At 64.8% G+C, this 56,237-nt stretch carries 55 protein-coding genes and 2 pseudogenes (1 of these 57 running past the window's edge); 39 read left to right on the top strand and 18 right to left on the bottom strand.

Translation table 11 applies throughout. The features are described 5' to 3' along the window. Nucleotides 1-1,349, bottom strand: the 5' portion of a protein-coding gene (locus ACFWB0_RS05940) for an alpha/beta hydrolase (RefSeq protein WP_378489512.1). 142 nt of this gene lie to the left of the window's left edge; only the first 1,349 of its 1,491 coding nucleotides appear in the window; its start codon is at nt 1,347-1,349; its stop codon lies off the left edge, out of view. A gap of 165 nt (nt 1,350-1,514) precedes the next feature. Here ACFWB0_RS05940 and ACFWB0_RS05935 point away from each other — a divergent pair, with 165 nt between their 5' ends. The 5 genes from ACFWB0_RS05935 to ACFWB0_RS05915 all read left to right on the top strand — a co-directional run bounded on the left by ACFWB0_RS05935 (nt 1,515) and on the right by ACFWB0_RS05915 (nt 4,928). After that, nucleotides 1,515-2,162 (top strand): TetR/AcrR family transcriptional regulator, encoded by a 648-nt coding sequence (locus ACFWB0_RS05935; RefSeq protein WP_378489511.1) that lies wholly within the window; start codon nt 1,515-1,517, stop codon nt 2,160-2,162. A 107-nt stretch (nt 2,163-2,269) separates the two neighbouring features. Further along, the gene (locus ACFWB0_RS05930; RefSeq protein WP_378489510.1) at nt 2,270-2,782 is read left to right on the top strand and encodes an RGCVC family protein; all 513 of its coding nucleotides are present in this window, start codon (nt 2,270-2,272) and stop codon (nt 2,780-2,782) included. Between the two features lie 122 nt (nt 2,783-2,904). Then, the gene (locus ACFWB0_RS05925; RefSeq protein ID WP_378489509.1) at nt 2,905-3,870 is read left to right on the top strand and encodes a TIGR03557 family F420-dependent LLM class oxidoreductase; all 966 of its coding nucleotides are present in this window, start codon (nt 2,905-2,907) and stop codon (nt 3,868-3,870) included. Nucleotides 3,871-3,947: 77 nt separating this feature from the next. Continuing rightward, on the top strand, nt 3,948-4,472 hold the full coding sequence (locus tag ACFWB0_RS05920; protein ID WP_378489508.1) for a flavodoxin family protein: 525 nt from the start codon (nt 3,948-3,950) through the stop codon (nt 4,470-4,472). A 90-nt stretch (nt 4,473-4,562) separates the two neighbouring features. After that, nucleotides 4,563-4,928 carry a VOC family protein gene (locus tag ACFWB0_RS05915; RefSeq protein ID WP_378489507.1) on the top strand — a complete coding sequence of 122 codons (366 nt, stop codon included), beginning with the start codon at nt 4,563-4,565 and terminating at the stop codon, nt 4,926-4,928. A 25-nt stretch (nt 4,929-4,953) separates the two neighbouring features. Here the strand turns inward: ACFWB0_RS05915 and ACFWB0_RS05910 are convergent, their stop codons facing one another. Beyond that, complete coding sequence (locus ACFWB0_RS05910; protein WP_378489506.1) at nt 4,954-5,364, bottom strand: hypothetical protein; 411 nt, start codon at nt 5,362-5,364, stop codon at nt 4,954-4,956. A gap of 218 nt (nt 5,365-5,582) precedes the next feature. On the opposite strand from ACFWB0_RS05910, the gene treS reads away from it, so the two are divergent. The 4 genes from treS (at nt 5,583) to ACFWB0_RS05890 (ending at nt 9,790) form a co-directional block, all read left to right on the top strand. After that, complete coding sequence (treS, locus tag ACFWB0_RS05905; protein WP_378489505.1) at nt 5,583-7,418, top strand: maltose alpha-D-glucosyltransferase; 1,836 nt, start codon at nt 5,583-5,585, stop codon at nt 7,416-7,418. Beyond that, nucleotides 7,415-8,809 carry a hypothetical protein gene (locus tag ACFWB0_RS05900; RefSeq protein WP_378489504.1) on the top strand — a complete coding sequence of 465 codons (1,395 nt, stop codon included), beginning with the start codon at nt 7,415-7,417 and terminating at the stop codon, nt 8,807-8,809. Before treS ends, ACFWB0_RS05900 begins: the two co-directional genes overlap by 4 nt. A 95-nt stretch (nt 8,810-8,904) precedes the next feature. Beyond that, nucleotides 8,905-9,360 carry a MarR family winged helix-turn-helix transcriptional regulator gene (locus ACFWB0_RS05895; protein ID WP_378489503.1) on the top strand — a complete coding sequence of 152 codons (456 nt, stop codon included), beginning with the start codon at nt 8,905-8,907 and terminating at the stop codon, nt 9,358-9,360. 7 nt (nt 9,361-9,367) lie between these two features. Then, a complete protein-coding gene (locus ACFWB0_RS05890) occupies nt 9,368-9,790 on the top strand; it encodes an organic hydroperoxide resistance protein (RefSeq protein ID WP_378489502.1) in 423 nt (140 codons plus the stop codon). Between the two features lie 499 nt (nt 9,791-10,289). Here the strand turns inward: ACFWB0_RS05890 and ACFWB0_RS05885 are convergent, their stop codons facing one another. After that, nucleotides 10,290-11,192 carry an NAD-dependent epimerase/dehydratase family protein gene (locus ACFWB0_RS05885; RefSeq protein WP_378489501.1) on the bottom strand — a complete coding sequence of 301 codons (903 nt, stop codon included), beginning with the start codon at nt 11,190-11,192 and terminating at the stop codon, nt 10,290-10,292. 146 nt (nt 11,193-11,338) lie between these two features. Here ACFWB0_RS05885 and ACFWB0_RS05880 point away from each other — a divergent pair, with 146 nt between their 5' ends. After that, nucleotides 11,339-11,995: a ScbR family autoregulator-binding transcription factor gene (locus ACFWB0_RS05880; protein ID WP_378489500.1), complete on the top strand. Its 657-nt coding sequence runs from the start codon at nt 11,339-11,341 to the stop codon at nt 11,993-11,995. 7 nt (nt 11,996-12,002) lie between these two features. On the opposite strand, the gene ACFWB0_RS05875 is transcribed toward ACFWB0_RS05880, so the two are convergent. Beyond that, nucleotides 12,003-12,956, bottom strand: a complete 954-nt coding sequence (locus ACFWB0_RS05875) for a ScbA/BarX family gamma-butyrolactone biosynthesis protein (RefSeq protein WP_378489499.1) — start codon at nt 12,954-12,956, stop codon at nt 12,003-12,005. A 157-nt stretch (nt 12,957-13,113) separates the two neighbouring features. On the opposite strand from ACFWB0_RS05875, the gene ACFWB0_RS05870 reads away from it, so the two are divergent. Continuing rightward, a complete protein-coding gene (locus ACFWB0_RS05870) occupies nt 13,114-13,524 on the top strand; it encodes a flavodoxin domain-containing protein (RefSeq protein ID WP_378489498.1) in 411 nt (136 codons plus the stop codon). A gap of 20 nt (nt 13,525-13,544) precedes the next feature. Here ACFWB0_RS05870 and ACFWB0_RS05865 read toward each other — a convergent pair whose 3' ends face one another. Continuing rightward, nucleotides 13,545-13,922 carry a DUF4345 domain-containing protein gene (locus tag ACFWB0_RS05865; protein ID WP_378489497.1) on the bottom strand — a complete coding sequence of 126 codons (378 nt, stop codon included), beginning with the start codon at nt 13,920-13,922 and terminating at the stop codon, nt 13,545-13,547. 18 nt (nt 13,923-13,940) lie between these two features. Here ACFWB0_RS05865 and ACFWB0_RS05860 point away from each other — a divergent pair, with 18 nt between their 5' ends. From ACFWB0_RS05860 to ACFWB0_RS05845, 4 genes are all read left to right on the top strand, one after another. After that, nucleotides 13,941-14,066 (top strand): hypothetical protein, encoded by a 126-nt coding sequence (locus ACFWB0_RS05860; protein WP_378489496.1) that lies wholly within the window; start codon nt 13,941-13,943, stop codon nt 14,064-14,066. A 33-nt stretch (nt 14,067-14,099) separates the two neighbouring features. Beyond that, nucleotides 14,100-15,821 carry a CocE/NonD family hydrolase gene (locus ACFWB0_RS05855; RefSeq protein WP_378489495.1) on the top strand — a complete coding sequence of 574 codons (1,722 nt, stop codon included), beginning with the start codon at nt 14,100-14,102 and terminating at the stop codon, nt 15,819-15,821. 312 nt (nt 15,822-16,133) lie between these two features. Continuing rightward, the gene (locus ACFWB0_RS05850) at nt 16,134-17,447 is read left to right on the top strand and encodes an MFS transporter (protein ID WP_378489494.1); all 1,314 of its coding nucleotides are present in this window, start codon (nt 16,134-16,136) and stop codon (nt 17,445-17,447) included. After that, nucleotides 17,444-20,233, top strand: coding sequence for a DUF2804 family protein (locus ACFWB0_RS05845; RefSeq protein WP_378489493.1), 2,790 nt, complete (start codon nt 17,444-17,446; stop codon nt 20,231-20,233). The genes ACFWB0_RS05850 and ACFWB0_RS05845 overlap by 4 nt, the downstream gene beginning before the upstream one ends. Nucleotides 20,234-20,326: 93 nt before the next feature. Here the strand turns inward: ACFWB0_RS05845 and ACFWB0_RS05840 are convergent, their stop codons facing one another. Next, nucleotides 20,327-21,088 (bottom strand): hypothetical protein, encoded by a 762-nt coding sequence (locus ACFWB0_RS05840; RefSeq protein WP_378489492.1) that lies wholly within the window; start codon nt 21,086-21,088, stop codon nt 20,327-20,329. Between the two features lie 151 nt (nt 21,089-21,239). On the opposite strand from ACFWB0_RS05840, the gene ACFWB0_RS05835 reads away from it, so the two are divergent. After that, entirely contained in the window at nt 21,240-22,403 is a 1,164-nt protein-coding gene (locus tag ACFWB0_RS05835; RefSeq protein ID WP_378489491.1) for an RNA-guided endonuclease InsQ/TnpB family protein, read from the top strand. Between the two features lie 46 nt (nt 22,404-22,449). On the opposite strand, the gene ACFWB0_RS05830 is transcribed toward ACFWB0_RS05835, so the two are convergent. Genes ACFWB0_RS05830 through ACFWB0_RS05820 form a run of 3 tightly spaced genes read right to left on the bottom strand, consistent with a single transcriptional unit; the run spans nt 22,450 to nt 26,044 of the window. Then, on the bottom strand, nt 22,450-23,253 hold the full coding sequence (locus tag ACFWB0_RS05830) for a hypothetical protein (protein ID WP_378489490.1): 804 nt from the start codon (nt 23,251-23,253) through the stop codon (nt 22,450-22,452). Then, the gene (locus ACFWB0_RS05825; RefSeq protein ID WP_378489489.1) at nt 23,250-25,748 is read right to left on the bottom strand and encodes a hypothetical protein; all 2,499 of its coding nucleotides are present in this window, start codon (nt 25,746-25,748) and stop codon (nt 23,250-23,252) included. Before ACFWB0_RS05825 ends, ACFWB0_RS05830 begins: the two co-directional genes overlap by 4 nt. Beyond that, entirely contained in the window at nt 25,745-26,044 is a 300-nt protein-coding gene (locus ACFWB0_RS05820; protein WP_378489488.1) for a hypothetical protein, read from the bottom strand. The genes ACFWB0_RS05825 and ACFWB0_RS05820 overlap by 4 nt, the downstream gene beginning before the upstream one ends. A gap of 79 nt (nt 26,045-26,123) precedes the next feature. Here ACFWB0_RS05820 and ACFWB0_RS05815 point away from each other — a divergent pair, with 79 nt between their 5' ends. The 7 genes from ACFWB0_RS05815 to ACFWB0_RS05785 all read left to right on the top strand — a co-directional run bounded on the left by ACFWB0_RS05815 (nt 26,124) and on the right by ACFWB0_RS05785 (nt 34,181). Then, nucleotides 26,124-26,561: a YbaB/EbfC family nucleoid-associated protein gene (locus ACFWB0_RS05815; RefSeq protein WP_378489487.1), complete on the top strand. Its 438-nt coding sequence runs from the start codon at nt 26,124-26,126 to the stop codon at nt 26,559-26,561. A gap of 278 nt (nt 26,562-26,839) precedes the next feature. Further along, nucleotides 26,840-27,745: an endonuclease domain-containing protein gene (locus ACFWB0_RS05810; protein WP_378489486.1), complete on the top strand. Its 906-nt coding sequence runs from the start codon at nt 26,840-26,842 to the stop codon at nt 27,743-27,745. Next, nucleotides 27,742-28,413: a hypothetical protein gene (locus tag ACFWB0_RS05805; RefSeq protein ID WP_378489485.1), complete on the top strand. Its 672-nt coding sequence runs from the start codon at nt 27,742-27,744 to the stop codon at nt 28,411-28,413. Before ACFWB0_RS05810 ends, ACFWB0_RS05805 begins: the two co-directional genes overlap by 4 nt. Nucleotides 28,414-28,430: 17 nt before the next feature. Then, nucleotides 28,431-31,625, top strand: a complete 3,195-nt coding sequence (locus ACFWB0_RS05800; protein ID WP_378489589.1) for a helicase HerA domain-containing protein — start codon at nt 28,431-28,433, stop codon at nt 31,623-31,625. A gap of 138 nt (nt 31,626-31,763) precedes the next feature. After that, nucleotides 31,764-32,894 carry an ABC transporter permease gene (locus ACFWB0_RS05795; protein ID WP_378489484.1) on the top strand — a complete coding sequence of 377 codons (1,131 nt, stop codon included), beginning with the start codon at nt 31,764-31,766 and terminating at the stop codon, nt 32,892-32,894. Beyond that, nucleotides 32,891-33,577, top strand: a complete 687-nt coding sequence (locus tag ACFWB0_RS05790; RefSeq protein WP_378489483.1) for an ABC transporter ATP-binding protein — start codon at nt 32,891-32,893, stop codon at nt 33,575-33,577. Before ACFWB0_RS05795 ends, ACFWB0_RS05790 begins: the two co-directional genes overlap by 4 nt. A gap of 31 nt (nt 33,578-33,608) precedes the next feature. Beyond that, nucleotides 33,609-34,181, top strand: a complete 573-nt coding sequence (locus tag ACFWB0_RS05785; protein ID WP_378489482.1) for a TetR/AcrR family transcriptional regulator — start codon at nt 33,609-33,611, stop codon at nt 34,179-34,181. 119 nt (nt 34,182-34,300) lie between these two features. Here ACFWB0_RS05785 and ACFWB0_RS05780 read toward each other — a convergent pair whose 3' ends face one another. Together ACFWB0_RS05780 and ACFWB0_RS05775 are read right to left on the bottom strand one after the other, a co-directional pair. Next, on the bottom strand, nt 34,301-34,804 hold the full coding sequence (locus ACFWB0_RS05780; protein WP_378489481.1) for a hypothetical protein: 504 nt from the start codon (nt 34,802-34,804) through the stop codon (nt 34,301-34,303). Between the two features lie 138 nt (nt 34,805-34,942). Next, nucleotides 34,943-35,470, bottom strand: a complete 528-nt coding sequence (locus ACFWB0_RS05775) for a helix-turn-helix domain-containing protein (protein WP_378489480.1) — start codon at nt 35,468-35,470, stop codon at nt 34,943-34,945. 82 nt (nt 35,471-35,552) lie between these two features. Here ACFWB0_RS05775 and ACFWB0_RS05770 point away from each other — a divergent pair, with 82 nt between their 5' ends. Together ACFWB0_RS05770 and ACFWB0_RS05765 are read left to right on the top strand one after the other, a co-directional pair. Beyond that, nucleotides 35,553-36,266, top strand: coding sequence for an ABC transporter ATP-binding protein (locus ACFWB0_RS05770; RefSeq protein ID WP_378489479.1), 714 nt, complete (start codon nt 35,553-35,555; stop codon nt 36,264-36,266). Then, nucleotides 36,263-37,060, top strand: coding sequence for a hypothetical protein (locus ACFWB0_RS05765; RefSeq protein ID WP_378489478.1), 798 nt, complete (start codon nt 36,263-36,265; stop codon nt 37,058-37,060). Before ACFWB0_RS05770 ends, ACFWB0_RS05765 begins: the two co-directional genes overlap by 4 nt. 52 nt (nt 37,061-37,112) lie before the next feature. Here ACFWB0_RS05765 and ACFWB0_RS05760 read toward each other — a convergent pair whose 3' ends face one another. Beyond that, nucleotides 37,113-37,787, bottom strand: coding sequence for a maleylpyruvate isomerase family mycothiol-dependent enzyme (locus tag ACFWB0_RS05760; RefSeq protein WP_378489477.1), 675 nt, complete (start codon nt 37,785-37,787; stop codon nt 37,113-37,115). Between the two features lie 104 nt (nt 37,788-37,891). Here ACFWB0_RS05760 and ACFWB0_RS05755 point away from each other — a divergent pair, with 104 nt between their 5' ends. Further along, nucleotides 37,892-38,296, top strand: coding sequence for a MarR family winged helix-turn-helix transcriptional regulator (locus ACFWB0_RS05755; RefSeq protein ID WP_378489588.1), 405 nt, complete (start codon nt 37,892-37,894; stop codon nt 38,294-38,296). 232 nt (nt 38,297-38,528) lie between these two features. Further along, nucleotides 38,529-38,939, top strand: coding sequence for a serine/threonine protein kinase (locus ACFWB0_RS05750; RefSeq protein WP_378489476.1), 411 nt, complete (start codon nt 38,529-38,531; stop codon nt 38,937-38,939). Here ACFWB0_RS05750 and ACFWB0_RS05745 read toward each other — a convergent pair. Further along, nucleotides 38,923-39,516, bottom strand: a complete 594-nt coding sequence (locus tag ACFWB0_RS05745) for a TetR/AcrR family transcriptional regulator (protein ID WP_378489475.1) — start codon at nt 39,514-39,516, stop codon at nt 38,923-38,925. The two genes, ACFWB0_RS05750 and ACFWB0_RS05745, sit on opposite strands and share 17 nt — an antisense overlap. 274 nt (nt 39,517-39,790) lie before the next feature. Between ACFWB0_RS05745 and ACFWB0_RS05740 the strand changes: the two genes are divergently transcribed. Together ACFWB0_RS05740 and ACFWB0_RS05735 are read left to right on the top strand one after the other, a co-directional pair. Next, nucleotides 39,791-40,336, top strand: a complete 546-nt coding sequence (locus ACFWB0_RS05740; protein WP_378489474.1) for a hypothetical protein — start codon at nt 39,791-39,793, stop codon at nt 40,334-40,336. A gap of 118 nt (nt 40,337-40,454) precedes the next feature. Continuing rightward, nucleotides 40,455-41,333 (top strand): sulfurtransferase, encoded by an 879-nt coding sequence (locus ACFWB0_RS05735; RefSeq protein WP_378489473.1) that lies wholly within the window; start codon nt 40,455-40,457, stop codon nt 41,331-41,333. A 66-nt stretch (nt 41,334-41,399) separates the two neighbouring features. Here the strand turns inward: ACFWB0_RS05735 and ACFWB0_RS05730 are convergent, their stop codons facing one another. Then, a complete protein-coding gene (locus tag ACFWB0_RS05730; protein WP_378489472.1) occupies nt 41,400-42,626 on the bottom strand; it encodes an oxygenase MpaB family protein in 1,227 nt (408 codons plus the stop codon). A gap of 151 nt (nt 42,627-42,777) precedes the next feature. Here ACFWB0_RS05730 and ACFWB0_RS05725 point away from each other — a divergent pair, with 151 nt between their 5' ends. Then, nucleotides 42,778-43,440: a TetR/AcrR family transcriptional regulator gene (locus ACFWB0_RS05725; protein WP_378489471.1), complete on the top strand. Its 663-nt coding sequence runs from the start codon at nt 42,778-42,780 to the stop codon at nt 43,438-43,440. A 168-nt stretch (nt 43,441-43,608) separates the two neighbouring features. Here the strand turns inward: ACFWB0_RS05725 and ACFWB0_RS05720 are convergent. Continuing rightward, a pseudogene (locus tag ACFWB0_RS05720) lies at nt 43,609-43,758 on the bottom strand (FAD-dependent monooxygenase); the annotation flags it as partial. On the opposite strand from ACFWB0_RS05720, the gene ACFWB0_RS05715 reads away from it, so the two are divergent. From ACFWB0_RS05715 to ACFWB0_RS05680, 8 genes are all read left to right on the top strand, one after another. Next, complete coding sequence (locus tag ACFWB0_RS05715; protein ID WP_378489470.1) at nt 43,757-44,524, top strand: AraC family transcriptional regulator; 768 nt, start codon at nt 43,757-43,759, stop codon at nt 44,522-44,524. The pseudogene ACFWB0_RS05720 and the gene ACFWB0_RS05715 sit on opposite strands and share 2 nt — an antisense overlap. Before the next feature lie 152 nt (nt 44,525-44,676). Next, entirely contained in the window at nt 44,677-45,708 is a 1,032-nt protein-coding gene (locus ACFWB0_RS05710; RefSeq protein WP_378489587.1) for an iron-siderophore ABC transporter substrate-binding protein, read from the top strand. 53 nt (nt 45,709-45,761) lie between these two features. Next, nucleotides 45,762-46,748: a FecCD family ABC transporter permease gene (locus tag ACFWB0_RS05705; RefSeq protein WP_378489586.1), complete on the top strand. Its 987-nt coding sequence runs from the start codon at nt 45,762-45,764 to the stop codon at nt 46,746-46,748. Continuing rightward, nucleotides 46,745-47,800 carry a FecCD family ABC transporter permease gene (locus ACFWB0_RS05700; protein ID WP_378489469.1) on the top strand — a complete coding sequence of 352 codons (1,056 nt, stop codon included), beginning with the start codon at nt 46,745-46,747 and terminating at the stop codon, nt 47,798-47,800. The genes ACFWB0_RS05705 and ACFWB0_RS05700 overlap by 4 nt, the downstream gene beginning before the upstream one ends. Further along, a complete protein-coding gene (locus ACFWB0_RS05695) occupies nt 47,797-48,600 on the top strand; it encodes an ABC transporter ATP-binding protein (RefSeq protein WP_378489468.1) in 804 nt (267 codons plus the stop codon). Before ACFWB0_RS05700 ends, ACFWB0_RS05695 begins: the two co-directional genes overlap by 4 nt. Nucleotides 48,601-48,665: 65 nt before the next feature. Then, a complete protein-coding gene (locus tag ACFWB0_RS05690; RefSeq protein WP_378489467.1) occupies nt 48,666-50,258 on the top strand; it encodes an FAD-dependent oxidoreductase in 1,593 nt (530 codons plus the stop codon). Then, on the top strand, nt 50,255-50,596 hold the full coding sequence (locus tag ACFWB0_RS05685) for a 4Fe-4S dicluster domain-containing protein (RefSeq protein WP_378489466.1): 342 nt from the start codon (nt 50,255-50,257) through the stop codon (nt 50,594-50,596). Before ACFWB0_RS05690 ends, ACFWB0_RS05685 begins: the two co-directional genes overlap by 4 nt. Before the next feature lie 251 nt (nt 50,597-50,847). Continuing rightward, entirely contained in the window at nt 50,848-52,002 is a 1,155-nt protein-coding gene (locus ACFWB0_RS05680; RefSeq protein ID WP_378489465.1) for an LLM class flavin-dependent oxidoreductase, read from the top strand. Between the two features lie 61 nt (nt 52,003-52,063). Here ACFWB0_RS05680 and ACFWB0_RS05675 read toward each other — a convergent pair whose 3' ends face one another. The 3 genes from ACFWB0_RS05675 to ACFWB0_RS05665 are packed head-to-tail and all read right to left on the bottom strand — an operon-like array spanning nt 52,064 to nt 54,704. Continuing rightward, the gene (locus ACFWB0_RS05675) at nt 52,064-52,861 is read right to left on the bottom strand and encodes an ABC transporter ATP-binding protein (protein WP_378489464.1); all 798 of its coding nucleotides are present in this window, start codon (nt 52,859-52,861) and stop codon (nt 52,064-52,066) included. Next, on the bottom strand, nt 52,858-53,919 hold the full coding sequence (locus ACFWB0_RS05670) for an ABC transporter substrate-binding protein (RefSeq protein WP_378489463.1): 1,062 nt from the start codon (nt 53,917-53,919) through the stop codon (nt 52,858-52,860). Before ACFWB0_RS05670 ends, ACFWB0_RS05675 begins: the two co-directional genes overlap by 4 nt. Further along, entirely contained in the window at nt 53,916-54,704 is a 789-nt protein-coding gene (locus tag ACFWB0_RS05665; protein WP_378489585.1) for an ABC transporter permease, read from the bottom strand. Before ACFWB0_RS05665 ends, ACFWB0_RS05670 begins: the two co-directional genes overlap by 4 nt. A gap of 38 nt (nt 54,705-54,742) precedes the next feature. Here ACFWB0_RS05665 and ACFWB0_RS05660 point away from each other — a divergent pair. Next, nucleotides 54,743-56,119: pseudogene (locus ACFWB0_RS05660) on the top strand (HEAT repeat domain-containing protein); the annotation flags it as partial. Nucleotides 56,120-56,237: the final 118 nt, after the last annotated feature.

Here is a 56,237-nt window from a genome sequence, read left to right as displayed (position 1 = left end):
TCGCCGAATTTCTCGTCGAGCAGTTCGCCGCCGCGCAGCGGCGTGACGGGGTCGCGTCGGTTCTGTGCGATCAGGATGTTTGTCGGGCCCTCATTGTCGATCGCCACGGGCGGCTCGGCAGGCGTGTACTGCCAGAACGCGCACGGCATGATGTTCGCAGTCGCAGCGCCGAAGAGGGGATAGGTCTCTCGGTCTTCGTCCACAGCTCGTCGGTAGGTGTCGACATCGCTGGGCCATTCGACGTCGTTGCACGTGACCGCGAGGAATACCGACCAGCTGTTGTCTGCCGGCGACGGCCCATTGCCTGTCTCGGCTGCGGCTGTTGTCGCCTCGGTGGGGTTCAGAAAGTACTGCCAGTTCTGTGCCGCTGTCTCGTAGGAGGCCGGGTTGTACAGCGTCACGAAGGTGGCCAGTCGGAACGCGCGGCCGTTGACCCCGTCCACCGGAGCACGGTCGAGGCGCTCGGCGATGGTGAAGTAGGTTTCGCGCACCTGCTGCGCCGTCTCGCCAAGACCGTATAGATCATTCTGTGTGGCAGCCCATTCCGCGAAGTCGGGGAACGTTTCCTCCATACCTCGTGCGTATCTGCGCATTCCGTCATGATCGAGATGGGTGTCGCCGATGTTGCTGTCGAGCACGACCCGATCCGAACTCTCCGGGAACATCGAGGCGTACGCGGCGCCGAGTGCGGAGCCATAGGAGTATCCGAGGAAGCTGGCCTTCTCCTCACCGAGTGCTGCTCGGACTCGGTCGAGGTCGCGGGCGATGTTTGCTGTGCTCACGTGGCGCATTCGCCCGTCGAGGTCATTCGCTGCGCATCGTTCGGCGACTTCCTCCGCGGTGGCCGCCTGCTCGGCGAATGCTGTTTCGTCGAAGGCATACGGCGGGACCGCGCCGTAATACTGCAGGTCGTCGGTGAATCCGCAACTCACGGGCGAGGAGTGCCCGACTCCGCGGGTGTCCACGCCGATCAGGTCGTAGCTGTCCAGGACCTCTGGTGATATTCCCTGCGATACAAGGAAGTTGGGTTGGTCCAGCCCGGTTCCGCCCGGACCGCCCGGGTTCAGCAACAACACACCTCGTCGTGCGTCGGGGTTCTTCGATGGCAGCCGGGAGATCGTGAGGTCGATGTGTGTGCCGTCGGGGTTACCGTAGTCCAGTGGCACGGGCACAGTGGCGCACTGTAATTCCGGTGGGCCGTCTTCGGGATTTTCGACGCCGTCGGGGCATGGGTTCCACTGCAGATCGGTCGACATCGGCTCTGCGCCGACTTGGGCAGGTGTCTGTGAACAGCCGACGACGACTGAACCTGCCAGCGCTACGGCCAGGATCGTGGTGTGGGGTTTCATGTGGTTCCTTCCGGGGTGAAGCCGCCGACGGACCTGGTTTGCCTACGGTGACGTTGTTTCCACTGCACCGGATCGGCGACGACCAGCACGCTGTACTATTCGCTGGATAGGGCGACAGTAGCACACTGTGCTAGCACGGTGTGTTGGTAATGGAGGTGTGGGGCGATGAAGCAACATCAGGATGGTCTCGATACGAAGGCCAGAATCATCATCGCGGCCTGCGAGATGATCGACGAGGACCCGGCGTCGACGCTGAGCGTGCGGACCGTGGCGGCACGAGCCGGGGTGAGTATGGGATCGCTGCGCCACCACTTCCCGACCCAGCGGGCACTGCGCGACGCCGTTCTCGAAACGATCTACGACGTCGTCGCGCCCGACGGCCAGATCATCCACGACAAGGCGGTGCCTGCTCGAGACCGATTGGTCCAGTGCCTGCGGCAGGTCCTGAGGGTGGACATCGGTGAACAAGCGCGACAGGCCTGGATCAAATTCTTCGACGCCTTCATCGCCGCCGAACCCACCGACGACATCCGAACCGCATACCTCGCCATGACAAGCGAAGGGGAGCGCAGGGTCGAACACTGGCTCACGATCCTCGCCAAGGAAGGCGCTCTACCCGAAGGCGACATCGCCGCGTACGCAAAGCTTTTGAACACCGTTCTCAATGGGCTGTCGATGGAGCGCGCGCTGCCCTCCGACGAGTCCATCCTTCAGCGAGAAACGGAAATCCTCTACACCGCAGTAGATTCGATCTTGCCGACGGGACTACGCGGCAAGTCGGTCACGAACGTCCAGCGATCGGGCACCTTGTAGGCCGCCGGCCGCTCGGTGGCGAACGCCCTCAGGTCGGCGCGTCGGTGCGACCTTGTCGCGATCATCCCAGCTTCCCACAACCGCGATTGCGCGAGCGGGAAGCTGGGATGATCGCGGGAGCATTCTGCCCGGCGTATTTGGAGCGAGTAGGGAAACGGGGTTTCCATCCGGGTCCCGCCGTTGTCGGTCGACGAGAATCAGTAGAGCGCGTCGAGTGGCGTGTTCGGCGGAGCCGAGCGCGGATCCGACGGATGGTCTGCGATCGCCAATCCGACGGCAAAAGCCGAGGATGGCGCAGTTCTGCCGGGTCCAAGGTAGCCTCGGGGTCACCGAGGACACTCGAATATGAGCGATCAGCCATGTCGTCCTCGGCGCGTAACCCGGCCGGAAGTCGAAAGGCCGAGAACTGGAGCGCCACCATGGCGTCGTACCCGACCGAAATGTTGAACCCGGCACGCGCAGAGGAATCAGCGCTGTCCTGCACGGCATGTCCGCACAGCATGGATTCCCATGATGCTCTCGGTGTTCGGTTTTGTGCCGTGACCTCGAGCCGAAGCCTCGACCGAAAATGCATCTGCTCTGGCGAAGCGCAGAATGTGCAGCATTACAACCGATACTGAACGAGAAATTCGGACCGGCCACCGTCGGCAGGTTCGAGAAGTGTCGCCGTGGGTAGACCGCTCTACGAGGCAGTCGTGTGCGCCTATGCATGCGCATTGCCGAAAGAGTGCACGGAGGCGCTGTGAAAATCGGATACAAACTGTTCGCGGAGGCGTACTCACCGACAGAGTTGGTGCGGCAGGCGGTGCGTGCGGAGGAGGCCGGCTTCGATTTCGTCGAGATCAGCGACCACTACCATCCGTGGCTGCACGACCAGGGACACTCCGGTTTCGCGTGGTCGATCCTGGGTTCGATTGCCGCGAAGACCTCGACGCTCGGTCTGGCCACCGGCGTCACATGTCCGTTCATTCGCTACCACCCGGCGATCATTGCGCAGGCTGCGGCAACGACGGCCTTGCTGTCCGAAGGCCGCTTCGCTCTCGGTCTGGGAAGCGGTGAGCGACTCAACGAACATGTGGTGGCACGTGGCTGGCCACCCGCCGCGACACGGACGGAAATGCTCCGCGAGTCGATCGAGGTGATCCGCTTGTTGTGGAGCGGCGGCTACCACAGCTACGACGGACGCCACATTCAGCTCGAGGACGCGCGTGTGTTCGATCTTCCCGACGCGCTTCCACCGATCGTGGTCGCGGGTTCGGGCGGGCCGGCAGTGAAGCTCGCTGCAGAGCTGGGCGACGGACTCTTCACCACAGATGCGGATCCCGATCTGGTCGAGAAGTACAAGAAGGCCGGTGGTGACGGGCCGCACTATGCCGAGGTGTCGTTGTCGTGGGCTCCGACGGAAGAAGCAGCGCTGACGTCGGCCCACACTCTGTTCCGTTTCTCTGCCACCGGATGGAAGGTTCAGGCGGAATTGCCGAATCCGGTCAACTTCGAAGCAGCGGCGTCCGTTGTTCGTGAATCGGACATAGCCGAGAGCTTCGCCTTCGGCCCCGATGTGCAACGTCATCTGGAGAAGATCCGAACCTACGCGGATGCCGGATTCGACCATCTCGCCCTTGTGAATGCCGGGCCGGACGTCGACGGTTTCTTCCGGTTCTATGCGGATGAGCTCGCACCGGTGCTGTCGAAGGTAATCCGCGAATGACGACCCCCCGACGGGCATAGCATTGACGTGCCGGTCGCCTCGAGGCCGGCAGTTCTCCCGGCGAGAGGATATCCGCCATGAAGGTTCTCGTGATCTTCGAATCGATGTACGGGAACACCCGTCACGTCGCGGAAGCGATTGCGCAGGGGATCGGCGAAGCTGCCGCGGTGACCACCGTCGCCGCCGCAGATGCGAAGGATGAAGATCTCACCGCGTACGACCTGGTGGTGGTCGGTGGCCCCACCCACGTGCACGGCATGAGCAGGCCCACCACCCGCCACGGCGCAGTGGAGGCGGCCGAGAAACCCGACAACCCGCTCACCCTCGAACCTGATGCAGAGAGCGACGGCGTGCGCGAATGGCTCGCTTCCCTCGGACAGGTGACCGGGAAGGCTGCCGCGTTCGATACGAGACTCGACGCCAACCCGTTGTTGACCGGCCGAGCATCGAAATCGATCGGCAAGAAGCTTCGCAAGGCCGGTTTCACTCTCGTTGCAGAGCCGGAGAGTTTCCTCGTCGACAAGCGGACAGTCCTTACACCTGGCGAGGCAGAACGTGCGAGTCAGTGGGGGCGCGCGCTCATCGACACAGATGGCGGTTGACGGTACTGCGCGATCCCGAAGCGCCACGGGTACGCCCGTGTCTGTAGTGGAATCGGTTGGAACGCAGCCGATTCAGAAGGAGATTCCGACATGCGTCCCACTGGTCTGACCGCAAACCTGAACGTCCCGAGCATCGAGGAAGCCCGCAGCTTCTACACCGACTATCTCGGGCTTTCCGTCGAGGAGATGAATCTGGGATGGGTCGCCCGGTTCACCACCCCCGACGGGCGCGCCACCGTACAACTGGTGAGCGGCGACGAGACAGCGCCCGTGGATTCCGCATTGTCCATCCACGTCGGCAACGAGGTGGAGGCCGCCTACGAGGACGCGCAACGGCGCGGGTTCGAGATCGTATATCCGCTGACGACGGAGCCGTGGGGCGTGCGGCGATTCTTCGTCCGCGCGCCGGACGGCACCGTGGTCAACATCGTGAGCCACTCGGACGACGAACAATAGCTTTCGGCGGCATCGACGCGCTGCGTCACTCGGCTGCGTCGGGACCCGCCACAGGTGACGCCCTGTACTGTCGAGCGGTTTTGATCAGACCCGCCGCCACTATGACCTGACCGACCATGAGCGACGTGGGCAAGAAGAGCAGCTCCCACCCCGTCGAGGCGAAGCCGAACGCCCACACAACGACGACAAGCGCCAGCACCACCGTCGTCACCTGGCCGATGGTCATGAGTACCGTCTCCAGCCCGTGAGTGCGCCGCCCGAGGAGACCGGCGACCCCGACGGTGGCTCCGATGAGCGAGCAGGGCAACCCGATCAGAGTCGGGAGCACCACCATGAACTCGACACTGCCCCCGACCTCGACAACTCCCGAGGCGACCAGTTGTGGAACGACGAAAAGCAGGATCGGCACCGCGCACAGCGCAGAGATCGTCGACATAACCGGGAGTAGCCGCATCGGATCAACGTACTTGGATCAGGGTAGGAGAGACGTTAATACACATGAATGTCGATCGGATGTGTCGGTGCGTGTCGTCTGAGTGCGGGCCGCACTGATCGGTAGCGATCTCATGTTGTCGGTCCGACCGTGTGTGGATTCCCGGACAGCGGGGAACCCTCCTCACGTCTGTCCTGCGACGCGACACGCACGGAGGTGCCATGCCAGCGGAAGAAACTCAGCCGAATTCTCGCGCAGCGGAACCGGAGCACACCGCGGACGGACACATCGTGGAGACGCGATCCGAAGATTACGCGCACGCCCGCAGCCTTCCTGTCGATCCGGATTGGTTCAAGACCGCGGTGTTCTACGAAGTGCTCGTCCGCGCGTTCAACGACTCGAATCACGATGGCACCGGCGACCTCCGTGGACTCACCGAAAAGCTCGACTACATCGAATGGCTCGGTGCCGACTGCATCTGGCTGCCGCCGTTCTACGACTCGCCCCTGCGCGACGGGGGTTACGACATCCGAGATTTCCGCGCGATGCTCCCAGAATTCGGCACCGTCGACGACTTCGTGACCTTCCTCGACGAGGCCCACAAGCGGGGCATTCGCGTCGTCACCGACCTCGTTATGAACCACACCTCCGACACCCACGTGTGGTTTCAGGAGTCCCGCACCGACCCCGACGGCCCGTACGGTGACTTCTACGTGTGGTCCGACTCCGATACCGGATACCAGGATGCACGCATCATCTTCGTCGACACGGAGACGTCGAACTGGACGTGGGATCCGGTTCGCAAACAGTACTTCTGGCATCGCTTCTTCTCGCACCAGCCGGATCTGAATTACGACAACCCCGAGGTGCAGGACGCGATGCTCGACGTGCTGCGGTTCTGGCTCGATCTCGGCATCGACGGATTCCGGCTCGATGCGGTGCCGTACCTGTTCGAGCGCGAGGGCACCGACTGCGAGAACCTGCCCGAGACGCACGCCTTCCTCAAGAAGTGTCGCGCGGTGATGGACGCCGAATATCCCGGCCGGGTCATGTTGGCGGAAGCGAATCAGTGGCCGACCGACGTCGTCGAGTACTTCGGCGAACCCGAGATCGGCGATGAATGCCACATGGCCTTCCATTTCCCGCTCATGCCGCGGATCTTCATGGCGGTGCGACGGCAGAACCGGTTTCCCATCTCCGAGATCCTCGCGCAGACCCCGCCGATCCCGAAGACCGCCCAGTGGGGCATCTTCCTGCGCAACCACGACGAACTCACCCTCGAGATGGTGACCGACGAGGAACGCGACTACATGTATGCCGAATACGTGACGGATCCGCGGATGCGCGCGAACATCGGGATTCGGCGGCGTCTGGCTCCGCTGCTCGAGAACGACCGCAACCAGCTGGAACTGTTCACGGCGTTGCTGCTGAGTCTGCCCGGGTCGCCGGTGCTGTACTACGGCGACGAAATCGGGATGGGAGACAACATCTGGCTCGGCGACCGCGACGCGGTGCGGACACCCATGCAGTGGACGCCCGACCGCAACGCCGGTTTCTCTCGGGCCGACCCCGCACGGCTGTACCTGCCGACGATCATGGACCAGACCTACGGTTACCAGGCGATCAACGTCGAGGCACAGCTCAATTCGTCGAACTCGTTGTTGCACTGGACGCGCCGGATGATCCAGGTTCGCAGGCAGCATCCGGCGTTCGGCAAGGCCGCGTTCACCGAACTCGGCAGCGCGAATCCGGCGGTGTTGTCGTATCTGCGGGAAATGGATTCGGGGCCGGACCGCAACTACAGCGACGTGATCCTGTGTGTGAACAACCTGTCGCGGTATCCGCAGGCCGTGGTGCTGGATCTGTCGAGATTCGTCGGGTGGATACCGGTGGAGCTCACCGGCTCGGTGCCGTTCCCGCCGATCACGGAGGAGGGCTACATGATCACACTTCCCGGACACGGGTTCTTCTGGTTCGCATTGCAGCCCGATCCGGCGAGCGACGGTGCCGGACTGCATCCGGTGAGCAGTGAGGCGGAAGCGGCGGTGCAGCCATGACCGAACAGAACGACGTGCTGTATTCGGACGCCGACCTCGAGGCTCGATTGGTGCAATGGCTGCCGCACCAGCGGTGGTTCGCCGCGAAGGGGCACACGATCACTGGGGTGAGAGTGCTGCTGCGGCAGCCGCTCGCCGAGGAACCCGGGTTCGGTGCAGATCACCTGCTGGTGGCCGTCATGTTCGACTCCACACCCGAACAGATCTACCAGGTGCCGCTCGGCTACCGAGCACATCTGCCGGAGGACTTGGCGCCGTGGACGGTGGCCGCGCCCGACGGAACGGCAGCAGATGCCGTGTTCGTCTACGACGGCCTGCGCGATCAAGAAGTCATCGGCCTGTACGCGAACAGCCTCGCACGCAGCGGAACCCGCGGTCGCGTCGAACTGCGCACCGTCCCGGGCGCAGTGATCGAGCCGGGTATGCGGGGGCGCGCACTGAGCGCGGAGCAGTCGAACACGTCCGTGGTACTCGGAGAGCAGTTGCTGCTCAAGATGTTCCGTCGCATCACCCTCGGGATCAACCCCGATGTCGAACTCCATCTTGCGCTCGCGGAGGTGGGGAGCCGGTCGGTGGCGCCGATCCGTGCATGGATCGAGGCGGACATCGACGGCGTCCGTACGACTCTCGCGATGGTCCAGGATTTCGCGGCGAACTCCGCGGACGGCTGGTCGATGGCGCTCGGAAGTGTCCGCGACCTGCTCATCGAAGGGGATCTGCGCGCCGACGAGATCGGTACGGATTTCGCGGGTGAGGCGCATCGGATGGGTGCCGCGGTCGCCGAGGTCCACGCTCATCTCCTCGAAGGTCTGGGTGCGTCGGAGCGTCCGGCGTCGGACCTGGCCGCGGGCATGGTCCGGCGGCTCGACGCCGCTGCCGCGGAAGTGGACGAACTTGCCGCGTTCGTGCCCGATGTGCAGGCGTTGTTCGAGGAGGTAGCGGCACTCGGCCCTGTGGCCGTGCAACGAGTCCACGGCGATCTGCACCTCGGTCAGGTGCTCCGCACACCGGAGCGGTGGTTGCTCATCGACTTCGAGGGTGAACCGGCGAAGCCACTCACCGAACGGCGACACCCTGACACGCCCCTGCGTGACGTGGCCGGAATGCTGCGGTCCTTCGACTATGCGGCCCACCATTCGGTGCGCGAGCGTGAACCCGAGGGGGTCGCTACCCAGCGGGAGTTCCGGGCGGGGGAGTGGGCGCAGCGCAATTCCGGCGCGTTCTGTGATGGGTATGCCGCCGCATCCGGATTCGATCCTCGGGAGTTCGGCGCTCTGCTTCGTGCGTACGAGGTGGACAAGGCGGTGTACGAGGTGGTGTACGAGGCGAGGAATCGTCCGAGTTGGTTGAGACTGCCTCTCAATGCGATTCGGCGTCTGGCTCGGCCATGAGAGCGGGACGGCGTGGGGCGGCGCACCCATATCCGACTCGGTGAAGTGTGCAATCTATATTGCGCACAACTAAACGGTGCACTACTGTTTGCATTGTGTCTGATCACTTCGCGCTCGACCAGCAGGTGTGCTTCGCGCTGTACCGGGCGTCGCGCGCCACCACCGCCGTGTACCGGCCGCATCTCGAGAGGCTGGGTGTCACCTACCCGCAGTACCTCGTGCTCCTGGCGCTCTGGGAACGCGACGCACGTGGCGTACACGACCTGTGCGACGCCCTCGACCTCGACACCGGCACCCTCTCGCCGCTGCTCAAGCGGCTCGAAACCGCCGGGCTCGTCGAACGCCGACGGCAACGCGCCGACGAACGCAGAGTCGTCGTCCACCTCACCGAGGCCGGCAACGCGCTGCGTGAGGAAGCGGAGGGCATCGCCGGCTGCGTCGCGCGCGCAAGCCGGCTCGACGCCGACGAACTGGTCGCGCTGCGAGACACGCTCCACCGACTGACCGCCGCGCTGCAGGACGCAACCGGCGGAACCTCCGACGAAAGGTAGACCCGACATGAACATCATCTACACCGCAGAAGCCCTCGCCACCGGCGAGGGACGCAACGGACACGCCCGTACCAGTGACGGAAAGCTCGACGTCGACCTGGCTATTCCCACCGAAATGGGTGGCAACGGTGAGGGCACCAACCCCGAGCAGTTGTTCGCCGCGGGATACGCCGCGTGCTTCCACTCTGCCCTGCAGATGGTCGCGCGCCAGGAGGGTGCCGATGTCAGCGACTCCGCAGTCGGCGCTCGCGTCGGCATCGGCCCGACTGATGCGGGCGGCTTCGCGCTCGCTGTGACGCTCGAGGTCACCCTGCCGAACCTGCCGCACGACAAGGCCCTCGAACTCACCGAGAAGGCCCACCAGGTCTGCCCGTATTCCAACGCGACCCGCGGCAACATCGACGTGGCACTCGAAGTGACCGACGAATAGATTTCTTGGGGGAACGAAGGTCGTGAGTGCGCCTGTTGCAGCGTCGGATTTCTCCGTTGCGTGAAGGTCCGGCGGTGCACCGCCGGACCTCCTCGCTCACCGCACACTACGGGGGGAAGTGCGCGGGAACGGGTAGTTCCTCGCTGGGGAGGCGAAGGAGGACTACAAGTGCACTATAGGGGCTCTGACGCATCTTCTCATCCGCAAGAGTCCGCGCCGGCGGATGGGGCAATCGATAAGTTGCCTGCTTCGACGCTCGGACGGTCTCGGGCAAGTGTGCGCGTCCGGGCGGTGCGATCGTCTACGGCGTCGGTGTGAGCGGGTGACGATGATGGGGACCCCCCGTGAGATCCCCACCATCGCTATTCCCTTATCGGCGGAAGCCGATATGCCCACGCCTCCCCAGCCATGAACAATACCAATCAACCGGTATCGGGATTAATGTACCTCATCCGGCCAGGTGACACAGCATTGCGACGGGAACTTCTTGTTTCGGCGCTCAAGACGTGGCGTCGCGACCCGGTGAGGTCCGGGTCGTGGTGTGGTCGTCAGGCGATGGCTCCAGTGCGGTGTGCGCCCAGATTCGGGTGCTGTCGTAGTGATGGTCGTGCCCGATCAGATCGATGTGACGCTCGGATAGTCCCCGTTCCCGACCGGTGCGCAGTGCCTGCTCGTAGGTCACGGACACCGTCGGCGAGGTGAGCAGTCCTTGCGCGGCCGCAGTGTGAACAAGTTCACGGACAGTGGCAGGCTGCGGACGAGCGACGTGGCGCACCTGTGTGCGCAGTACCGCAGGAAGCGGACGGGCCGCGATCGCCGCAGTCAGTCGGCCGACGTCGTGGTGGGAGATCACCGACTGGCGTGCGGCGCCGTCGTCGATCCAAGTTCCGAGAGTCGAGACGATGTGGGCCAGCCCGGGTAAGAACCACCGGTCACCCGGGCCGTAGACGAAGCCGGAACGCAGGACGAGCCCGCCGTGCTCACGAACCAGGTTCTCGGCGGCGAGACGACTGGTGCTCAGCGCAGTGACAGGGTTCGGTGACAGCTCACCTTCGGCGATGTTTCGGTGGGGCCCGGGCCCGTAAACCCCGATGGTGCTGAGATAGATCACGTGATCGATGCCGAGGCGAGCGGCGGCCGCCACGAGGTTCGCGGTGCCTGCGGTGTTGATCTGCTCGTACTGGTCCGGATCGGAACCTGTGTACGACGCGGCGTGCACAATCGTGTCGACGCCCACGAGTGCATCGACGAGAGCCTCGGAGTCGCGCAGATCCGCAGCCCGAGATCGCATCGATGGTCCGGTAGGTGCCGGGGGACGGCGGGATATCGCCGTGCAGAGCAGGCCGCGGCGGAGTAGCGCGTCGAGCACTGCGCGGCCGAGGAACCCGGTCGCGCCGACCACGGCGACATGCGGCGCGACCGTTGGATTCGACGCATGCTCCGCGGATGCAATCCGGTCGACTGGTACGGTCTGCGTGGGTAGGGGTGGATCGTGGGGATTTATCATAGTTCGCCTTATCGAATCAATTCGAGAGAAGGACACGGGTTTTGGCCAAGCAAGCCCGGGCGGTGGCGACCCGAGAGCAGATTGTTGTAGCGGCTGCGGCCACCTTCGATAGGTTTGGGTTCCATGGCGCCAGCCTCGGTCAGATCGTCGAAGCAAGCAGCGGTCTCACCAAAGGTGCCTTGTACTTCCACTTCAAGTCGAAGGAGGAACTCGCGCAGGCTGTGGTGGAACGGCAACATGAAATTTCCATCACTGCGGTCGAAGGTATTTCCTCGACCCGCGCCTCGGCGCTCGAACAGATCGTGATGCTCTGTCACGAGATGGGCCGACAGATCGTCGAGGACCCGATCGTGCGAGCAGGGATCCGGCTGACCCTCGAGTTCAGTGTCAGCACCGGCCTGGAGCGTCCGGGGCCGTACCAGGACTGGATCAATGCCTGTCGACGGCTCGTCGAGACCGCGATAACCGAGGGTGATCTGCTCTCTACGATAGAACCGCAGGAGTTGGCCCGATTCGTGATCTCGTCGTTCACCGGCGTGCAGATGGTCTCGAACGTGCTTGATCGGCGTGTCGATCTCGAGCAGCGAATCGACCAGATGTGGCAGTTCCTGCTCGAGGGAATCCTGACACCTACCTGTGCCGGCACGAGCGAACGGATCCGGCAAGCCCGCTGGACCCGCGAGCCGGCGTCCAACTGACACCACCTCACCCACCGGTCTTGGCCCCGACCCGCGGACGTGCGCCGGTATCAGGAGCCAGAGTCAAGGTCGCCGATGCCGTTGGCACTCCGTGCTGCTCGAGGACTACGCGCATACCGCTCGGGACGTCCTGGGCGTTCGATACGACCGCCTCGGTGGGAAGGTCGAGTTCGACGAAGCGGTGAAACTGAACGCTCAACGACACCAGTTCCGCGTCCGGACGTGCGCACTGTGCTCGTGCGGACTGACGGAGAGCCTCGAGCATCAGCATGCCCGGCAGGTGATCACTCGGGTGGTCGAACATCACCGGGTGCTCCAGATCCGGCACCACCCGCCAGCGCCCGTGCCGCTCCGTCGCGCCGACAACGACGTCGTCTTCACAGGACATCCCTACCTCTTCAGGGCCGACCAGCCTGTACTCGGGTACGCGCCCGATCGACCGCGGCCCGGTGTCTCCCCAACGACTGGCCGCGTACTCGCTGGGCGTGAGGACAACTGCGCTCCCCTTTCCGGAGCCGACCCGCCGGCCGTCGATCTCGAACACGAGTGCTGCGCTGAGCCCGGTGACCTGCGAACCGCGACGTCGTACGCCAGACACAGCGACGGTGACGGAGACCTCCGCAGCTCCTGCACCGATCTGAAGTCGTTCCAGCTCGGCCGTGATCTCGAGTGTCTGCATCACGAACGGGTTCCCGAGCGGGATCCGATAGCGGGTGTGCGCCAAGTAGATCACGCATTGACGCAACGTCTCGGCGAGCAGCATCGTGTCGTACCGTCCGGCCCGACCGCGGTAGAAGCCGTGTAATCGTGGCCATTGTGCGCCCAGCACGTATCGGTCGGGCTCCGACGCGGGGACACAATCGGTGAGGAAAACCTCCGTCACGGATTGGCGATGGACGTAGCGGCGCGGCACCGTCGACTCGAATGACAGCACCGGCTCGGGAACTGGACCTGTCGCCATACCGGGCGAACTGTTTTTTATATCCATACCGCATGTATAGCGTCTACGGAGTTCTGGGTCGTACTCCGCGACCCGCACGCGCGCGCTTCCACTGTGAACCCTGCGCGGGCGCACGACGGTGATGTTTCCCTTCCGGGTGGCGGGGAACCCGAGAAGCATGTCCGTCCTGATCGCAACCGAAAGTACTCGAGGTACTACCTCGCACGCCGCCACGGTGATCGCCGAGTCACTGGCCCAACGCGGATTCGACGTCGCGCGGGGTACCTTGTCCGATCTCGAACGCGCCGCGGATTTCGAGGCCATCGTTATCGGGAGCGACGCAGAGAGCGACGGGTTGCCCGCCGTCGCGCGAGAGGCATGCAGACGTCATGCTCCCGCTCTGACGCAACGGCTGGTCTGGCTGTTCGCCGGCGCTGCGGACGACAGCACGGCGAGCGACAACATCGACCTGTCCGAACTGGCCGCGATGGTCAAGGCACGAGATTACAAAAACTTTCCCAACACCGATAACGATCAGATTCTGTCGTGGGCGACGCTCATCGCGGATGAACTGGACGGGCACAGCTGACAGGACTCTGGAATCAGGACCTAGCCGTGCGCAGGACGCTCGCGCCGACCCAGCACCTCCACTACGACCGGGGCGGCGAGCTCCACGGCAAGGAGCAGATCGTGGAAGCGGTGCGGCCGACCCAGAGTGGAGCGGGTCGCGAGCCGGCCAACGCCTCCGAGAGCCATCAGCCCGGCGAGAATCCGCATCCGGTTCAGGTCCGGTTCGGGGCGAGCCGCGGCGTCGAGCCAACCCAATCCGTAACCGGCGAAGACGGGACCCATGAAGCGCACGTGTGAGTCCACCGTCGCATCGCCTGTCATGCCTGGCTCCCCGGACACTCCGCCGACGAGCTGGATTCCCCCGATCGCTACGCAGGTCCATCCGGTGACACGTCCTAGCGTTCTCAGGGGGGACATGAGCCAATACTGGCAGACATGACGTTCGCCTGGACCGCGTCGACGATAGGAAACATCACTGCGCTGAACATCCCCGCGTCGGTCGGCAACACGATCAGTTCCCATCCGGTCGTCGCAGACCGGACGCCGGTGCATGCTCGTTGACCACGGAAGGTATTGCTGTAACACTGACCGGCCATGGGCAGGGGCACCGCGGGGGCGGACATCGGTGGACTGAACGCGCTACGGCAACGTCTCGGCCGCTGGATCCAGGCCAAGACCCTCACGGAGCTCGATCCGGGACCGTACGACATCACGGTCCGCAAGAAACTTCACATCCCGATGGACGACGGCGTCGTGCTACTCGCCGACCTCATCACCCCGCTCGGCGATACCGATCCTCGCTTGCCCACCATCGTGATCCGCGGCCCGTACGGACGCAGTGGCCCGGTGGCGAATTCGGCCCGTGCTCTGGCCCGCGAGGGTTTTCGGGTGCTGTTCCAGAGTTGCCGTGGCACCTCTGGGTCCGAGGGTGCGTTCACGCCGCAGATCGACGAACAGCGGGACGGTATTGCCACCCATCGGTGGGTCCGCGCCCAGCCCTGGCATACCGGACCGATCGCGACCTACGGCTCCAGCTATATGGGTTTCACCCAGTGGGCAGTGGCCGCAGAACTCGAGCGCACCGACCCCGAGAGCGCCCCGGACGCGCTGTGCCTGCAGATCACCATGCCCGACTTCGGGGCCGTCACCTGGGACAACGGCGCCTTCGCCATGCGCAATGCGCTCGGCTGGACGCAGATGATGGACAGGATGATCCACCGGGAGATGCTGCCCTTGTTGCTGAGCCGGCTTCGCCCCGACGCCAAATTGCGTACGGCTTTCGATGTGCTGCCGTTGACTGCGGGGGACACCGCTGCGAATGGGAGACGGGTCGATTGGTACCAGAAGTGGGTCACCTATGAGGATCTCGCCGACGAGTACTGGACCCAACAGTCGTATGCCGCCTCGGTCCCTGAGGTCACCGCCCCGATGTATATGGTCACCGGCTGGCACGACATCTTCCTACCGTGGCAGCTGCACACCTACGCGCAGCTCGCCGCGGCAGGAAGGCCACCGCGCCTGACCGTGGGACCGTGGGGTCACTTGTCCCGTGGGATGGGTGCGCCGTCGATTCGGGAGACCGTCGAATTCCTGAAGGAACAGTTCGCCGACGGGCCCACGACCCGCGTCGCGCCGGTCCGGGCCTTCCGCACCGGCGCCGACGAGTGGCACGATCTCGCTGCCTGGCCACCCCAGGGCGTGTCGACCCGATCCCTGTTCCTTCAACCCGGCGGCGGACTCGGACCCGGCGATCCTGCGGGCGGCAGCACCACTTATGTCTACGACCCGTCCGATCCCACTCCTGCTCTCGGCGGCCCGAGTTTGGAGCCGACATCGGACCCGGTGGACAACACTGCGCACGAACGCCGCGCCGATGTCGTGGTGTTCCGTGGCGACGTGCTCGTCGAACCTCTGACCGTGGCGGGTGAACCCGTTGCCCGGATCCGGTTCCGCTCGTCGCGTCCGAGCGCCGATCTGTTCGTCCGCATCTGCGATGTGCATCCGGACGGGCGCGTCATGACCGTCTGCGACGGTATCCGCCGGGTCGGCTCCATCGGCACGAAAAATACCGATCCCGAACCGGATTCGGAAGGGTTCCGTACGGTCGAGATCCACCTGTGGCCGACGTTCCACGAGTTCGCGGTAGGCCACCGTATCGGGATCCAGATCAGCTCCGGCGCCCATCCCCGCTACGCCCGAAACCCTGGATCGGGCGAACCCGCGGCCATCGCAACCTCACTGCATCGGGCGGAGCAGGAAATCTCCCACGAGTCGGCCACACCGTCGCGTATCGACCTCCCGACGTGGCCGCTCTGATCTCACTGTCTCCGTTCGCGCGTCCTTAAGATTCTCAGGGCTGACATCAGTCCATACTGGCAGGCAACGCCGATCTGGTCACCGCGGAATCAAATCCAGGTTTCACAACTTCTGATCAGACATGACCGTGATCGTCGCGCCCGAGGGCAGGCGAAGGTCGAGCTGGGTGATCCGCGAGGGCCCGAGCAGCGCATGCGCTTCCTCGCGAAGTAACGCTTCATCGATCGGATCGACCTCATCGCGACGTGACGATGCCCGACATAGTGAGATCGGTACACGCGTCGGGATGGCGCGAACCACTATGGTCGCGGGATGCACGAACGTGTCGCCGATCGTCGCCTCTGGACCTGGGTGGTGCTGCTCGGACTGACAGGCCAACTGGCCTGGACGGTCGAGAACATGTATCTCAACCTTTTCGTCTACAACACGATCACCGACTCGCCGACGGTACTCGCCACCTTGGTCGCGACCAGCGCCGTCGCCGCGACCGTTGCGACGCTGCTCGCCGGCGCGGCGTCGGACCGAATCGGAAGGCGACGCGAGTTCATCGCGGTCGGGTACGTGCTGTGGGGCCTTTGCACCGCCGGCTTCGGGCTGGTGAGTGTCGATGCCGCCGCGTCATTGTTGCCGATGCTCGATGCGGTGACGGTCGCGGTGATCGCGATCGTCGTATTGGACTGTGTGATGAGCATTCTCGGTTCGACCGCGAACGACGCAGCCTTCAATGCGTGGGTCACCGATTCGACGGACCCTGGTAATCGCGGCCGTGTCGACGGGGTGCTCGCCACGCTGCCACTGCTGGCGATGCTGTTGGTCTTCGGTGCGCTCGACCCGCTCACCAGAGGCGGCCAGTGGATGCTGTTCTTCACGATCATCGGCGGCGCCACCGCGGTGGTCGGTGTGATCGCATGGTTCGGGCTCCGAGAGCCGCGGCGACCGAGACCGAGCGGCAGTTACCTGTCGTCGGTCATCCACGGACTTCGCCCGAGCACGGTGCGTGACAATCCGCAGTTGTACCTCGCGTTGCTGGCTTGGGCGATCCTCGGGATGAGCACCCAGGTGTTCCTGCCGTATCTGATCATCTACGTGCAGCGGTACCTCGACATAGATGGATACGCAATCGTCCTGGCGTCGGTGTTGCTCGGTGCGGCAGTGATCAGCGTGATCGGAGGCCGCGTACTGGACCGGATCGGACCATCCCGGGGCGTCCTGCCCGTCGCCGTCGTGTATGTCATCGGTCTGCTCCTGATGTTCCCTGCGCGGAGCATGCTTGCCGTCATCGGAGCGGGCATCGTGATGATGGCGGGATTCATGCTGGGGGTCGCGGCGATCTCGGCGACTGTCCGTAACCTCACTCCGCCGGAGCGGGCGGGGCAGGTGCAGGGACTTCGGATGATGTTCGCCGTCCTCGTGCCGATGGTGATCGGGCCGTTCCTCGGTGCAGCTGTGATCGCCGGTGCCGACGAGACATTCGTCGACCTCGGCGTCGTGAAGCAGGTGCCGACACCGTGGATCTTCCCGACCGCCGCGGCAGTAGTGGTCTTGATCGCCATCCCCGTCGTCCTGCTGCGAAAAGCCGGCGGTGCACACACACTCGCACAAGAATCCTTGGAGACCAGCCTGTGATCACCGAATGGGGCGAAACTCTCGATCCCGACCGCGTCCTGCCCGAATACCCACGCCCACAACTCGTGCGCGACTCGTACGTCAACCTCAACGGCCGCTGGGACTACTCCATCACCTCCGCTGCGATCACCGCGCGGCCCGGCAAGTGGGACGGGGAGATCGTGGTGCCCTTCTCTCCGGAGGCGCCGTTGTCGGGCGTGAATCGCATACTGCAGCCGGACGAAGCCCTGTGGTATCGCCGGAGTCTCACGCTGCCTGACGGTTTCATTCGTGATCGGGTGCTGCTCCATTTCGGGGCGGTCGACCAGGACTGCGAGGTGTGGATCGACGACACCCTCGTCGGTGGGCACCGCGGCGGCTATCTCCCGTTCACGCTCGATATCACCGACGCTCTTCGCGGCGAGAGTCACCAACTTGTGGTTCGGGTCCGGGACGTCACCGACACCTCGTGGCGCAGCCGAGGAAAACAGCAACTCGACCGCGGAGGGATCTGGTACACACCGCAATCCGGGATCTGGCAGACGGTGTGGCTCGAATCGGTGCCGCAGTGTTGGGTCGACCGGCTCGATCTCGTACCGCATCCCGAATCCGGCGAAGTCGAGGTCTGTGTGGCGGCCGGGGGTGTCGGTGAGGAGACCGCTGAGGTCACTGTGCGAGCCGACGATCATGACGTCGTGTCCGGCACCGTGACGGTGGGAGTGCCGACGCGGTTGCGACTGGGCGACGACGTGCGACTCTGGTCGCCGGAAGATCCGTTCCTGTACGACGTGAAGGTCACGCTCGGCACAGACCGCGTCTGCAGTTACGTCGGGATGCGTTCGTTCGGTATCGGACCCGATGCGAATGGCACTACCCGGCTGCTGCTCAACGGCAGGGCATATCTGCACGCGGGTCTGCTGGATCAGGGCTACTGGCCCGACGGCCTCTACACCGCGCCGTCCGACGACGCGCTCATCCACGACATCGTCACCGCCAAGGACCTCGGCTTCACGATGCTGCGCAAGCACATCAAGATCGAGCCACTGCGCTGGTACCACCACTGCGACCGGTTGGGCATCCTCGTCTGGCAGGACATGGTCAACGGTGGCCGCAGCTACCGGCAGGCCGTTGTCACCGCGCCCGTTGCGTTACCCATGAAGCTGGACGATTCTCGCTACACATGGTTCGGACGCCAAGACACCGACGGGCGCACCGAATTCCTCGAGGAGCTCGATGAGACTGTCGTGCTGCTGCGTTCGACGCCGAGCATCGCGGCGTGGGTGCCGTTCAACGAGGCCTGGGGACAGTTCGACGCCATCGCGGCCACCGCACGGATCAAGGAGCTCGACCCCACCCGACCCGTCGACCACGCCAGTGGCTGGCACGACCAAGGTGGCGGCGACATGGCGAGCCGCCACGTCTACTTCCGGCCCTACCGGCTGTCGCGCGCCGACGCCGCGGACGAACGCGCCGCCGTGTTGTCGGAGTACGGCGGGTACTCATACCGGGTCCCGGGGAATGTGTGGAGCGACGAGGAGTTCGGCTACCGCAAGTTCACCGACCAGTGGGCCTACGAGCGCGCGTTCCTGCGCCTGCAGCACACGCAACTCGGTCCTGCAATCGACGACGGGCTTGCTGCCTTCATCTACACCCAGCTCGCCGACGTCGAGGAAGAGACGAACGGTCTGATGACCTACGACCGTCGCGTCCTCAAGGTCGACGCAGAGGCTGTCCGTGCGTCGAACCTGCGGTTGCGTGGCCGACACGATCACGCAACCGGAGGGGTCGCGTCACCTCTCGCCGTGCGAGAACGGGAAATCACCGAACCGGTGCCCCTGACCCGGGCCGACGGACGACTGAACCCCGGCGCGGTCGGGTGGACGCGCACACCGTTGATCACCACCGACGGCATCGGCCGCGGCAGGGCGGGGAAGGGTCGCAACAAACGGTGGGAGTACTGGGCGGTGACCACGCCGACCCATGTGGTCGCGCTCGTGGTGTCGGACATAGATTACGCAGCAGTGCACGGTATTTGGCTGATCGATCGAATCAGCGGAGAGACCGTCGCGCACGACGCGATCGGTGTGGGTGGACGCACTGCCACGCTACCGGGCACCCTCGGTGCCGGCCCGGTCCGTGCGCGCACGAAGAAGGTGCGGATCGACATCGACGAGGTCGACGGCGGGACGCGTCTACAGGCGCACGGGGAGCGGGTGGAGATCGACATCCTCGCCCACCGTCCTGAAGGCCACGAGTGTCTCGGTGTGGTGGTGCCGTGGACCGATCGACTCTTCCAGTACACGGTCAAGGATGTCGCCAGGCCCGCGACCGGGACCATCCGCGTCGACGGTGTCGTCGCGGACGTGCCCGAAGGGGAGTCGTGGGCGACGCTCGATCACGGTCGTGGACGCTGGCCTTACGCGGTGCACTGGAATTGGGGTGCAGGTTCCGGTCGCACCGACGGCAAGGTGATCGGTATCCAGGTCGGCGGGAAGTGGACCGACGGAACCGGTTCGGTGGAGAACGCGCTGGTGGTCGACGGGCACCTGTCGAAGATCAGCGAGGAACTGGTGTGGACCTACGACCCGGGCGACTGGATGGCGCCGTGGCGGATCACCGGCGACACCGTCGACCTCACCTTCACCCCATTCCACCTGAAGGAGTCCGTCACCGACCTGTGGGTGTTCTCTTCCCGAACCCACCAGTGCTTCGGCCATTGGTCCGGAACGGTCGCGGATGACACCGGCGCGCGGGTGCGCGTCGAGGAGGTCGTGGGGTGGGCGGAGGATGTGCATAACCGCTGGTGATGACCCCTGTGCTGATCGTGGAACGTCGCCGGGTCGTCGCTCGAATCCTGGGCAACGATGTCGGACCCTGCGGATGAGTAACTCGAGTGCCGTTCACCATCCGGGGTAGGCCGGCAGGGTGTCGGGTGGGGTGTTGGTCGTGAGGATGAAGTATTCGTTTTCGATGGCGTTGGGCGCGTATTGGTGTCCCCATTGTCGGCAGGCGTGGGTGTGGTCGCGTCCGGAGGAGCCGTCGATATTGATGTTCCAGCCGGTGAAGACGTCGTAGGTGGGGGCTTGCCATTGTGGTTGCCCGCTGAGGTCTGCAGGTGGCGTGGCGCGAGGCTCTGGTGGCTGTATTGATGCGGCATCCGGGGACGTTCGTTCGAAGACGTACCTTGGATTGTGCTCGCCGGTCGTGACGGAGCGGTTGTACTGGCCGACGGTTCCCTCCACCGCGACGTTGGCCATCTGGCGGCAGGTGTGTGCGATGAAGCCGGTGTCGGTGGGTTCGATGCGCATGATGTGGAAGCGTCCCGTTCCGATGTGTTGTGTTGTATCGCGCGGTAATTCTTCGTACTGGTCCTTTGTCTCTTGGTCGATGGCCCGCTCGAATCCCGGGTAGCTGGCGGTGATGGGGTTAGCGAGGGCGATCGCGTCGGCCTCGATTGCGGCGCGTGCGAGGGTGGCTTCGTTGCCGAATAGATCGATGCCAGGTTCGGCGGACCAGATGATGGTGGACGTGTGCCGGTTCTCCGGCACTGTGTATGCGTGTGACGAAGCCGTTGTTGTGGGCGTCTCGGGTTCGGCAGGTTCGGCAGGTTCGTCTGGGGTGCTGCACGCTGCGACGGTCAGCGCAGCGAGCAGGACGGTCATTCTCGGTGCAGATGTCATCTGGTGTTCGGCGCGGATACTCCCTCGTTCACGAGGGAAAGGAAGCGCCGTCCTCCTTCCACAAGGTGGGCTGCGTGGAGCAACCGAATCGGGTCGAAAAACCTTGTCGGTGGGTCCGGTTACGGTACCGAGCATGGGGACCGAGGTGGTGCGTTACAACTACCGACTGCGGCCGGGCGCACTCGCCGAACGTGCCCTGATCGAGGAACGGCACCGCTGCCGATTCCTGTGGAACGAAGCAGTCCACCAATTCAAAACCGGCCGGAAACCGAACTTCACGAAACTCAGCACAATGCTGACCGAGACCCGAGGTCGCTCGTCCTGGTTGCGGGACGGCTCCCAAGTCGCACAGCAGCAGATGCTCCGCACCTACGCGCAGGCCCTGGACGCCTCGTTCACCGTCAAAGGCCGCGGTCGCCCCCGCTTCAAGGCCCGAAAAAAAACCTTGCCGTCGCTCGAATACACCCAACGAGGTTTCCGGATCCGCCACGAGCAGCTGGTGCTGCCCAAAGGTGTGACGATGCCGGTGGTGTGGTCCCGGGATCTGCCGTCGGAACCGTCGAGTGTGCGCATCACGCGTGATTCGCTCGGGCACTGGTATGCGTCGTTCGTGGTGACCCGTGCGAGGCAACCGATTCCGGTGCTCGACGACGACAGTGCTGTCGGGATCGACTGGGGCGTGACCCGGACCGCGACCGCCACCTACGAGGAGTTCGATCTGCCACATGCCGAATATCGGAAACGCTGCGCGGCGGAGTTGGCGAAATCCCAGAAACGGATGGCGCGGCGTCGGCGTGGGAAGGGGCAGGCGCCGTCGAAGGGCTACCAGCGGGCCCGCAGACAGGCCGCGAAGGTGCACACGAAAGCGGCCCGGCAGAACCGGCACGACGGACGAGCCTGGGCCAAGCGGGTCGTGGACGAGCATCAGTTGCTGGCGGTGGAGGATTTCAAGCCGAAGTTCCTCGCGAAAACGACGATGGCGCGCAAGGCTGCGGATGCGGCGATCGCGACCATGAAACGGGAACTTGTCGAACGTGGCAGGCGGGCCGGCCGGAAGGTGGTGTTGGTGCGGCCCGCGTATACGACGATGACGTGTTCGGGGTGTTTCGCGAGAGCCAAGCAACCCCTCGGACTCGGGGAACGAGTTTTCCGGTGCGATACCTGTGGGTTTTCGGGGTGTCGGGATCGGAACGCTGCCAGAGTGATTCTGGCTGTGGCGGAGCGTGGCCACACCGGTGTCGACGACGTAGGTCACTGGGATCCGCCTCCTCCGGGTGGTGGTTCGGGTGCGGTCTGAGCTGGGAGTCTCCTGTTTTCAGATAGGAGAGACGTTAAGTGCGCGTTCACCATCCCGGATATGCCGGCAGGGTGTCGGGCGGAGTGTCGGTCGTGAGAATGAAATGTTCGTTTTCGATCGCATCGGGCGCGTATTGGTGTCCCCATTGTCGGCAGGCCTGTGTGTGGTCGCGTCCGGAGGAGCCGTCGATGTTGATGTTCCAGCCGGCGAAGACGTCGTAGGTGGGGGCTTGCCATTGTGGCTGCCCAGTGCTGTCGATAGGTGGGGTAGAGGTGGGTTCGGTGGGTGAGGTCGCTGCTAGTGATGCGTCGTCGGTGGGGGTTCGTTCGAACACGAATTTCAAGTTGGAGTGACCTGTTGTTACGGTGCGGCTGTAGCGGGCGTCGATGTTCTTCACTGCGATGTTGGATGTTTGGTAGCAGGTGTGTGCGATGAAGCCGGTGTCGGTGGGTTCGATGCGCATGATGTGGAAGTAGCCGGTGCCGACCTCGATGTGATGGGTTGCGGGGAACTCGAGGTATTGATCTTTTGTCTCTTGGTCGATGGTCCGCGCGAATCCCGGGTAGCTGGCGGTGATGGGGTTGGCAAGGGCGATCGCGTCGGCTTCGATGGCTGCGCGTGCGAGGGTGGCTTTATTGCCGAATAGATCGATTCCCGGTTCAGCGGACCAGATGATGGTGGAAGTACGCCTGTTCTCGGGAACGGTGTATGACCCCGACGTGAACGTTTCCGTGGTCCTCGAGTTCTCGGATGGGGACTTCCTGTCGCTGTCTGTGGGGGTCGAGGTGCATCCGGTCAACATTGATGCAGCAAGCAGCCATACGAGCCGCGTGGTGAATCCTGTTTTCATACGGGCCACCTGCTCATCCGGGTGGGCTCCCCGTTGCCGAGGAAGACGGACTCGAATACTCGTTGGTCATCGGAATTGTGGAAGATATTGTCGTAGTATGCGTTGACAGCTGTTGTGTGCTGGCCAACGTACTCGTCGACATGGCGAATGCCTGCACGTTCGAAGGTTCCCGGAGTCTCGTCAAAGATGCTTCGCCTGACGCGCTCGACGTTCCGCAGCTCCTGCTTGTCCTCGGTGTGTCCGTCCATAAGTTCCCCGTATGAAATCAAGGTGCCAGATCGACTAGCTTCGGGTGGGAGGTCAGTAACCGGAACTCGGCCCGAGTCGACGAGTTCGGTGAGGATTGTGTACTTGATCTCGTTGTCTGTCATACGAATCTGGTCAGGACCGGCTTCGTATTGGCTGAGCCGGAAACGAGCCTCCGGCGACTCGGAGAACCGGTCGGTGAGGTTGCCGTTGGCATCGATGATGTCGCCCGAGACCAACGCTCCGGCGGTGTAGACAGCGCCAGACGCCGCAATGCCCCACGGCGGAGGCAGGTAGCTCAACCCGGTGGCGGTGATCGCTTGCCCGGCTCCGAAATGCCCGGCGCGTGTTGCGGCGCGGTCGGATTTCGCTTCGTCGGAGTCGCTCAACCTGTCGCCGAGTTCGGTCCTGAGACCGCCCTCCACCACTGCGCGGAGTCTCCCGGAGGTTTCGCCGAGGGTGATCGGTGGTGGATCGACGTCCGAGCGAGCGAACGCGCGGTCGATCTCGTCTGCCGCCGCGAGCGCATGCCCGCTGATGAGTGTTCCTGCGTGCGGGTCGCTGTCGAGCAGTGAGAAGATGCGCGTGGTTTCGACCGGACCCAGGCTGTCGAAGCTGTCGTGGTAGGCCAGTCGCGGATCGTCGGTCACCATATCGATCACGTAGGGCGACATGGCTCCGGCGATCGATTGTGTCAGTTCCGGGTTGACCTCTCCGAGAGAAGATCTCCCATCGCCGACCCCGGGTATGTCCATCAGTCTTCCGTAGGGATTGGTGTTGTCCGCATCGGTGAAGGCGACGGGAGATTCGGAACCCGACGATGACAGCATCAGCGCGAGCGAGTGCGCTGCCTCTCCTGCGCGTTCGGCACGGATGGTGTCGTCGGGGTCGGTCACCACGGAGTCTTCGGGGATCCAGTCGACGAGACGGCCGAGTGTGGCTCCGTCGTCGTCCCAATCATGCTCGAACAGCGGCATCAACGTTCGGGTGTTGTCGGATGCGGTGAGCAGTTCGTAGGAGGCGTCCTCGTTCCGCAGTCCGATGTCCAGGAACTTCTCTGCAACAGGTTCATACGCATCTCGGTAGAGACCATCTGTGCCCGAGGAGATGTCGATCAGGCGTGAGGCCGCGTGGTCCAGTTCGTTCGCGAATTCCTTGCCGGGAACAACGCCGGGATTGGCCTCACCGAGAAGCGCGGCCACGCCGGCGAGCCGGTGGTCGGTATACACGTCGTCGAAGTAGTCTCCCGAGAACCGAGCCTCATCGCTCGTCTCGTTGATGCGAGATAGAGTATCGCGCAGGCTATCCGGAACGAACTCGTAGCCCCCGGTCGTGTTGCCGTCTCCGACATTCTCGTTCGAGACCGTGAGTAGTCCGTTGGCGAGTGCATCGAGTCGGGACGCTGCATCCTCGTCGCCGGATTCCTCGCGGGCACGCAGAACCTCGGCGACATCGAGGAGGCCGTCCGTGCCTGCCTCGCGGTAGAAGTCGCGCAAGTAGTTCAACGCGACCGTCGGCACGTTGTCGACGGTGTCCCCGCGCGCGAGCGCTTCCAACTGGGCAGGGGAGAGCTGGGTGGCAATGAGGATGTCGCCGATCCGCTGATGATCCTCGGGTGTCAGGGTGCCGTCGCGTGCTGCGGCACCATCGCCGGCCGCATCCGATCGGGCCAGACTTTCGTAGTGGGTGAGCAGGCGTGGATCGAGGTCCCCGTCGCGTCGTATCGTGGAGAAAGCGTCGGCGACGGCGATAGAGGCAGCGGTGTCGGCGGTCTCGACTGCTACGAGATCCGCGGTGATGATCCTGGTCAGGATGTTTGCGCGTTGGCTCAACGCGGCCATCTGGATGACGACCTGGGATCCGCTCGAGTCCGGCGCGCCCGATACCACAGGCGGCGGTGGCGTCACGGTGCCGTCGTCGGCGACCGAGAATCCGGACGCCTGTGCGCTGTGGACGTGGGCGGCCGTTGTTTCTACCGCATCCTGCAGCCGCCCGGCGTGGGTCGTCAGTTCGGTCGCGGCATCGGCCAGTGCTGTGGCGGCGGTACGGCCTGGGTACAGGACGTCGTGGACATGGTTGCGCATCGTGTCGCCTGCGCCTTCGGTCCAGAACGTGTAGGACCCGGCAGTGGCATGGCTTGCGTTCCGGAACCGACTGTCCAGGGTCGCCGCGGCTTCGGCCCACGCAGTTGCCGTGGACTGGAGCGTGTCGGGTGACCAGGCGAGGACCTGCGGGACGGTGGGGGTCACCACAGTGCGGACCCGTCGACCGAAACAAGCTGCGCAGCAGTGTCATCTTGGGTGGTGTCGTAGGCTTCGGCACTGGCGATCAGGCGGTCGCGGGCATCGGCGAGCTGGTAGGCGACCTGCTGGAGTGCGGTGTGGGCCAGCAGAGCGTGCACCATGACGGCGGTCGCGATCGATGACCCGGGCAGCCCTTCGATTACGGAACTACACCCGCTGTCGGTACGGATCTCACCTGCCTCTACGCCTGTGGCGCCCATCGTCGACGCGAACTCCCGCACCAATGCTGTATCGACGTACATGTATCCCCCCGATGCATCCGGCCCCCGCGGATGACCGGCTATGGTAACTCGGCCATGTGGGTGTGACGTGAGGGGGGCTGTGAATTCTGCATCCGGTCGAGGGGCAGGTTCGGACATCGATCCGCTGTCCGGGCAGCTCGACGAGCTTGTTTCCGCATTGACCACCGCGACCGGCGCCGCGAGCAGTGCGACGGTGTCGGTGAGGGTGGGTGCCGATGGCTCGCTGCAGGATCTGCAGATCGACGACCGAGCGCTGCACGGCGGCGGGGCGATGTTGGCTTCCCACCTCATGCAGGTGATCGGCCGCGCGCATGCGGAACTGGGTGAGCGTCGTCGAGCGGCGGAGTCGGCGCTGCGCTCGGATCCGCGTGTCGCGGAGGCGATTTCTGCAGTGTCGGGTGCTGCCGATGCGCCGCTTCCTTCGATCACGCAAGCTGATGTACGTCGAGAGTCGGAGTGCGACGATTACGTTCGCCCATCGTCCTACCTTGTGCCGGCAATGGAGCGACGCGTGTAGTCCTGCTCCGGGTGATGTCGTCGATGCCGCGGTGCCGGCAGAGCCCAGGTACCGAGCAGCGACGCAATTGGTGCACCCGCGGCGGCTGGTCCCGAGTGTCGGGAATGTATGGTTTGCCCGTGATGGCTGGTGCGCTCAACGGGTCCGATATGTGGGCTGTGCTGCAGCGGGACCGCGTCGTTCGTCTCGAGTCCAGCGAGACAGTCCTGGCATCACCCGATCTCCTCCTCGGGCACGCACCGGCTGTTCTGACCTGTCACGTGGCGACAGGTGGTTCCGTGGCAGCGATAGTCGACGACATCCTCGACGAACTCGAGACCGCAGCGCTGCGAATGTTCCCCGTGTGGCTTCCCGGCGCCGACGCGATGGATGGGCGGAGTTCGCTGGAGATCGGTGCCGTCCGCATCCTCGCCAGGAAGCTGGCGGCGAACAGTCAGCATTTCGGCCCGTTCGTGGCAGCCCTCGCTCGAGCGGCTCAGGCCGCGACGCGGCCCGAACCTGGGATATTCGCGCGGGAGACGCGTGCGGCCGGTCTCATTCGCATCCTTGCGGACAGCTACCAGCGTTCGTATGTCGCACTGCTCGTTACCGCACCACAGGACTCCGGTGCCCGCCATCAGGAGCTGCTTGTCGCAGCGTGTGAGTGGTTGGCCGACCACGGCAAGGTAGCGGTGTGGATCACGGGTGACTCGATCCGCGAGATCGACCGACTCCCCATGGTTGCCCTGCCCACACCCGCGACACGGTTCTCGGCGCCGTTGCCGGCAGGTGAGACCCGTCTGCGATACCCCGCATTCGCAGGACGCCCCCACCCGGGCAGCGAAGCCGAACAGAAACTGGAAGTGGCGCTCGAGGCCTGCGAGTGGGCGCACGGCAGACAATGGAACACGACCTATCGCACCTCCCCGATCCGGCCGCTGATCCGGGTCGACCTGATGTGGCCGGACGCACGATGCATTGTCGAAGTCGACGGCGACGACCACCGGTTGCGAGAAAAATATGCTGCCGATCGGTCCCGTGACGTGCGTCTGCAACTCGACGGATTCGGCGTGCTCCGCTTCACCAACGAACAAGTCCTCGACGACGTAGCGACAGTGCTCGTCGCCATCGAACAGTATGTCTCCAGTCGACGCCGCGATCAGGAGATGATCCGGTCGGCGGCAATGAAAGGCGTGGCACAGTGAGTGCAGACGAACTGACCCAGACCGAGATTCTGGTCCTGCTCACCTTGATGGCCGAATCGCGGCCGGTCACCAACACCGAACTGAAGTCCCTCGGGCCGGAGCTGCGGGCGGACAGTAGACGAAAGCTGAACCGGCTCGAGTTGGTGGACACGAACACCTCGACCCGGCCGTTCACGCACGAGCTTGCCGACAACGGCTGGGCCCTGTGCTACGAGCTACTGTCTGCCGGAGCTCCGCCCCGCGCGACCCCGGCGGCCCGCACGCTCTACACCGTGCTCTCGTCACTGGGACGGCACTTCGCGCGCAATGATCTGCGCCCCGCCGACGTGTTCCTGCCTGCGCCGGTCGAGAAGACACCGGAGAACCAGGCACCTGACGTTGTGGCACGAGCCGACGTGCGTGCCGCTCCGATCGAGGGTCGCATTCGCGAGGTGTATTCGCGACTGGCGTCCCGGCCCGGGAAGTGGGTGGGCCTGGCGGACCTGCGTTCGGCACTGACCGATATCGCGAAGGACGATCTCGATCGTGAGCTTGTGCGCATGTATCGACTCCCGGATATCCACCTGGTCCCTGACGAAAACCAGAAGATGCTGACCGCCCGGGATCGAGCTGCCGCGGTGATCATCGGCAACCAGGACAAGCACGCTCTAGCGATCGAGACCCAATGACTCAGACCGAGAACCGGATGACCGACGTCGAACGTAAGGCACTTGCGTCGGTGCGACTGACGTGGGCTCCGACTCCACAGGACGTGTGGGAGCCTCAGAGCGGTGTCCACGTGCACGGGCTGCACGATTCGACGATCGCGACCGTCATGGAGGGGTTCGAGGACGCTCGTTCCAGTGCAGGGGCCAGCCCGCTCGGTGTGGTTGTCCGCGGGCAGGCCGGGTCCGGAAAAACCCACCTGCTCGGGCACGTTCGTGAGCAGGCGCAGAGCGAAGGGGGCTATTTCTTCCTCATCGGTATCACCGAGCTGTCGAATTTCTGGCGATCGATTCTGGTCCAGATGCTCGAGAACCTCGGCCGGCCCGCGCATGCCACCCAGCTGTCGGCATTGTTGTGGCGACTGGCCACGATCGCGCACGTACCGAGAGCACATCGACGAGCAATCGCCGGTGAGGCATCCATCGATCCGGACACCTTGAACAACTTCATCGAAGCCTTGTTCACGCAACATCCCTCCGAGATCCGACAATCTCGCCGCACACTGCGCGCCCTCGTGCTGTACGCCGCTGGCGACATGACGCTCCAGGACATCGGCGACGGCTACCTGCAGTCGACGGAAGAGATGGTTCCGGGTGAGCGGCAGAAATGGGGCCTCGGTTCTGCTGTGCAGGCACCGCGGGAGATCGTGCGAGACATCTCGTGCCTCCTCGCGCTCACCGGTCCATCCGTTCTCGCAGTCGATCAGATCGACACCCTGATCGCGGCCACGCAGACGAAACTCGGTAACGACAGTGCGAGCCAGGATGATTCGAAGATCGCAGACATCGCCCACGGGTTGATGTCGCTCCGGGAAACACTCAGCAGGACGGTGTCGATCCTGTCCTGCACGCCGAGCGCGTGGGAGACGATCGAGCGCTATGCCGTCAGCACGGTCCGCGATCGATTCCGCCTGTGTCCTCCTCTGAAAGGGTTGCCGACCCCGGATATCGCTCGCGCCATGCTCGAGAAGCGGTTCCGACCCCACTATCACGCGGCCGGTTTCCAGCCTCCGTATCCGACCTGGCCGGTGACCGAAGGTGCGCTGCAGGAGACGCCCGAGTTCACGCCCCGGAGCCTGCTTCAGATCGTCGACGCGCATCTTCGCCACTGCGTACGTCTCGGCGTAGTCGTCGAATTATCGACGCTCGGAGAGGTCGACACCACCGATCGGGCAGGCGTGCCCGTGGCCGCCGCCGATTCGGAATTCGCTGCACTCGACCGCCGGTTCGTGGAGCTGAAGGCTACCGCAACGGTCGGCGGGGCCTTCGGAACCACCACCGAAGACAAGGTGGTGTCCCGCTTGCTCACGTCCGGGCTCGATGCGTGGATCAGGGAGACCGGTGCACCTGAAGGTGTATTCCAGCGCGATCCGATCTCGGGAACGAAGCCGACGCTGCACGCGCGCCTACGGCGCACGCTCGATGCGGCGACCGAGGACGAGGAACATTGGTCGTTCCGTGCGGTAGCGGCATCGAACGCCACCGCGGCGATCAACCGAATCCAGAAGTCCTGCACTGCAGCGGGTATCGACAGTCATCTGCCCGGTCGGCGGCTGTTCCTCCTGCGCAACTCGCCATGGTCCAACGGCGCGAAGACGCGCGAGAGCATCGAGGCGTTCGAATCGGCCGGAGGGCAGACGCTGCCGCTTCCCGATGACGATATCCGAGCGCTCACTGCTCTCGGCGCGCTGCTCGAGGAGAACTCCGAATACCTCGACGAGTGGCTCGTCGCCCGCCGCCCCGCTCACGACGTGAGCGTGTTCCGGGCCGCGTTGGGGGAAGTCTGTGGTACTGCGCTGGTCGACGTCACTGCGCTGGTCGACGTCACTGCGCTGGTCGATGGCACTGCACTGGTCGGCGGCGCTGCACTGGTCGACCGGGAGGTGTCGCAGCCTGCGAAGGCCGACGAGACAGCGGAGGCGGCTGAGGTAGATGACACTGTGCCTGCTGTTCCGCTCGGCGTCGCGGTTGCAGACGAGACTCCCGTACGGGTCGGGCTCGAAGCGTTGCGTAAGCACACTGCGATTTTCGCCGGGTCAGGGTCGGGTAAAACCGTCCTGATTCGACGTCTGGTGGAAGAGTGTGCTCTGCAAGGAGTTTCGTCGATCGTCCTCGATCCGAACAACGACCTGGCGAGGCTGGGTACTGAGTGGCCCGACGGCGCCCGGGCGTGGACCACCGGCGAACAGGACAAGGCCACGGAATACTTCGGCAACACCGAGGTGGTGGTCTGGACCCCGCGACGTGCGAGCGGCCGTCCACTCAGCTTCCAACCCCTTCCGGATTTCGCGAGCGTCCGAGACGACCGGGACGAGTTCGACGTTGCCGTCGACTCTGCGGTTGCCGCACTTGCGCCACGGGCGCTCGCGGAAGGAAAGACGGCCAAGGCGAAGCATTCGCAGGCGGTCCTGCGGGAAGCGCTCGAATACTTCGGGGAACAACCGCACAGTGGTGTGCTGGATTTCGTGAGCCTGCTCGAGGACCTGCCCGACGACGTCAGTGGCATGAAGAACGGGGTGAGGATCGCTGCGGATCTGGCCGAGAATCTCAAGGCGGCCATGGCCACCGACCCGATGTTCGGTGGGGAAGGTACGCCCGTCGATCCCGGTGTCCTCCTGACACCGGCAGCGGGGTACCGCGCGCGGGTGTCCGTGATCAACATGGCCGGCCTGTCCTCGGACTCCCAGCGGCAAGCGTTCGTGAACCAGCTGCAGATGGCGCTGTTCGCGTGGATCAAGAAGAACCCGGCCGGTGATCGGCCGCTCGGCGGTCTGTTCGTCATGGACGAAGCGCAGACGTTCGCGCCCTCGGGGGCGAATACTGCGTGCACGCAGAGCACATTGGCGCTCGCGTCGCAGGCTCGCAAATACGGCCTGGGGTTGGTGTTCGCGACGCAGTCTCCGAAAGGCCTGCACAACCGGATTCCCGGCAATGCCGCCACCCAGTTCTACGGGTTGCTCAACAGTCCGGTCCAGATCGAGGCGGCCAAGGAGATGGCGCGGGTGAAGGGCGGGCAGGTGCCTGACGTCGGCAAGCTTCCAGCGGGGCAGTTCTATGCCGCAATCGAGGGTGCGGAGTTCCGCAGGACACAGACTCCGCTGTGCCTGACCTACCACCCCAAGAGTCCGCCGACGGAAGAAGAGGTTCTTGCACTCGCGAGGGAGGGAAAAGTGTGAGGGGTCTGATCGTGTGACCCGTGGATGTGGAAGCCGATGTGGGATGTCGACACGCTGTCGATAAGATATCGACAGCGCGTCGTCAAGTTGCTGCCTTCTTCGGCGCGTACCCATGTATCGCCGACGAAAGATCCACTTATGTTCCTGGCACTGCGCGAGCTGTGGTTCGCGCGCACCCGATTCCTCCTGATGGGCGCCGTCGTCGCCCTCATCTCTGTCCTCATGGTGATCCTGTCCGGCCTGTCCTCAGGACTTGTCGTCGACGGCGTCTCCGCACTGCAACGGACCCCGGTACAGGCCTTCGCCTTCTCCGAAGGAACCAAGACCGACTCGGCATTCTCGCGCTCGGTCGTCACCGAAGAGCAAGCCGACGCCTGGCGTGCGCGCCCCGACGTGGCGAACGCCGAACTGTTCGGCAATGCCATCGTCAATGCGAAAACAGACAGCGGCACGCCCGTCGACCTGACCCTGTTCGGCATCCGCCCCGGCTCGTTCCTCGAGCCCGCAGCCTCCGACGGCGCACCACTCGGCGCCGACACCGACATCGTCCTCAGCGACAGTGCACGTGACGCCGACGTCGCTCTCGGCGACACCATCATCATCGACCGACTCGGCACCGAACTGACCGTCGTCGGCTTCACCGCGGACAAGCGCACCTTCGGCCACGTCGACGTTGCCTATGTTCCGCTGACCACGTGGCAGGAAATCCACGCAGGCGTCGAACTCGGCGAACAGACCCCCGCCGGCGCATACAGCGAGGCGAGCGTCGTCGCGATCCAAGGCGTCGACGGAGTCCTCCCGGATCTCGCCGCCGGTGACGCCGCAGCCGGGACCTTGACGAAGACTCTCGAGGAATCCTTCGACTCGTCTCCCGGATACACCGCCGAGACGATGACCATGTCGATGATCCAAGCGTTCCTCTACGCAATCTCTGCTCTCGTCGTCGGCGCGTTCTTCACAATCTGGACCGTGCAGAGGAGCCGGGAGATCGCAGTGCTCCGCGCGATGGGCGCCTCCACCGGCTTCCTGCTCCGTGACGCACTGCTGCAGGCGGTGCTCGTGTTGGTCGGCTCCGTCACTGTCGGCGTGCTCATCGGCCTGGGCCTCGGCAGCGGACTCGAGGGCACCGGCATGCCGTTCGCTCTGGAATCAGGACCGATCCTCCAAGGAGCGCTCCTGCTCATTGTCCTCGGCCTGATCGGTGCCGCCGTGGCCGTAGTCCGCATCGTCCGCATCGATCCACTCGCTGCGCTGGGAGAGAGCCGATGACCACGACCACCACCGCCACCACCGGACTTGCACTGTCCGACGCCAGCTTGTCGTTCGGCGACGGCGACAGCACCGTCGACGCTCTCGACAAGGTCGACCTGACCGTGCCCGCGGGTGAACTCGTCGCGATCGTCGGCCCATCAGGCGCCGGCAAGTCGAGCCTGCTGGCCGTCGCGGGTGGCCTCACCATGCCCTCGTCCGGAACCGTGTCTGTCGACGGCATCGACCTCACCGCTCTCGGCCGGCGGGCACTGACCGCACTGCGACGCGAACGCATCGGCTTCGTGTTCCAGGCGGGCAACCTGCTACCGGCCTTGACTGCTCGCGACCAACTGTTGCTCGTCGGGAAGATCACCGGCGGCGACGTCCGCAACCCCGACGAACTGCTCGAGTCCGTCGGCATGAGTCACCGCGCCGACCGGCGACCCGGCCAGCTGTCGGGCGGTGAACGGCAGCGGGTCGGCATCGCCCGGGCATTGATGGGACGGCCGTCACTGCTTCTCGTCGACGAACCGACCGCGGCGCTCGATCGGAAGCGCAGCCATGAGGTCGTCGAACTGCTGGCGAAGGAGACCCATGAGGTCGGAGTGGCTACGATCATGGTCACCCACGACCACGACGTGCTCCAGCACTGCGATCGGGTGCTCGAAATGGTCGATGGGAAGCTCCGGCCACACGACTGACCGGTTATGACAACGGTGAGAGGTGGGTTCGGTGCCGAAGATTTCCGCAGCAACCGTCGCGGAACATCGCGCCGCTCGACGCCGAGCCCTCCTCGATGCCGCACTCGAACTCCTCGCCGAGGCTCCGGAGCACGCGCCCGGACTCGGTGAGGTCGCTGCCCGCGCCGGTCTCGCTCGGTCCAGTGCGTATAACTACTTTCGCTCCCGCGACGACCTGTTGAGAGCGGTCGTCGTGGACATGTTTCCCCGATGGAATGCCCGAGTGGTCGCAGCAATGGACAAGGTGTCCGATCCGGGCGAGCGGGTGCTGGCCTACATCGACGTGAACCTGCAATTGGTAGCAGAGGGCGAGCATGCGATCGTCGGTGCTCTCGCGACGTTCACGCCGCAGTCATTCACCGACGAGAACATGCTCGCGATGCACGACGATCTGGTTCTGCCCCTCGTCGACGCACTGCGCGAGAGTGGGGCAGCAGATCCCGAGCTCAGCGCGGACCTCATCAGTGCGCTATTGCACAAAGGCACCGAGATGATCGAGTCCGGCCGTGGATTCGAGGAGGTTCGTGCCGCAGTCCGCAGTGCGCTGGCGACCGCAAGCCGATGAGGTTTCTCGGTCGTTCGACCTTCGTTTCGGTGGGATAGTGCCCGCTGAGCGGGCACTATCCTACCAAGATCAGGGACTTCGGTTAGTTCTCCTGTATGAGACCGCTGGCGGATTCCGCGTTACTCGAGCGAAGTGATCGGGCGGTCGGTGATCAGTGCCGTGAGGATCATCGGCGCGTCCCCGTCGCACTGATTGAGAGAGACTGCGACCCAACGGGAGTTCGACCCGGTGACCGGCCCCCATACGGACAGGCTGCCGAGACAGTCTTTGGCAACGAGGGTGCGGAAAGGTTCCGTGGTGGGACGTTCCCACAGGGCCGGACCCATCGACACCTCTCGGTGAGAACCCCATCTGCGGTCCAACTCCGCAACCAACGCTGTGAGATGGCCCTCGGCAAGGTCCTCGGCGTCGTTCCATTCCGGTGCGTACACGCCCACAAGGTCGTCGCTCTCCCAGAGGGGAAACAGCATGAGACCCTCTCCACGCGTGACCGTCCATTCGCCGGTGACCGGTTCGCCTTCATCGGTTGTCGGCCCGGATGTGGGGAGGGAAACGGCGAGGGCGGACTCGATGTCCGACACGGCTCGATCTGTGTCGAAGGCCTCGCCTGCGCGGGCCGTCATCGTGCGTGCCTGTAGATCCGAGGTTCGCTCATGGCGGCGAGTATGCCAGCGCGGTCCGACGCCAATGTTCGTGCATCTTCCGGTCGCGGCAAGTTCCTGCAAGATCCGTGATGCGGGATTCGGCAGGATGTGGCCAGCCTATGGCGTGGTGGGTAGCACCGTCGTGGACAAGGTGATTCGCATGCAACCGTCTTTCTCGGCCTGATATGGCGCGAGAAGTTCGCCGAACTTGGTCTGGATTTCGGCGAGGTCGTCGGTGGTGACGTAGAGCGGCGTCGTGCCGAAACCGAGGTATCTCCTGAGTTGTCGGTCGCCGGAATCGATGAACTTGTCGAATTCTTCGCCGAGTATGCCGAGGAACGACAGGAAGGCGTTGCGGAGCTCGGCATCGCTGACCGCGTCGAGATCGTCCTGCCCCACGTGCGCCATGCGTTCGCCGAGAGCGAGTGTGCGTTCGATGGTTCCGCGCACGCGTCGTTCGTCCACGACCGTGACGATCTCTGCGTCGATCAAGGCGGAGACGTGGCGGTACAGCGTGGCCTGGGTGATGTCGGGCAGTTCCTTGCGGAGTGCTCCGGTGGTGAGCTCACGGCCGCCGAGCTTCTGGACGATCCGCAGGCGTACCGGATGCAGCACGACCTCGGCTATCGACGGTTCGCTGTCCATCGTGCCCCTTTCCCCATTATTCTCACTTTGATAATGTTCTCATCATCGAGTCCAGGTTACCGCTGACAGAAGGGCTGCTGCCATGACCGGAATCGCAGTCGAGTGCCTCACCAAACGGTTCGGCCCCATCGAGGCTGTCGCTGACGCGAGTTTCACCGCCGAACCCGGGCGAGTGACAGGGTTTCTCGGCCCCAACGGTGCCGGCAAATCCACGACATTACGGATGCTTCTCGGCTTGATTCGACCCGACGACGGAACAGCACTGTTCGATGGGGTTGCATACGCGGATCTCGCGTCGCCCACGACAACTGTCGGTGCCGTACTGGACATTGCGTCGGCCCACCCCGCGACCACCGCCCGTGCACACCTGCGCACCTACTGCGCGCTCGGAGGGTACCCGTCCACGCGGGTCGACGACGTGATCGAGGTGGTCGAACTCGATCGGTTCGCCGACCGTCGCGTCGGCGGATACTCGACGGGGATGCGACAGCGACTCTCTCTGGCCACCGCGTTGCTGGGTGACCCCGAGGTGCTGGTCCTCGATGAACCGTCGAACGGTCTCGACCCCTCGGGAATCGTGTGGTTGCGCACCTACCTTCGCGAGTACGCGGCGGCAGGCGGGACGGTCCTGATCTCCAGTCACGCACTCGGCGAACTGCAGAACACCATCGACGACGTGGTGCTCATCGACCGCGGACGCATCGCATGGACGGGCGACCTTTCCGAACTCGTCACCAGTGGAGACACCCTCGAAGACGCTTTCCTTCGACTCACTACCCAGGTAGGTGCGCAATGAAGAATGCAGTCCGCGGTGAGTTCACTCGACTGTTCTCCACACGCCTGCCGGTGTGGGCGATTGTCGCAGCCGTTCTGAGCGGTGCCGGGCTCACAGGCGTGCTCGGGGTTGCCGGACCGGAGAATGCGTCGCCGCCGATGCCCGGCCTCGATACGCCCGAAGGCGTGGCTATCGCGATCGGGTTCACCGGTCTGTTGCTGTTCGTACCCGCGTTGTTCGGCACGGTCGCGATCACGGGCGAATACCGGCACAAGACGATCGGTACGACGTTCCTCGCGATTCCTCGGCGAGGTGCTGTTCTCGGCGCAAAACTGTTCGTCTACAGTACCTTCGGGCTCGTATACGGGATTCTGATGTCATTGTCGTCGGCGCTTGCCCTGTGGTCCGTCGCGGCCGTGACGGGGATCGAGCTCGGTGCATCGGCAGGCGACATTGCGACGATGCTCTCCCGCGTGGCCGTGGCTGCGGCGATCTACACCGTGCTGGGTGTGGGGATCGGCGCGCTCGTCCGCAGCCAACTCGTGGCGGTCGGAATCGTGCTCGGGTATTTCTACTTCCTCGAGCCCTTCCTCATGATCCTTCCGGGCCTCAACACTCTGTACCCGTACATGCCGGGAGGAGCGACGGCCGCATTGACGGACTTCACGTTCCTCACCGACACCGTGGCGGGGGAGATGTCGGTGGGGGCTACGACTCTGCTCACGCCGTTGCTCGGAGCCCTTGTGCTGGTGGTGTACGCGGCAGTGGCATCGGCAGCGGCCGTCGTGGCACCGCTTCGGCGCGATCTCGTGTGACGAACACCCGACTTCGGTGTTCTCGCGGACTCGCTATACGGACACCCGGCCGTCACGCAGGTCGCGTCTGCTGCGGATTCGTGGAGAGTCGGGGTATGACTGCGAGCCCGTCACCGGAGAGCTGACCGAGGTCGAGATCTCGGCCGACGAGAAGCATGAGGAGAGTGGACATCGGTCCTCGGATCTCCGGCCCGGTGCCGATCGACCAGGCGACATCGGTCGCGCGCAGATGCGATGTGCTGAACACGCTGTGCCGGAACACTTTCGACTTCCATCCTGTGCCGTAGGACGCGATGTAGGTCGCGGCTTCCGCGGCGGCCTCGGGGGACATCCGCAGCGTCCGGCCGAGCGGAATCGCGATGTCCTGCCCGTGGATCAGGATGTCGATGAGGGGTTCGTGTGGACTGAGGCCGATGTTGTGCTTCCTGGATCCGATCATTGCGCGGATGTCGCGGACCAGGCGGTCGGTAGGCGTTGCCGCTTTCCGTTTGGCGGAGTAGTGGATCACCGCGTTCATGCCTCCCGGGTGTCGGAACACGACAGGGAGCATGGTGAACGCTTGGCGAACACCGATCTGCTGCAACGTCAGATGTGCGGCAACGTCACGCACGGTCCATCCGTCGCACAGTGAATTCTGTTGCCACTCGTCGTCGCGGAGTGTTTCGAGCAGATCTGCGGTACGGGTGCGATGGTCGTCGATCGCTGTCCAGATTTCATCGATGTTCATGACCGACCTCGGTGGTATCAGTTCGAAGATGTGACTAATATTAGTCCCGACTTCGAATCAATGGCAAGGAGGTATTCGTGGATGAACCGCACATCGCCGTCTTGATGTTCACTGCCCACCGCAACGCCGAGAGGCGTGTGTTCGATGCGATTCGTCAAGCAGGTTTTTCAGGAATAACCCTTGCGCAGGCGCGTATTGCTGCTCGCATAGGGCCTGACGGAACAAGGCTCTCAGAGCTTGCCGAGCAGGCTTTGATCTCGAAGCAGACCGCAACGCACCTCGTCGACCAGCTCGAACGCGCGGGCTATGTAGAACGTGTCGTGGACCCCACCGACGCGCGCGCCCGCCTCGTACGTATGGCGCCGCGCGGCGAGGAGGTCATCGCGGCTGCACGCGCTGAAGAGGCCAGGATCGATGAGGAATGGACGACGCACATCGGTGCCCCACGCATGCGTGCCCTGCGAGAGACGCTCACTTTGCTTCGTGAGATCACTGACCCGTATGCATGACCTCGGCCGACTCGGTGATCACCACCACTTCATCCGCTCGAAGGTGAGTCGGTCCACTCCGATGTAGTTCGAACGATGGATACCGTTAGGGTTGCGAACGGTACAACGTACAGGCTGTCGGCTGAATCGGCCGACCTTGTGCGGTTGCTTGCCGTAGTGAGTTCCATGGCCTGCGGGGCAGGTCGGTAGATTGAAAGGCCTGTGAACAATGGAAGAGAACTCGAAGTCTGCGATGCCGAAAATTGCTGCCATCGTCGTCGCTGCCGTTCTCGTCATTGTCGGGATTTTCCTGTTCTCGACACAGGGTGGGAGTGACAGCGACTCGGCGGCAGTAGCGTCCACAACATCCTCGGCTTCTGTCGCGGGCCTCGAAGGCCTCAAGGCCGTGCCGGAGGATGCGACTCCCTGCCCCAGTACGTTCGGCAGCCCGGACGTGACGACTTCTGCGGTCGCAAGTACGGCCACGTCCTGTGAATTCGCCGAGGAAGTTCGTCGTTCCTACCTGCAGCAGCCCTTGCGGTACGGGCTGGTGACAGTCGATGCACGCAACCCCGCGACCCGTCAGGTCCAGAGCATGAACTGCTCGGGCAGCCCCGTGGTTACCTGCGTCGGCGGAGACGACGACGTCATCTATCTGAACTGATCCGAGGGTTGTCGAGTACCGCCAGGATCGTGGTGGTGATCAGATCGGACGCGTCGCGGGGGTCGAGGCGTCCGGTCGAGACCTCGGTGGCTGCGCCGTGCAGGACCTGATGGATCACGTTCACCAGCCACGACGTGGGCATGTCGGTGCGGAACACGCCCTGCGCGCGGCCCCGTTCGACGAGCGACTCCACCCGCGCGGCAGGCCGTGCGTGGAGCTCGTTCATTCTCTCCGGTGATAGTTCGTCTTCTGCAGCGGCGACGATCGAGCGTGCCTGGTTGGTGAGCATCCAGCTACTGTCGATCACGCGGATCAGCGCGTCACGCGGGTTTCCGGCGAGATCTACTGTGGAGAGCGCAGATTCGTTCTTCTCGAGGACTCGGGCGACCACTGCCTCCAGCAAATCGGCGCGCGATGCGAAGTGCCCGTAGAGCGTGACGCGGCCGAGGCCTGCCTCTTTGGCGATGTCGGTCATCGATGCGGACGGCCGGTCGCTCAGGCAGGTGATCGCGGCGTCGACGATGCGCTCGACGTTGCGCACGGCGTCGGCGCGTTTGGCGATCCGTGGTACCGGCATGAATCCCTCTTCCCATACACCGCTGTACAGGTTACGGTAGCAGCGTCACAACTTGAACGGATCTGTTCAACTTAGCGATCTCCCGGGCGGAGGCGTGACCGATATGGCTGCCTACACATTCGATGTGTTCTCCAGGCGCGGAGGTACCACGATGAACCGTGCATTCATGAGTGCCGGCCTTGTCGACAGAACCGAATCCACACAAGACCCGCCCGCCGGGTCGAGCAGGCCTCCGACTCGGCGGAGCAACTCTCTTCCCGGGCCGATCCGAGGGATGCTCCGACGATGGCCCGCCCTGGTAGCGCTCGCATTCATCGGTCCGGACGTCATTGCGGCCGCGCTCGGAAACGCGAGTGGCTCCGCCGAGGATCTGGGGGATCTGCTCGGCCAGACGTTGCCGATGCTCGCGCTCGTCTACCTGCTCATGGCCAAGATCGGGAACCGCAGATTCACGTGGCCCATTGTCGCAGTGGTGGTCGCCTGCGTCGTGGTCATCAAGATGTCGGGTGCAGTCGCGCCGTCTGCAGTGCTGATCGGCGCCTCGCTGTTGCTGCTGGTGTGGGTCTCTCTCAACGGTCAGTTGGGCCGATCCGGGGCTCTGCGGCTACAGGCGATCGGGGTGGCGTTTTTCTGTGGTCTCGCTGTCACCGGGCTTGTGATCGACCCGCAGATGGGAACGTATGTCATTGCGGCAGGATGGCTTCTGCACGGTGTGTGGGATTTCGTGCACCTGTGGCGCGATCGGGTCGTGTCCCGGAGTTTCGCCGAGCTGTGCGGCGTCATCGACGTGCTGATTGCGATCCAGCTGGTCTTGATGTGACCAGATTTGCTCTGCCGATCTCACGGGCGCACGTGAGTGAGGGGAGATCCGGTGTGTGCGCCGGCGCTATACGCTGGTGAAGACAGCAGATTTCGCATTCTCCGAAGAGGAGGGCCCGATGAGCGAACACAAGCCGCACACCGTTACCCCGGAATGGTTGTACGAACAACTCGGCGACGAAGACCTGGTGGTCGTCGACGCGACCACCCACCTGTCCATGCCGCCCGACGGGTCGGTGCACATCGAGCCCGGTCTCGCGACGTACCTCGAAGCCCATATCCCGGGTGCCGTGTACGCGGACCTGTTCACGGACTTCTCGGAACACCTGGCTCCGCTGCCGTTCACCGCGGCGTCGTCCGCACGGTTCGCGGCAGCCGCGGGCGCTGTGGGAATCGGCCAGGGGCGTCGGGTCGTGGTGTACGACCAGTCGTCCGGCATCTGGGCCGCGCGCCTGTGGTGGCAGCTCAGGCTCGAAGGGTTCGACGACGTCGCCGTCCTCGACGGTGGGCTGCCCGCATGGCAGGCGGCGGGATTCCCGGTGTCGGATGAACAGGTGATTCCGCACGCGGCCACCTTCACCACGAACCGTCGTCCCGAGTTGGTGCGTTCCACCGACGAGGTAGCGGGTGCTCTCGACGACGAGAACACCCTGATCATCAACGCTTTGGACCCGGCGACCTACCGGGGTGAGAGCCCGTCGTACCCGCGGCGCGGCCACATTCCGGGCAGTATCAACATTCCGTTCGGTGACCTCGTCGATCCGTCGACCGGCCGGTTGAAGCCGAAGGACGAGTTGCGTGCGGTGTTCGAGGACGCAGGTGCCCTGAACCCGGATGTGCAACCGGTGACGTACTGCGGTGGCGGCATCGCCGCGTCGGGTCTCGCTCATGCGCTCGCGGTGGCGGGACGCTCCGATGTCGCGGTGTACGACGGATCCCTCAACGCGTGGACCGCCGACGAGTCGCTGCCGTTGGTCGAAGGGCCGAATCCCCGTTGAGAGGCGCCTCGCTCGATGGTGGAGCTGAGCTTCGCGCTACTGATCAGGGGCGCTCCGGAATTGGGCTCAGGGGTAGTTGGGGTTGTTGAACTCCGGGAGCTCGATGCTGATCGGGCGCAGTTCGGACATGTAGAGGAGAACGAACTGGCGTAGCAGTTCGTCGAACGTCCAGTACGCCTCCGGTGCCAACGGTAGGGGAAGCAGACCTTCACGCACCGCGATGAACGGACCCCATGCCACATTGAGAAGGTTGTCCCACAACAACTCTCGAGGGATGTTGAGCCAGTTCGCGACCTCGTCGCCCAGGGTGAAGCGGGTCAGTGCGCCCAGGATCGGCCGGCTGAGCAGTGTGAAGTCCAGGCCGGCACCGAGGTCGAGGAGCATGTCGGCGAGCGCGAGACCTTCGGTTGTGGGCGCGAGGACGGGATCCAGGGACGCCTTCGCCTGAGATTCGGCATCGTCCCACGTCGCGGGGATGTACTGGTCTTCGATGCCGAGCATGTGGGCGCTGACCTGCCAGGAGTGGAGGAACCCGTCGGCCTCGTCGGCCGGGATGGGTACCTTCCACTGCTTCAGCACGCGCATGACGGTGGTGGGCAGGCTGTGCCAGGTGACCATCATGTCGTGCTGGCTGATCGGAATGTTCTCCGGTGCAGCCTGATTCCAATGTGACGACTGCGGCAGCAGGTGGCGCACGGCGGCGTGTACGAGCCGGGTCTTGAGACCCGTCACGATCATTTCGCCGTCGTCGAGATACGCGTTGCGTGAACCGATGTCGTAGCCCAGTTTCGCGGTCTTCGAGATGCGGCGCTTCATGTTGGCGCCGCCCTTCGAGTAGTACACGGCGAGGGCTTCTTTGGGGATGACGGTGCTCATCATGCCGCTGGCGAAACCGTACAGGACCCCCAGGTAGAGACCCCGCTTCTCGTTGAACCGCACGGCCGTCGCGAGTTTGTTCCGATCTGCCCATTCCGGCAGCTGCCGATGGCGTTCCATGAAGTCCAACAGATCGGGCGGGAGTCCGTCGGGCAGTGGTTGCCCGTTCTTCGTCCACGTCCGAAGGAGCTGGTTGACCCTCGGTACCTCGCCTCGATCGAAGAGTGACGCGACCAGAGGGTCGGCTTCGGTGTCCCAGACGGTTCTCGGGTCTGCGCCGCTGCCGGTGCCCGGAATCGAGCCTGCCGGTGACCACCGCCAGGGTTGCGCATGTGCGGGTGATGCGAGCGCGATCGCGCTGAGCGCGCTCAGCGCTCCGCCTGCTTGCAGGATCTTTCGCCTACTGAGTTCGGCCATGCTGTCTACCCCCGGTGAGATTGCAGAGAAACAGGGTTACAAAATCCGTTACTGCGTATCATTTTCTAGCATGGTGTGACGACGCATGTGTGCAGTTTTGTGAAATCGAACTATTCGGCGGCGTGTAACGTCGGATGCCCAGGAGGTGATCGTGGATTCTCTGCCGCATGTCCGGATACCGGCCTCGGAATCCCTGCTCGAACGCGCGTTTCTCGAAGCCGTCGAACGCGCCGACGAGGTCGACGCAGTGCGCACCCGCCTACTGGACGCCGCCTACGAGCAGTTCTGCCGGTCGGGAATCCATCGCTCGTCGATGGAGGAGGTTGCCCGCCGAGCGAACCTGTCGCGTGTCACTCTCTACCGGAGATTCGAGTCCAAGGACGCGCTCGTCGAACAGGTTCTGCTGCGCGAGTTCCGTCGATACTTCGATCAGTTCCTCATCGACATCCGAACCGCGCGTACCGTGGCCGACCGCATCGTCCTCGGATTCGTGAGTTCGCTGCGCGCCATCCGAACCAACGCGTTGATCGGCGGTCTGCTCGACGCCGAACCGACGCTCCTCGCCGGGTCCCTGGTGGGGGATGGTCGAATGCTCGCCATCGCAAGGCAGTTCGTCGCCGCCCAGCTTCGACGCGAGCGACAAGCGGGCACCATCTCGCACGAACTGAATCTCGAACTGACGGCGGAGATGATGGTGCGAATCGCGGCGTCGTTCCTGATGGTCCCGACCGACATCGTCGACCTCGACGACGAGGAGCAGCTCGCCGCGATCGCGCGGGAATTCATCGTGCCGATGATCGGTCAGCGCGGCTGACTCAGCACGATATGGTCGAGGTACTCTGCCACGCTGTCCATGCTCGGATCCTTCGCACGGTGTCCGATGTCCGTCGGGGCGCACCACGACGATCTCGGAGTCTGTGCCGAACCTGTATGTCCGCGTGGCGTTGCCCGCGTGGTCTCGTAGCACCTGGCCGTCGGCGGCCTGACCGTTCACCGCGAGCGCGAGCTTCCAACCGAGGTTGTAGGCATCCTGGATTCCCGTGTTCACCGGTCGGTTCGCGGGCCTGAATGCGAACTCTGCGCCGCGAGCGACATACTTGGTCGCCGACGGACCGGATCGAGGAGGAACCATGGAGAGCCGATCGCTGCCGGTGTACGACGCCGGGGAGATCGACGTGCCGTTCGTCATCGCGGGTATGGACGAACTCATCGGCGCAGACACCCGGTTCGAGCCGCACTCGCATCCCACCCATGAACTGTTGTGGAACGAGCGCGGCGCCTCGAGCGCAACCATCGGCACTCAGACCTGGACGATCACATCGACCATCGGTCTGTGGATCCCGGCGGGTCTGTTGCACTGGGGCATCATGCCGACGGGAACGTGGTATCGCACTGCGCATTTCGGAATCGACCACGCCCCGTTGCTGTCCGACGGTCCGGTGGCGGTCGAGATGACATCGTTGCTGCGCCTACTGCTGGACCGTCTGGCCGACGAGTCGCTCGAAACCGCATCGCGGTCGTTGACCGAGAAGATGGTGATCGACGTGCTCGCGCCCGCCGTGCACGAGTTGTCGGTGCAGGTGCCGACGTCGCCGCTGCTCAGACCCATCATCGAGGCGATCGGTGACGATCCCAGCGACCCGCGAACGCTGTCGGATTGGGCAGACGAGTTGGGAGTCAGTCGCCGCACCGTCACTCGAACATTTCGTGCGGAGACGGGGCTGAGTTTCGGGCGGTGGGTCGCGGCGGTGCGCGCGCAGCGTGCCGTGATTCTCCTCGGGCACGGTCTCGAGCTTGGTGAGGTCGCCGAGCAGATGGGCTACCGGTCGGCGAGCGCGTTCGGAGCGGCATTCCGGCGAGTTACCGGCGCGACCCCCGCAACATTCCGGGTCGGTTGATACCCACCCGGCAGTGACCCGATCGCGACATCAAGTGTCCCAATCGCGCGATTGCGTCTCAGGGCGGTAAACATTAGATTTAGGCAAACCTCGCCTAATATCCGATGGGTCCGGATGTGGGCACCACCTTGCACGAAAGCGAGTACGTCCACATGCGTTCACAGCGCTTCCTGGCGGTGGCCGCGGCCGCGGTCGCCGTCACACTCGGTATGTCGGCGTGTAGTTCCGACTCGTCGGAGCCCACCGATTCCGGTACCGACACCGCGTCCGGCCCCATCACCATCGAGCACGCACTCGGCACCACCACGCTCGACGAGAAGCCGGAGCGCGTCGCCACCGTACAGTGGGCCAACCATGAGGTGCCCCTCGCGCTCGGTGTCGTGCCCGTCGGCATGGCCGCCGCCAACTTCGGCGACGACGACGGCAATGGCATCCTTCCGTGGGTCGAGGAGAAGCTCGCCGAACTCGGCGGCGAAACCCCCGTGCTGTTCGACGAAACCGACGGCATCGACTTCGAGGCAGTGTCCGACACCAACCCCGACGTCATCCTCGCCGGCTACTCGGGTCTGACGCAGGAGGACTACGACACCCTCAGCGAGATCGCTCCCGTCATCGCGTACCCCGAAGCCCCGTGGGCCACGGCATGGCGCGACATGATCGCGATCAACAGCGAGGGCATGGGCATGGCCGAGGAAGGCCAGGAACTCATCGCGAACCTCGAGCAGCAGATCGCCGACGAAGCCGCCTCGCATCCGGAGCTCGAGGGCAAGGCGACGATGTTCCTCACCCACGTCGACACCGCCGACCTCAGCCAGGTCAGCTTCTACACCGCGAACGACACACGCGCCGCATTCTTCGAGGACCTCGGCATGGCCACCCCGAAGAGCGTCGCCGACGCCTCCACAGGCGACGAGTTCTCGAAGAAGGTCAGCGCCGAGCAGGTCGACATGTTCGACGACGTCGACATCATCGTCACCTACGGAGACCAGGCGCTCGTCGACTCCCTCGAAGCCGACCCGCTGCTGTCGCAGATGCCTGCCGTCGCCAACGGCTCGATCGTGTTCCTCGATGGATCCGGTCCGCTCGGCACGGCCGCGAACCCGACCCCGCTCGCCATCTCCTGGGTGCTCAGCGACTACGTCGACATGCTCGCCGAGGCAGCAGGCAAGTCGAACGCGGAGTGATCTCCGTTCAACCGGCCCTGACGCCGAGCGCCGCACTTCCGCGGCGCTCGGCGATCGGCAACTCCGCCTGGCTCGTCGTCCTGCTCGCAGTGCTCGTGCTCCTCGCGATCGCGTCCGTGACCATCGGGTCGCGCGACGTCGACTGGGCCGACATCGTCGCTGCCCTCGGCGGATCGACGGACAACATCGGCCAGGGCGCCATCGCCAAGCGCATTCCGCGCACGGTGCTCGCGCTCCTCGTCGGTGCAGCGCTGGGTCTCTCGGGTGCGGTAATGCAGGGCGTGACCCGCAACCCGCTCGCCGACCCCGGCATTCTCGGTATCAACATGGGCGCCTCCCTCGCCGTGGTCGTGGGTATGGCCTGGTTCGGGCTGTGGACGCAGACCGCGATGCTGTGGGTCGCAATCTTCGGTGCGGGCGTCACCGCGGTGTTCGTCTACACGATCGGCTCGCTCGGTCGCGGCAGGGCGACACCCCTCAAACTTGCGCTCGCGGGCGCAGCGACCGCGGCGGCACTGTCGTCGTTCATCACCGCCATCATTCTTCCGCGCAACGACATCTCCGGGAACGTGCGGTCGTGGCAGATCGGTGGTGTGGGCGGTGCGAACTTCGACGTCATCGGGCAGGCCGTGCCGTTCCTGCTCGTCGGATTTCTGATTTGCCTGCTGTCGGCGCGCAGCCTCAACTCCCTGGCCTTGGGCGACGAGATGGCGGCCGGACTCGGTGAGCGTGTCGCTCTCGCGCGCGGGCTTGCCTCGGTCGGTGCGGTGCTGTTGTGCGGCGCCGCTACCGCTGTCGCCGGACCGATCGCTTTCGTCGGACTCGTTGTGCCGCACCTGTGCCGATTGCTGATCGGCGTCGACAACCGATGGCTGCTGCCTTTCTCGGCGCTGGTGGGAGCCGGGCTGCTCACAGCCGCTGACGTCCTCGGTCGTATCGTCGCGCGACCCGGCGAGATCGACGTCGGGATCATCACCGCGCTCATCGGCGCACCGTTCTTCGTGTACATCGTCCGACGGCAGAAACTCCGGGAACTGTGACAGCGACACTCACCACCACCGCCAAGCCCGACGTCGACGAGGTCGCCGCGAGCCGTGTGCGCCGCGGGCGACGTCGTCGCGTCGTGATCGGGATCCTCGCGGCACTGGTCGTCGCCGCATTCGTCGCGAGCCTGATGTTCGGGAAGACGTTCTATCCGGCCTCCGACATCATCCGCGTGATCCTCGGCGAGAACGTGTCGGGCGCGACGTTCACCGTCGGCCGACTCCGCCTGCCACGTGCTGTGCTGGCGGTGGTCGCGGGCATTTGTTTCGGTCTGGGCGGCATCACCTTCCAGACGATGCTGCGCAACCCGCTCGCGAGCCCCGACATCATCGGCATCAGCGCCGGGGCGAGCGCCGCGGCCGCGTTCGGCATCATCGTGCTCGGGCTCGGGAGCAGCCAGGTGTCGATCTTCGCGATCGTTGCGGGGCTCGGTGTGGCGCTGCTGATCTATGCGTTGTCGTATCGGGGTGGGGTCGCGGGTACGCGGCTGATCCTCATCGGTATCGGCATCGCGGCGATGCTCGACAGCGTCACCGCGTACCTGCTGAGCACCGCGGCCGCGTGGGATCTGCAGGAGACGATGCGCTGGCTCACCGGCAGCCTCAACGGAGCCACATGGGGCGCGACCATCCCCGTGATCGTCGCACTGGCGATTCTCGGTCCGATTCTGTTGGGGCAGACCCGCAACCTGTCGATGATCCAACTCGGCGACGATGCCGCGCAGGCGCTCGGTGTGCGCGTGGAGCGCACACGCATCGTGGCCATCATCGCGGCCGTCGGGCTCATCGCGTTCGCCACCGCCGCCGCGGGGCCGATCGCGTTCGTCGCGTTCCTCGCAGGCCCGATCGCCGCGCGCATCGTCGGGCAGGGCACGTCTCTGTTCATCCCGGCCGCGCTCGTCGGCGCGTTGCTGGTGCTCGTCGCCGACTTCATCGGCCAATACGCGTTCGGCACCCGCTATCCGGTGGGAGTCGTGACCGGTGCGCTCGGAGCGCCCTATCTCGTCTACCTGATCATTCGCTCCAACCGAGCGGGAGGCTCGCTATGACCGCATCGCACACTCTGACGGTCGAGAACCTGGAACTCGGTTACGGCAACCGGACCGTCGTCGAGAACCTCGAGCTCGAGGTGCCGCCCGGGCGAATCACGTGCATCGTGGGCGCGAACGCGTGTGGCAAATCGACATTGTTGCGGTCGATGTCGCGGCTGCTGGCTCCGCGAGGCGGACATGTGCTGCTCGACGGCAAGGACGTGCACAAGCTGCCCGCGAAGAAGCTCGCCCGCACCCTCGGATTGCTGCCGCAGTCGCCGATCGCGCCGGAGGGGATCGTCGTGGCCGACCTCGTCGGTCGTGGCAGGCATCCGCATCAGCGGGTCCTGTCGCGGTGGAGTCGCGAGGACGACGCCGCGGTCGCCGATGCGCTCGCCGCGACGAACACCACCGAACTCGCCGAACGCGCCGTCGACGAACTGTCCGGCGGCCAGCGTCAACGCGTGTGGATCGCGATGGCGCTCGCCCAGCAGACCGATGTGCTGTTGCTCGACGAACCCACCACTTTCCTCGATGTGAGTCATCAGGTGGAGGTGCTGGACCTGCTCACCGATCTCAACCGCAGCCGCGGCACGACGATCGTGATGGTGCTGCACGATCTGAATCTGGCCGCGCGGTACGCCGACTACCTCGTGGCGTTGGCAGACGGGTGCCTGTATGCGGCGGGGGATCCGTCCGCGGTGCTCACCAGCGAGACCGTCGCAGCGGTGTTCGGGCTCGACAGCCGGGTCATCGACGACCCGGTCTCGGGTAAGCCGCTGGTGCTGCCGGTCGGGCGACATCACGTCATGGTGTGAAGTCCTTAGCATCACGCTGATTTCAGACGTGGTGGGCCGGGCGCGAGCTAGGAATGATCTTCGCCATGAACGAACCTCTCGATCTGGCCACCGACGTCCTCGTCATCGGAGGAGGACCGGCCGGCACCTGGGCGGCGCTGAATGCGCGCAAGTCCGGCGCCGACGTGATCCTCGTCGACAAGGGATACTGCGGAACCAGCGGCGCAACAGCGCCGTCGGGAACCGGGGTGTGGTACGTCGCACCTGATCCGGAGCAGCGGACGAAAGCGAAAGCGAGCAGGGAAGCGCTGGGCGGATATCTGGCCGACCACGCGTGGATGGACCGCGTACTCGACCGCACCTACGAGAACATGCACCTCCTCGGCGACGAAGGGCGCTACCCGTTCCCGGTCGACCCCGACACGGGACACCAGATCCGTACCGGGGTGCAGGGCCCCGAATACATGCGGCGCATGCGGGCGTGGGTCCAGCGGCTCGGGGTTCGCATCCTCGATCACTCACCGGCGCTGGAGTTGTTGGTCGACCGCGACGGGGTCGTGCGCGGCGCTGCCGGGTACCAGCGGCAGGCCGATCGCGACTACCGGATCACGGCGGGGGCCGTGGTGATCGCCAGCGGAGGCTGCGCGTTCCTCTCCGGTGCGTTGGGTACCAACGTCGACACCGGTGACGGTGCCCTCATGGCCGCCGAGGCAGGTGCCTCCTTCTCCGGTATGGAATTCGCCAACGCCTACGGGATCGCGGCAGCTGGTTCGACGATCACCAAGACCGCGTACTACGGCTACGCGACCTTCTTCCACGCAGACGGCAGCGTGCTCGAGGGCGCGGGATCGAGCACGGGGCGTTCGATCATCGCGAAGACGTTGCAGAACGAGCCGGTATCGGCGCAGCTCGATCGGGCGGACGCCGAGGTGCAGCGGCAGATGCGGCTCGGGCAGCCGAACTTCTTCCTGCAGTTCGATCGACGCGGAATCAACCCGTTCACCGACAAGTTCGAGGTGACGATGCTCGCCGAGGGAACCGTGCGTGGCACGGGCGGTATCGATGTCGTCGACGATACGTGCGCGACGTCGGTGCCCGGGTTGTATGCCGCGGGGGACGCCGCGACCCGCGAACGCATCTGCGGCGGCTTCACCGGGGGCGGCAGCCACAATGCGGCGTGGGCGATGTCATCGGGAAGCTGGGCCGGGCGGGGGGCGGCCCAGTATTCGCGACACGTCACCGAGGTGCGGGCTCGTGACCTGCGCGGGGCCGGTCGCGCCGGGCTGCGACCGGCCCAGCGCACCGAACTCGACGCCACTGCCGTGCTCGCGGCCGCGCGCGCCGAGCTGATCCCGTATGAGAAGAACCTCTTCCGGAACGGCGTGGGGTTGCAGAAGTCGATCGACGAACTCGAATCACTTTGGACGGTAATCTCATTCGGCCTGGCTCCCGGCGCAGGCACGGAGCGTATACGGGCGAGGCAGGCTGCGGCGATCACGGCCGTCGGTCGCTGGGCCTATCACTCTGCGTTGGCCCGCACCGAGACTCGCGGTATGAGTAAACGAGCGGATCACCCGGATCTCGATCCGGCCCAACATCATCACATTCTCACCGGGGGTCTCGACGAGGTATGGACGCGGGCCGCTCCGGTGCACAATTCGGTGTTGGTGGCATCGTGATCGAGATCCTGCTGGCCGACGCGTGCATCGGCTGCGACAAGTGCGTCGACGTGTGCCCGACCGACGTATTCGATCGCACCGAGTCGGGAATCCCGACGATCGCGCGGCAGCACGATTGCCAGACGTGCTTCATGTGCGAGGCGTACTGCCCGACCGACGCGTTGTTCGTGCACCCGCAGTCGACACCACGTGAAGCCCAGTGCGATGACGGTGACCACATCGGGCGGTATCGGGAGCAGATCGGTTGGGGGAGTGGACGGGTCGCGGGATCTCGTGTCGCGGTGGGGCCCGAGCTTCCCCGCGGCGGGCCGCCACCCCGTCTGTCTGCCGGCCGATAGTCGGTGAGGTATTGTCGTGATCGTCCGTGCAGCACAACACAGAGGTCACAGCCATGCCCGCCACCGATCGACCGCAGCCCGCGTCGCTGCGCACGGTCTGGCACAGCTGGCGGCTCTACGTGGACCTGTGCCGCACCGGCGCCGAGCGCTGTCGTCCCTAGCCTCAGCTCGATCACCAGCCTCAGCTCGATCACCGCGGTGATCGAGCAAGACGATGCCCGCTCGGTTCCCACACCTCGAGGATTCCTCTCATGTCTCTGTCCTTCCACTGGTTCCTGCCCACTTCCGGCGACAGCCGCTCGATCGTCGGAGGTGGGCACGGCGCCGACCTGCGCTCGAACGCCGGCGACCGTCCCGCCACGCTCGACTACCTCGGCCAGGTCGCCCGTACCGCCGAACAACTCGGATTCGAGGCCGCGCTGACCCCGACGGGACTGCAGTGCGTGGATGCGTGGGTCACCACGGCGATGCTGGTGCCGCAGACGCGGCGACTGAAGTTCCTCGTGGCATTCCGCCCCGACGCGTTGTCGCCGACGCTGGCCGCGCAGATGGCCACGACATACCAGGAGCATTCCGACGGGCGACTGCTGATCAACATCGTCACCGGCGGTGAGAGCAGCGAACAGCGTGCGTACGGCGATTTCCAGCCGAAGGACGAACGGTATCGGCGCACCGACGAGTTCCTCAGCGTGGTAAGGGGTCTGTGGCGCGGTGATCTGGTGTCGTTGGAGGGCAAGCACGTTCACGTCGAGGGCGCTCGACTCGACAAGACCCCGGCCGTGACGCCGTCCGTGTACTTCGGTGGGTCGTCATCCGCGGCGCTTCCGGTCGCCGGTCGACACGCCGACGTGTACCTGACGTGGGGTGAGCCGCCGGCCCAGGTCGAGGAGAAGATTGCACGAGTGCGGGCCGCAGCAGCCGAGTTCGGCCGTACTCTGCGTTTCGGTGTCCGCCTGCACACGATCAGCCGCGACACCTCCGAACAGGCGTGGGCGGAAGCGCAACGATTGCTCGACGACATGAAGCCCGAGGACATCGCACTCGCACAGGCCGGCCTCGCGGCCAGCGAATCCGAGGGCCAGCGCCGCATGAGCGAACTGCACGGCAGTGCACGACGCCACGACGGCGGCGCCCGCACACTCGAGATCCACCCGGGTCTGTGGAGCGGCGTCGGGTTGGTCCGCGGTGGTGCCGGGACCTCGCTGGTCGGCAGCCACACCGAGGTGGCGTCGCTGATCGAGGAATACCAGGCAGCCGGGGTCGACGAATTCGTGCTGTCGGGCGTACCGCATCTCGAAGAGGCGTACTGGTTCGGCGAAGGTGTACTGCCGCTCCTTGAGCGCAAGGGATTGTGGACGCATCCGGATCGCGTCGGTGCCGACCGCAAGCCTGCGTTCGCTCACTGATCGAGACATCGAGACCCGGCCACGTCCTCGAGCGAGGACGCGGCCGGGTGTCGTGCTGTGATCAGCTGTGCGCGTGGTAGATCGCGCTCGCAATCCTCTCCTTGTATGCGGCGAACTCCGTGGACGTGCGCACGGTGGCCGACCGTCGCTCCTCCGTGGAGTCCTCGGGAAGTTCGATCGGGATGTCCTGCATGATCCGGCCGGGACGTGCGCTCATGACGAGTACCCGGGTGCCGAGAAGTACGGCCTCGTCGACGCTGTGGGTGACGAACAGGACCGTGCGATGGTGCTCGCGCCAGATGCTGAGCAGCTCGAGCTGCAGCTTCTCGCGGGTCAACGCGTCGAGCGCGCCGAACGGCTCGTCCATCAGGATGATGCGGGGATCATTGACGAGCACCCGTGCAATCTGCGCGCGCTGCTGCATACCACCCGACAGTTCGTAGGTGCGGCGATCAGCGAAGTCTGCCAGCCCCACCATGTCGAGAATGCTCTCGGCCCGCGCACGACGATCCTCCTTCGAAGCCCAGCGTAGGCGCTGCCCGAGTTCGACGTTGGCGCGCACTGACTTCCACGGGAAGAGATTGGGTTTCTGGAACACGACCCCACGTTCGGGTCCGGGACCGGTGACGACGTCGTCACCGATGCGGATCGATCCGTTCGTGGGTTGCTCGAAACCGGCGAGCATCTGCAGCACGGTCGTCTTTCCGCACCCGGACGGCCCGACCAGGCACACGAATTCGCCGGGCTCGATCGTCAGGTCGGTGGTGTCGACCGCGCGCACCGCTGTGGCTCCGTCGCCGTACGCCTTCGAGACCCCGGAAAATTCGACCCGACCTGGGGCCGTCCGCGTGTCGGTCACTGGTCCGCGAGCGCGTTCACTGCGTCGACGTACACGCCGTCGCTGTACGTCTCGGGTGCGCTGACCTCGGTGATCTCGCCCTGGCTGAGCAGGAACTCCGCGGTGGACTGCAGATTGGTGGCCATGGCGCCGCCGAGGTGCTCGGGTGAAGCCTGCTCGGAGGCGCGCAGGAACTCGAGTCCTTCGAGCTGCTGAGTCGCCTCGTCGGGAGTGATACCCAGCTGCACCGCGAGCGCGACGGACGCGTCCTCGGGGGAGGTGAGCAACTGCTCGACGGCCCAGTCCTGCGCCCGCGTCCAGGTCTCGATGAACTCGGGATTCGCCTCGATGAAGCTGCGGGTCGCGCCGGCGAGGTCGAAGGTGGGAACACCCTCGGCAGCCGTGTCGGCGCTGGTGAGCAGTACGTGTCCGTCGGTCAGCTGCGACAGGGTGGGCTCCCAGATCCAGGTGCCGTCGATCTCGCCGCTCTGCCACGCTGCGACCGTCGCATCGGGGGCGAGGTTGACGAGCGTGACCTGGTCGGTGATGCCCGCCCGATCCAATGCGGCGAGAAGACTGTAGTGCGCGGTCGACGCGAACGGCGTCGCGATCGTCCTACCGGCGAGCTGTTCGACCGAGGTGATCGACGGGTCGCGGACGACCAATGATTCGGCGGCGCCGATCACGTCGTGGATCCAGATGACCTGCATGCCGATGTTCAGCGGCGCCGACAAGGCCTTCGTGGCGGGACTGGACCCGAGCAGCCCGAGATCGACACTGCCCGACCCGAACGCCTGCACCACGTCGCCGCCCGACGCGAATCGGTTCCACGAAATCGTGGCGTTGGGGAGGCAGGCCTCGAGGATGCCGGCATCCTTGACGAGCAGGTCGCCGTTGGGGATGTCCTGGAACGCGATGCGCGCGTCGGTGGTGACGGATTCGTCGACCTCGAACGGGCAGGACTGCGAGTCCGAGGACGTGTCGCCGGTGGGTGAGGTCTCACGATCGGACGATACGCAACCCGACAGGAGGGTGGTGGCCGCGATGGCCGCTGAGACGTACAGGACTGTGCGTTTCACGCTTTTCCTTTCCACGGCACGGCCAACACGCCGATCCATTTGATGAGTGCATCGAGAACCAGAGCGGTGATCCCGATGACGACGATGCACGCGATCGTCAACGGGGTGTCGAGCTGTGTACCGGACAGATAGGCGAGACCACCGATCCCGGGGATTCCGTTGTTCAGTTCGGCCGCGACCACGGTGGTCCACGCGAACCCGACGGCGATGCGGATCCCGGTGAGCACCTCGGGAGCGGTCGACGGGAGCACGACATGGGTGAGGGCCTGGCGTCGGTTGGCGCCGAGTGACCGGACAGCATTGATGTAGTCGCGGGGGACGGAGTGGACTCCGTTGATGGTCGCGATGGTGATCGCGGGGAATGCTGCGAGGAACAGCAACCAGATCTTCGATGTGTCGCCGATGCCGAACCACACGATCAGCAGGCCGATATAGCCGAGCGGGGGCAGTGCGCGCAGGAAGTTCAGATAGGGCTCGAGCAGCGTGTTCAACGGCCGCCACATGCCCATCGCGAACCCGAGGAGCGGGCCGACGATGATGGCGGCACCTACACCGGCGAAGATGCGCTGACAGCTTGCGAGCAGGTGTTCCCACAGGAAGTAGCCCTGCTCGCCTTGCACGAGTCGATCGACGCCCGGCGCGACCTGGTGCCATGTGTTGGCCTGGACGAACGCGTCCCAGACCGCGCCCGGGGAGGGCAGGAACAGGGGTTCGATCAGGCCGGCGGCAGTGACTGCCCACCATGCGAGCAGGAACACGACCAGCGCGAGTACACGTCCGCCGATGCGGCGTAGTTGCCCGGACCGGCGATGCTGAGCTGCGTCGGCTGCGTCGGTTCGTCAACGATTACGTCGCACCGCCGAAGACCGGCGCGAAACTGTCTATCGCGGTGGAGACGTTCGATCGCATGATCCACGAGATCGCAGAGATGGGCGCCCGCACACCGCACGAGCTGATGCGGTGCGCCGAGGTCGCTTTCATCAGGGACTGCGCCGAGATGGCCGCGCGCAGTTCGCTGGTGCGCACCGAGAGCCGATGGGGGCTCTATCATGAGCGCGCCGATATCCCGGAACAGAACGACAGCACATGGGGCTATCACCTGAACCTCCGGCGCGGAGCCGATGGGTCGATGGAATTTCTCAAGCGTCCGGTCGCGCCCTACCTGGTGCCGGTCCCCGAATACGATCACCTCCCGCCGGTCGATCGGTCGGTGATTCCGATCGCGGCACCCGAGATCCGGGTCGGTCGCGCCCCGAGCGTCGAACGTGAGCGGGCGATTGCGCAGCCGGAGCAGGCGGTGTCGCTGGAGCAGGCGGTGTCGCCGCAGATCGTGGCACTGTTGAACCTGGACGAGCCCACGCTCACCGACCTGCAGGCGTATCTGCAGAGCGATGATCCGCAGGTGCGGGCAACCGCGGTGTCGGTGCTGACGGAGAACACACCGGAGGGATTCTCCGCGGCGCTGATCGGGGCACTGGGAGACTCCGACCCGGCGGTGCGTCGCACCGCGGCCGAGGGTGTGAGGGAACTCGTCGAGGTACTGCCGGAGGTGGAGAAGATCGCCACATATCTCGGATCGGCCGATCCTCTGGCTCGTGCGACGGCCGTCGACGTGCTGCGCGCACGGCATGCCGGGAGGCGCGAACAGTTCCTGGAGGCGGTCGCGGATCCTGATCATCGCGTGCGGGTCGAGGCGATCCGCGCGTTGGTCTCACTGGACGAGTGGCAAGCGGTCGCCGCCGCGTCCGCGGACGCCAATCGTGAAGTCCGAGTCGTCGTCGCACACGGACTCGCCACCATCGCGAGGGGAGGAGCAGAAACTGTTCGCGCGCTCGCTTCGGATACCGACCCGTTGGTGCGGGCTGCTGCGCTGACTGCGTTCGCGTCGCTCGGGTGTGGAGAACAGGATGTGGGCACGCTCGCGAAGGGGCTGGGGGAATCGGCGTGGCAGGTGCGCCAGGGCGCTGCGCGCGGGCTGGCCGGGGCCGACCCGGATCTTGCTGTCGACGTGCTGGCAGGAGCGCTCGAGGATGTTCATCTCGATGTGCGCAAAGCAGCGGTGTTGTCGCTGATGCAGTGGTCGGCGAAACCGGAGGCGAGGGACGCATTGACTGGCGCCCTCGACGATGTCGATGCCGATGTGCGGGCGTACGCGCGCCGAGCCCTCGTCGTTGAGGGGGCGGGTGCGTCCGTCGGTTGAGGAGGTGGATCCGAGCCCGGAATCCCCCGGCGCGGATACACACCAGTCTCGTATAAACAAAAGACCCAGCCGAAGATAGTCGGAGTGTATATCTAGGTGGTCGCCGGATCAATAAAAA

The sequence above is a fragment of the Rhodococcus sp. NPDC060086 genome, assembly GCF_042730275.1.
GTDB lineage: Bacteria > Actinomycetota > Actinomycetes > Mycobacteriales > Mycobacteriaceae > Rhodococcus.
This window is presented reverse-complemented; position numbering and strand designations above follow the sequence as displayed.

Coding starts and splice junctions, on each gene's coding strand:
- ACFWB0_RS05935 (WP_378489511.1), top strand. CDS start 1,515: ATGAAGCAACATCAGGATGGTCTCGATACGAAGGCCAGAATCATCATC.
- ACFWB0_RS05930 (WP_378489510.1), top strand. CDS start 2,270: ATGATCGCGGGAGCATTCTGCCCGGCGTATTTGGAGCGAGTAGGGAAA.
- ACFWB0_RS05920 (WP_378489508.1), top strand. CDS start 3,948: ATGAAGGTTCTCGTGATCTTCGAATCGATGTACGGGAACACCCGTCAC.
- ACFWB0_RS05915 (WP_378489507.1), top strand. CDS start 4,563: ATGCGTCCCACTGGTCTGACCGCAAACCTGAACGTCCCGAGCATCGAG.
- ACFWB0_RS05910 (WP_378489506.1), bottom strand. CDS start 5,364: ATGTCGACGATCTCTGCGCTGTGCGCGGTGCCGATCCTGCTTTTCGTC.
- treS (WP_378489505.1), top strand. CDS start 5,583: ATGCCAGCGGAAGAAACTCAGCCGAATTCTCGCGCAGCGGAACCGGAG.
- ACFWB0_RS05900 (WP_378489504.1), top strand. CDS start 7,415: ATGACCGAACAGAACGACGTGCTGTATTCGGACGCCGACCTCGAGGCT.
- ACFWB0_RS05890 (WP_378489502.1), top strand. CDS start 9,368: ATGAACATCATCTACACCGCAGAAGCCCTCGCCACCGGCGAGGGACGC.
- ACFWB0_RS05875 (WP_378489499.1), bottom strand. CDS start 12,956: ATGGCGACAGGTCCAGTTCCCGAGCCGGTGCTGTCATTCGAGTCGACG.
- ACFWB0_RS05870 (WP_378489498.1), top strand. CDS start 13,114: ATGTCCGTCCTGATCGCAACCGAAAGTACTCGAGGTACTACCTCGCAC.
- ACFWB0_RS05865 (WP_378489497.1), bottom strand. CDS start 13,922: ATGTCCCCCCTGAGAACGCTAGGACGTGTCACCGGATGGACCTGCGTA.
- ACFWB0_RS05860 (WP_378489496.1), top strand. CDS start 13,941: ATGACGTTCGCCTGGACCGCGTCGACGATAGGAAACATCACTGCGCTG.
- ACFWB0_RS05855 (WP_378489495.1), top strand. CDS start 14,100: ATGGGCAGGGGCACCGCGGGGGCGGACATCGGTGGACTGAACGCGCTA.
- ACFWB0_RS05850 (WP_378489494.1), top strand. CDS start 16,134: ATGCACGAACGTGTCGCCGATCGTCGCCTCTGGACCTGGGTGGTGCTG.
- ACFWB0_RS05840 (WP_378489492.1), bottom strand. CDS start 21,088: ATGACCGTCCTGCTCGCTGCGCTGACCGTCGCAGCGTGCAGCACCCCA.
- ACFWB0_RS05835 (WP_378489491.1), top strand. CDS start 21,240: ATGGGGACCGAGGTGGTGCGTTACAACTACCGACTGCGGCCGGGCGCA.
- ACFWB0_RS05830 (WP_378489490.1), bottom strand. CDS start 23,253: ATGAAAACAGGATTCACCACGCGGCTCGTATGGCTGCTTGCTGCATCA.
- ACFWB0_RS05820 (WP_378489488.1), bottom strand. CDS start 26,044: ATGTACGTCGATACAGCATTGGTGCGGGAGTTCGCGTCGACGATGGGC.
- ACFWB0_RS05800 (WP_378489589.1), top strand. CDS start 28,431: ATGACCGACGTCGAACGTAAGGCACTTGCGTCGGTGCGACTGACGTGG.
- ACFWB0_RS05795 (WP_378489484.1), top strand. CDS start 31,764: ATGTTCCTGGCACTGCGCGAGCTGTGGTTCGCGCGCACCCGATTCCTC.
- ACFWB0_RS05790 (WP_378489483.1), top strand. CDS start 32,891: ATGACCACGACCACCACCGCCACCACCGGACTTGCACTGTCCGACGCC.
- ACFWB0_RS05780 (WP_378489481.1), bottom strand. CDS start 34,804: ATGACGGCCCGCGCAGGCGAGGCCTTCGACACAGATCGAGCCGTGTCG.
- ACFWB0_RS05775 (WP_378489480.1), bottom strand. CDS start 35,470: ATGGACAGCGAACCGTCGATAGCCGAGGTCGTGCTGCATCCGGTACGC.
- ACFWB0_RS05770 (WP_378489479.1), top strand. CDS start 35,553: ATGACCGGAATCGCAGTCGAGTGCCTCACCAAACGGTTCGGCCCCATC.
- ACFWB0_RS05765 (WP_378489478.1), top strand. CDS start 36,263: ATGAAGAATGCAGTCCGCGGTGAGTTCACTCGACTGTTCTCCACACGC.
- ACFWB0_RS05760 (WP_378489477.1), bottom strand. CDS start 37,787: ATGAACATCGATGAAATCTGGACAGCGATCGACGACCATCGCACCCGT.
- ACFWB0_RS05755 (WP_378489588.1), top strand. CDS start 37,892: ATGTTCACTGCCCACCGCAACGCCGAGAGGCGTGTGTTCGATGCGATT.
- ACFWB0_RS05750 (WP_378489476.1), top strand. CDS start 38,529: ATGCCGAAAATTGCTGCCATCGTCGTCGCTGCCGTTCTCGTCATTGTC.
- ACFWB0_RS05745 (WP_378489475.1), bottom strand. CDS start 39,516: ATGCCGGTACCACGGATCGCCAAACGCGCCGACGCCGTGCGCAACGTC.
- ACFWB0_RS05740 (WP_378489474.1), top strand. CDS start 39,791: ATGCTCCGACGATGGCCCGCCCTGGTAGCGCTCGCATTCATCGGTCCG.
- ACFWB0_RS05735 (WP_378489473.1), top strand. CDS start 40,455: ATGAGCGAACACAAGCCGCACACCGTTACCCCGGAATGGTTGTACGAA.
- ACFWB0_RS05730 (WP_378489472.1), bottom strand. CDS start 42,626: ATGGCCGAACTCAGTAGGCGAAAGATCCTGCAAGCAGGCGGAGCGCTG.
- ACFWB0_RS05715 (WP_378489470.1), top strand. CDS start 43,757: ATGGAGAGCCGATCGCTGCCGGTGTACGACGCCGGGGAGATCGACGTG.
- ACFWB0_RS05710 (WP_378489587.1), top strand. CDS start 44,677: ATGCGTTCACAGCGCTTCCTGGCGGTGGCCGCGGCCGCGGTCGCCGTC.
- ACFWB0_RS05695 (WP_378489468.1), top strand. CDS start 47,797: ATGACCGCATCGCACACTCTGACGGTCGAGAACCTGGAACTCGGTTAC.
- ACFWB0_RS05690 (WP_378489467.1), top strand. CDS start 48,666: ATGAACGAACCTCTCGATCTGGCCACCGACGTCCTCGTCATCGGAGGA.
- ACFWB0_RS05680 (WP_378489465.1), top strand. CDS start 50,848: ATGTCTCTGTCCTTCCACTGGTTCCTGCCCACTTCCGGCGACAGCCGC.